The following is a 43,110-nucleotide window of genomic DNA, read 5'->3' as shown; positions in this document are numbered from 1 at the left end:
CGAGCAGCCCCTCGATCCGCGTCTCGCCGATGGCGAGCAGGCCGAGGATCATCGCCCGGTGCGAGATCGACTTGTCGCCCGGCGGACGCGAGGCCCCGCGCAGGGGGTTGCCCGGCGCGGCGGTGAGGGGGGACGGGGCGGAATCGTGCGACACGTCGATGGGGCTCTCGCGGTTCGTTCCCGAAGCGGGATCATTGCGGCGCGGTTAGCATGGGTCCCGTGCGCCGTCATCCCGGCGCAGCCGCGGTCACGATCCCGGCAGGGGACGAGCCCGCCGCATGGACGGGAGCCGCGCCCGGCCTAGCTGCGCGGTCCGGTGCCGCCTTCGAGACGAGCCATGCCCCCGTTCCACCTCACCCGCCGGTCGGCGCTCGCGACGCTCGCCGGCGGTCTCCTGATACCTTGGCCTGCGCGGAGCGCGCAGCGGCCCTGGCGCATCCTCTTCAACGACGACGCCACCGACGTGCCGGACACCCGCTCGCCCTACAACCGGCCGGGCGATGCCTACGGTGCGGCGATGATCGACGCGGCCGTGGACGAGGCGGTGCGGGCGGGCATCACCGACTACGTGATCCAGCCCGGCACCGGCTGGGTGCCGTGGTGGACGAGCACCGTCTACCCGGCCGCCGAGCACCACCGCTGGTTCACGCAAACCTTCGGCGAGCCCCCCGGCAACGCCGACCGCTACGTCATGGACGGCGGCGACCCGCTCGCCGATTACGTCTCCTCCTGCGCGAAGCGGCGGATCCCGCTCACCGTGTCGCTGCGCCTCAACGATGCCCACGCCATCCTGCTCTCGGGGCTGAGCCCCGACGAGTATAAGGCCCGCCGTAAGGACCCGAAGCTGCCGGAGTGGATGCGCGGCAGCCTGCGCTCGGTCTCCCGCATCCACATGGAGCACCCGGAATGGCGTCGGAACCCCGGCGCCCAGGACTACGCCGACCCGAAGCGGCTCTTCGAGCACCTCTGGGACTGGGGCCGCCCGGAGCCGGTGGCCGAGCGGCTCAGGCTGTTTGGCGAGGTGGCGCGCAACTACCGGATGGCCGGGCTCGAGCTCGACTTCATGCGCTTCCCGTTCTTCTTCACCGACGCGACGCCGCTGCCGCGCCGGCGGGAGATCATGACCCGCTTCGTTGCGGGGATGCGCGCCGCGCTCGACGAGGGCGTCAACGCGGGCAAGCGCCCGGAGCTGACGGTGCGCCTGCCCGGCAAGATGCGCGCCTGGCCCGATCTCGGCCTCGACGCGGGGGCGCTGCGGGGAGCCGGCGTCTCCCGCTTCACCATCTCCTCGCACACCTTCACGAGCCAGGACGTCGATTTCGGCCCGATCCGCGCCGCCGGCGGCGGGGCGGCGCTCACCCTGGAGCTCGGTCAGGGCAAGAGCTTCCGGCAGGTCACGAGCGTGCCCTACGCGGACGGGGTGATGAAGGTGGACCGGGCCGACATGCTGCCGGTGGTAGCGCTCGCAGCCCAGCACGGCTTCGATTCGGTCTCGCTGTTCAACTTCGTCTACTGGCGCCGCTACGTGAATCAATCGAAGGCGCCCTCGCCCGCCGACGAGCCGCCCTGGGCCTGGGTGCGGGATCTGCGGCCGGAGCGGGCGGCGGCGGAGCCCGCCCAGTGCTGGTATCTCGGCACCGGCTACGACATGGGCATGCCGGGCCTGGAGCTGCCAGCCGCGCTCCAGACGGGCCGAAGCCTCGCGCTGCGCATCGAGACCGTGCGCCCCGCCTCCGGCTGGCAGGAGGGGGCGAAGCTCCGCTACGTGGTGAGCGGCGCCGGCCGCCCCGACGCGCCGGGGGCCGCCTACGCGCTGCGGCTCAACGGCGAGCCTCTGGCGCCCGCCAACGACACGGGCGTGCCCGGCGTCGACCAGGACCCTGGCCTGCCCTACCGGGCCTGCGCCGTCCCGATCCGGGCGCTGCGCGACGGCGCCAACGCCCTCGACATCGCCCAGACCGCCGGCCCGCCGAGCCGGCTCTTCCTCGTCGAGATCCACACCCGCACGGCGTGACGCGAAACGCGAAGAAAGCGCGAGAAAAGGGGTTGAGTCCCGGCCCGGCGCCGACTATAGAACCGCCCTCGCCGCCGGCCCACGGGCCTCCGGCGAACGGGGCGGAACCCTACCAGACCGCCGCGCATGAGTGGGGCCTTAGCTCAGCTGGGAGAGCGCTTCCATGGCATGGAAGAGGTCATCGGTTCGATCCCGTTAGGCTCCACCATTCTCTCCCTCGTCTCTTCACCGAACGCCCCCTCGCCCGCTCGACCTTTGCCTGCAGAGGGCTTATCGCAGCGCGGAACGGGGGGTTGCCGCGCATGACGCGCCGCATCCTGGCTGTGGCGACGGTCATGCTCCTCACGAACACGGCGGCACAGGCGGAGACACGGGCGATGGCGCCGGAGACGAGCGCCAAGGCGGCTGCGGACAGGGCTGCGCAAACGACGGAGACCGCCGGCGCGGCGATCGAGCGCCTGAGCGCCCGCCTCGCCGGGGCCCCGAGCGCCACCGCCGTGCTGGAAGCCTGGTGCGCCGAGCGCGGCATGGCCGCCGAGGCGCGGCTCGTGGCCCAGCGGGTGCCGGGCATCGTCAAGCCGATCGCGCCGGCCCAGCGGGCGCGGCTCGCCATCGGCCTGGAGGAGCCGGTCGCCTACCGGCGGGTGCGGCTCTCCTGCGGTGCCTACGTGCTCTCCGAGGCGGACAACTGGTACGTCCCCTCCCGCCTGACGCCGGAGATGAACGCCGTGCTGGCGACCACCGACGCCCCGTTCGGGCGGGTGGTGCGGCCGCTCGCCCCGCGCCGTCAGAACCTCTCGCACCGCCGCCTCTGGACCGGCGCACCGGAGGAGAGCCCGGGCTTCGACGCGCCGGTCCTCGCCCTCGACGCGGTGCTCTCGACCGCCGAGGGCGTGCCCTTCTGCGAGGTCGCCGAGACCTACAAGGGCGCCGTCCTCGCCCGCGGCAGCCGCTGAGCCCCGCGCGACGCCGGGGACACGCCCACTGAGACAGCCGGCACCCCTACGTCATTGGTCGCGCAGCACGTTTCCGGAAACCCGAATTCCCCTTTCCCCCGCCATGTTCTAAGCCGGGCCGGCAGGCCGCGCGCGACGATGCGGCCCTCGGGAGGAACCCTCGATGCTCAAACCCCGTGTCCTTGCGGCCGCGGCGCTCGCCGCGCTCATCGCCACGCTTCCCGCCGCCGCGCAGAAGGGCGCGGACGCCTCCGGGCTGTGGCTGACCCAGACGGGCGATTCGAAGGTGCGGCTCTCCCGCTGCGGCGCGGGCTATTGCGGGGTCATCGCCAGCACCTCGGGCAAGGGCATCGACGAGCACAACCCCGATCCGGCGCTCCGCGGCCGCAGCGTCGTCGGCGTGCAGATCGTCAACGCGCCGACGGCGAGCGGCGAGGGCTACGAGGGCACGCTCTACAACCCCAAGGACGGCAAGACCTATTCCGGCTCGCTCAAGATCACCGGCCCCGGCACCATCGAGGTCGCCGGCTGCGTGATGGGCGTGTTCTGCAAGCGCCAGACCTGGAAGAAGGTGAACTGAGGCTCCGGCCTCAGCGCCCGGCCTCGCCGATCAGAAACTCCACCCGCCGGTTGCGCTGGCGCCCGGCGGGATCGTCCGATCCGTCGGCCTGCGCGTTCGGCGCGACGGGGCGCGCCTCGCCGAGGCCCCGCGTCGACATCCGGGCCGCCGCGACCTTGAGGCGGAGGAGATGGGTCCGCACCGTCGCATCCGGCCCGACCGTGACCGACTTCACCAGGATCGTCACCCCGGCCGGCACGCTAACCTGCGCCTCCGGCGTCGGCACGACCCGCGGCGCGGGCTCCTGGGCAGGGGCGCCGGAGGCCGGCGCGGCGAGGGACAGGCCCGGGAGCGCGGCGGCGAGGCGCAGCTTCAAATCGTGTCGTCTGCGCGGATGCGGGATCGCCTCAGGCGGCGGCTTCGAGGGCCTGGACGATGGCGTCGAGGGCGGCCTGGCCGCCGGCGCCGTTCGGGCCGCCGGCCTGGGCGAGGTCGCGGCGGCCGCCGCCGCCCTTGCCGCCGAGATGCTCGGCGCCGGCCCGGACCAGCGCGACCGCGTCGTGGCGGCCCGTGAGATCCTCGGTGACGCCGACGACGAGGCCGGCCTTGCCGTCCGGCGCGACGCCGACGATGGCGACGATGCCGGAGCCGAGGCGGGTCTTGCCCTCGTCGGCGAGGCTCTTGAGGTCGCGCATCTCGACGCCCTCGACGACGCGGGCCATCAGCTTGACGCCGGCGATCTCGCGGGGCGCGTCGGCGCCTCCGCCGCTGCCGCCGCCGCCCATGGCGAGCTTGCGGCGGGCATCGGCAAGCTCGCGCTCCAGGCGGCGTCGGTCCTCGATCAGACCCGACAGCCGCTCGGGGACCTCGGCGACGGGCGCCTTGAGGAGGCCGGCGAGGGACTGAAGCGTCCGGCTCTCCTCGGCGCGATGGCGGCGGGCGGCGTTGGCGGTGAGCGCCTCGATGCGGCGCACGCCCGCCGCCACCGCGCTCTCGCCGACGACGGAGATGACGCCGATGTCGCCGGTGCGCTGCGCGTGGGTGCCGCCGCAGAGCTCGATGGAGAAGTTCGGCAGGCGCCCGCCCTCGGCCTCGACGCCCTCATCGTCCACGGGCCGGCCCATGGAGACGACGCGGACCTCGTCGCCGTACTTCTCGCCGAAGAGCGCGCGGGCACCGGACTCGATCGCCTCGTCCACGGCCATCAGCTTGGTGACGACCGGCGCGTTCTGGAGAAGCACCGCGTTGGCGATCTCCTCGACGCGGCGCAGCTCGGCCTCCTCGATCGGCTTCGGATGGCTGAAATCGAAGCGCAGGCGTTCGGCCGAGACTAGGGAGCCCTTCTGGGCGACGTGGTCGCCGAGCACCTGCCGCAGGGCCTCGTGCAGGAGATGCGTCGCCGAGTGGTTGGCGCGGATGGCGCTGCGGCGGGCGTGATCCACCTTCAGCTCGACCGCCTGGCCCGACGCGAGGCGCCCCTCGTCCACGGTGACGTGGTGCACGAAGAGGTCGCCGAGCTTCTTCTCGGTGCCCGTCACCCGCGCCTTCAGGCCCGGGCCTGAGAGCGTGCCGGTATCGCCGACCTGACCGCCGGACTCGGCGTAGAAGGGCGTCTGGTTGAAGAGGGCGAGGCCGCTCTGGCCGGCCTCGAGCGCGGCGGTCTCGGCGCCCTCCCGCAGGCAAGCCACCGCGATGCCCTCGGCGCTCTCGGTCTCGTAGCCCAGGAACTCGGTGGCGCCGAGGCGCTCGCGCAGGCCGAACCAGACCGTCTCGGTCGCCGCCTCGCCGGAACCGGTCCAGGCCGCGCGGGCGGCTTGGCGCTGGCGCTCCATGGCTGCGTCGAAGGCCGCCGTGTCGACGCCGATGCCGCGGGACTTCAGCGCGTCCTGCGTCAAGTCGAGGGGAAATCCGTAGGTGTCGTAGAGCGTGAAGGCGGTCTCGCCGGAGAGGTTCTGGCCGGAGGACAGATCGCGGGTCTCGGATTCGAGGATTGAGAGGCCGCGCTCCAGGGTGCGGCGGAAGCGCGTCTCCTCGAGGCGCAGCGTCTCCGAGATCAGGCTTTCGGCCCGCCCGAGCTCGGGATAGGCCTGACCCATCTCGCGCACCAGCGTCGGCACGAGGCGGTACATGGTCGGCTCGCGGGCGCCGAGAAGCTCGAGGTGGCGCATGGCGCGGCGCATGATCCGCCGGAGCACGTAGCCGCGGCCCTCGTTCGAGGGCAGCACGCCGTCCGCGACCAGGAAGGCGGTGGAGCGCAGGTGGTCGGACACGACCTTGTAGGAGGCGGCGCTCGCCGGCTCCGGCGCCTTGCCCACGGCATGGGCGACGGCGTCGATGAGGCTGCGGAACAGGTCGGTCTCGTAGATCGTCGGGACGCCCTGGAGGATCGAGGCCATGCGCTCGAGCCCCATCCCGGTGTCGATCGAGGGACGCGGCAGCGGCTGCCGGTTGCCGGGCTGGATCTGCTCGTACTGCATGAAGACGAGGTTCCAGAACTCCAGGAACCGGTCGCCGTCCTCGTCCGGCGAGCCGGGAGGTCCTCCGGCGAACGCCTCCCCACGGTCGATGAAGATCTCCGAGCAGGGGCCGCAGGGGCCGGTGTCGCCCATCTGCCAGAAATTGTCGGAGGTGCCGATGCGGATGATCTTCTCGTCAGAGAAGCCGGCGATGCGCCGCCAGAGGCCCGCCGCCTCCTCGTCGTCCGCGTAGACGGTGACGAGGAGCTTGTCCCTCTGGAGGCCGAACTCCTTGATGATCAGGTTCCAGGCCAGCTCGATCGCCTCGGCCTTGAAGTAGTCGCCAAAGGAGAAGTTGCCGAGCATCTCGAAGAAGGTCAGGTGCCGGGCGGTGTAGCCGACGTTGTCGAGGTCGTTGTGCTTGCCGCCGGCGCGGACGGATTTCTGCGCGGTGGTGGCGCGGCTGTAGGGGCGCCGCTCGACGCCGGTGAAGACGTTCTTGAACTGCACCATGCCGGCGTTCGTGAACATCAGCGTCGGGTCGTTCTTCGGCACGAGCGAGGAGGACGGCACCGGCGTGTGGCCGGCGGCCGCGAAGTAGTCGAGAAAGGTCGACCGGATCTCGTTGACGCCGCTCATCGCATCGACTCTGTCATCGTCCCGCGGCCCGTCGGGCCGGATCGCCGGCCCGGCCGAACGGCCGAGCCCTGCCTGTTCCGCCCTCTTAAGGAGCGCGGCGGCGCAAGTCACGAGCGGCGTGCCGACCCCGGCGCGCCGTTTCCCGCCCTTTCGATCACGGAGACACCCTGCATGCCCGTCGAGATCAGACTGCTCGCCTGGTCCTGCCTGCTCGGCCTCGTCCACATCCTCGCGGCGGCCTATGGCGGCCTGAACCAGCGGGGCGGCTTCCCGTGGGCGGCGGGCAACCGCGAGGGGCCGACGCCGGAGGTGACGGGGGCGGCCGCCCGGCTGGAGCGGGCCTCGAAGAACTTCCTCGAGACCTTCCCGATCTTCGCGGCCCTCGTCCTCGCCTGCGCCGTGACCGGCCGGCACAACACCGCCGTCGTGTACGGGGCCTATCTCTATTTCTTCGCGCGGCTCGTCTACCTGCCGGTCTACGGCTTCGGCATCCCAAAGGTGCGCTCCGCCGTCTGGTGCGTGTCGCTTCTCGGCATCCTGCTGGTGTTCTGGGGCCTGTTCATCAAGATCCTGCCCTACTCGGCCTGACCCGGCGCGAAGAAGCCGCCGCGAGGGTTCGCGGCGGCTTCTGCTTTCTCACGCTTCGGGGATCTTCAGGCCTCGCCCTCGTCGAGGTCGTCCTCGGTGGGCTTGGCGTTCTCCAGGATGCGCTCGGCGACGATGCCGGAGTTCTGGCGGATCGCCCCCTCGATCTTCGCCGCGATGTCGGGATTGTCCCGCAGGAAGCCCTTGGCGTTCTCGCGGCCCTGGCCGAGGCGCTGGCTCGAATGGGAGAACCAGGCGCCGGACTTCTCAACGATGCCGGCCTTGACGCCGAGGTCGATCAGCTCGCCGACCTTCGACACGCCCTCGCCGAACATGATGTCGAACTCGACCTGCTTGAAGGGCGGCGCGACCTTGTTCTTGACGACCTTGACGCGGACCTGGTTGCCGATGGCCTCGTCCCGGTCCTTGATCGTCGAGATGCGGCGGATGTCGAGCCGCACCGAGGCGTAGAACTTCAGCGCGTTGCCGCCGGTCGTCGTCTCCGGGCTGCCGTACATGACGCCGATCTTCATGCGGATCTGGTTGATGAAGATCACCATGCACTTCGAGCGCGAGATCGAGCCGGTGAGCTTGCGCAGGGCCTGGCTCATCAGGCGCGCCTGAAGGCCGGGCTGGCTATCGCCCATCTCGCCCTCGATCTCGGCCCGCGGCGTCAGGGCGGCGACCGAATCGACCACGAGCACGTCGATGGCGCCGGAGCGCACCAGGGTGTCGGTGATCTCCAGCGCCTGCTCGCCGGTGTCGGGCTGCGAGATCAACAGGTCGTCGAGGTTGACGCCGAGCTTGCGCGCGTAGACCGGGTCGAGGGCGTGCTCCGCGTCCACGAAGGCGCAGACGCCGCCCTTCTTCTGGGCCTCGGCGATGGTGTGGAGGGCGAGCGTCGTCTTGCCCGACGATTCCGGCCCGTAGATCTCGATGACGCGCCCGCGCGGCAGGCCACCGACGCCCAGCGCGATGTCGAGGCCGAGCGAGCCCGTGGAGACCGTCTCGACCTCGGCGACCTTGTCGCTCTTGCCGAGCCGCATGATCGAGCCCTTGCCGAAGGCCCGCTCGATCTGGGACAGCGCCGCGTCGATTGCCTTCGACTTGTCCTTGTCCATGCCGGGAAAATCCACCACTTTCGCTGCGCTCTGGGCCATAGGCACGCATCCTTATGCATGGTGCGGACGCCGTTCTCAATGCGCCGCCGATGGCCATTCTGTACTCTTTTTGTTCTCATCGAGCAAGGAGGGCGCAGACGATTTCCACGCCCTTTCCTCACTCCGACATGGTCTGCTTCACGGTCTCGACGAGCTGCTTGAGGCTGAAGGGCTTGGGCAGGAAGTTGAAGGTCTCGCCTTCGGGCAGGTTCTTGCGGAAGGCGTCCTCGGCGTAGCCGGACACGAAGATGACCTTCAGGGTCGGCTGGTGCTTGCGGATCTCGCGGAGCAGGGTCGGGCCGTCCATCTCCGGCATCACCACGTCCGAGACCACGAGGTCGATCGTGTGCTCGCCCTCGCTGACGATCCTCAGGGCCTCGATGCCGGAGGCCGCCTCCAGCACCGTGTAGCCGCGGGCGGAGAGCGCGCGGCTGTTGACCGCGCGGACCGGGTCCTCGTCCTCGACGAGCAGGATGGTGCCCTGGCCGGTGTGGTCGGCGGCGGGCCTGCGCTTGGCCGGCGCCGCCGTAAGCGCCTCCGTGCCGGCGGGCGGCAGGCCAGGAACGGTCTCGCGAGGAGCCTCCGCCTCGAGCTCCTCGGCGGTCGGCACGTGGCGGGGCAGGTAGATGCGGAAGGCGGTGCCCTCACCGACCTGGGAGCGCACGTCGACGGTGCCGCCGCTCTGCTTGACGATCCCGAACACGGTCGAGAGGCCGAGCCCGGTGCCCTTGCCGATCTCCTTCGTCGTGAAGAACGGCTCGAAGATCTTCTCCATGATCTCGGGCGGGATGCCCTCGCCGGTGTCGCGCACCTCGATGAGCACGTGGTCGCCCTTCGGGGCGCCGTCGCGGGTCTCCGGACCGGCGTCGGGGCCAGCATCGGGCACGTTGACGGTGCGGATCAGAAGGCGTCCGCCGCCGGGCATGGCGTCGCGGGCGTTGACCGCGAGGTTCACAATCACCTGCTCGAACTGGTTCACGTCGGCCTTCACGGGCCAGACCTCGCGGCCGTGCTTGAGCTCCAGGTCGACGCGCTCGCCGAGCAGGCGCTTGAGCAGCAGCGTCAGCTCCGAGAGCGCCTCGCCGACGTTCATCACCTCCGGCCGCAGGGTCTGGCGGCGCGAGAAGGCGAGGAGCTGGCGCACCAGGCCCGCCGCCCGGTTCGCGTTCTGCTTGATCTGCATGATGTCCTGGAAGGCGGGGTCGGACGCCTTGCGGCCCGCGAGCAGCAGGTCGGAGTAGCCGATGATCGCCTGGAGGACGTTGTTGAAGTCGTGGGCGATGCCGCCGGCGAGCTGGCCGACGGTGTCCATCTTCTGGGTCTGCGCGATCTGCTGCTCGAGCTGGCGCTGGGCGGTGGTGTCGAGGGCGTAGAGGATGATGCGCTCCCCGTCCCCCTCGCCGCCGCCGGCCGCGGGCCCCTCGCCGCCGGCCGGGCTCAGCCAGACGCGGGCGGTGCGGTTGCCGGGCCCTTCGAGATAGACTTCCAGGGGCTGCGTCTCGCCGATGCCGCCGGCGGCCCGCGCCAGCGCAGCCTCCAGGGCCGGGCGGTCGCGCTCGACCACGGCCTCGCCCATGACGGGCACGGGCGACATCTCCGGCGCGGCCCCGTCGATGGCCTGGCGCGGCATGGTGCCGAACAGGCGCCCGAAGGAGACGTTGGCGCGCGCAATGCGCCCGGCCCCGTCGAGGGTGGCGATGGCGATGGGCGAGCTGTTGAGGAAGCGGGCCAGCCGCACCTCGGCCGCCCGCTGCGGCTCGTCGAAATCGGCGCCCGCCGAGCGGTTGATCACGAAGGTCCGCGAGGGGCCGGGCCTGCCGTCGTTGCCGAAGGCGACCCGGTGATAGAACCGCACCGGCAGGGAGTGCCCGTTGCGGCGACGCAGGTCGAGGTCGTAGCGGTCGGTGCGGACCTCGCCCGGCGAGCCCGCCGCCGAGACGATGTGCTCGACGCCCGGCGCGATCTCGGCGAGCGGCGGCCCGCCGGGGCCGACGGTGGCGAGGTCGTAGCCGAGCCAGGAGGCGAGCGTCGCGTTCATGTAGACGATCGAGCCGTCCGGATCGATCGAGAGGAAGCCCGCCGGCGCGTGGTCGAGATAGTCGATCGCGTGCTGGAGCTCCTGGAAGACGTTCTCCTGGCGCTCGCGCTCGTGGGTGATGTCGTCGACGGTCCAGAGGGTCGCCGGCCGGCGCGGCCGGGCGAGCGGGCGCACGGAGATGCGGTACCAGGCGAAGTCCCGCTCGGGCCGGCCGCCGGGCGGCGGCGACATCCGCACCTCCTCGGTGTGGCTGCGCCCGTCGCGCGCTCCCTGCGCGAGCCGGTAGATCGCCTCCGAGACCTCCGGCGAGCCGACGAAGATGCGCTCCACCGGCCGCAGGTTCGTGAAGGTGTCGCCGCCGGCGATGCCGAGATAGGCCTCGTTGGCGTAGATCAGGCGGCCGCCTTCCTCCATCACCACCGCCGCCTCGGGGGCGGCGTCCACGATCGCCTTGGTGATGTCGTCGCGGGCACCCTGGCCGCTGAGCTGGATCGCGCCGATGGCGAGCGCGAACAGGAAGAACACGCCGGCCATGGCGAGCAGCGCCAGCAGCCAGACGATGATCGTCTGAGCCTGCTCGCTCGCCACGAAGGACAGCCCGACCGCCGCCCCGACGAGGAGCCCCGCCAGGATCAGGAGCAGCCCGACGCGGCCCGGCCGCTCCGAGCGGTCGATCGAGCCCGAGACGGGACCCGCTTGTCCCATGAGATCAGCCATCTGGCCCGTTCCACCACCGGGCGCCGAGGGGCGCCGCGATCATCCTGTTCGACCTTCGCCCATAACGCGGAAGCAAGGGTGGATAAACCGTGCCTTCGCCGCGCCCTCCGACGGCTTTCCCCGTCTCACACCGGCGCGGGTACCGTCATGCGGCCCGGCGGCGCATGCGCATCACGAAGCCGATCACCTCGGCGACCGCCTTGTAGTGCTCCGGCGGGATCGGCTCGTCGATGTCGACGGTGGCGTGGAGCGCGCGGGCGAGCGGCGGGTTCTCCAGCACCGGCACGTCGTGGTTGGCGGCGATGGCGCGGATGCGCAGCGCCAGGGAGTCGACGCCCTTGGCGACGCAGATCGGTGCCTCCATGCCCGCCTCGTAGCGCAGGGCCACCGCATAGTGGGTCGGGTTGGTGACGATGACGGTGGCGGTCGGCACCGCGGCCATCATGCGCTTCCGCACCCGCGAGGCGCGGATCTGCTTCATGCGGCCCTTCACCTCGGGGCTGCCCTCGCTCTCCTTGTGCTCCTGCTTCATCTCCTCCTTCGACATGCGCAGGCGCTTGCGCCAGGTGTGGCGCTGGTAGAACGCGTCGGCGAGCGTGATGACGAGGAAGATCGCGAGCACGCCGCCCATCAGCTTCACGGCGATGCCGAGGACCGCGGGCAGGCAGGCGGCGAGGTCGAGCCGGGCGAAGACCTCGAGCCGGTCGCGGTCGTTCCAGAGGATGGTGCCGACGACGACGCCGACGATGCCGACCTTGGCGAGCCCCTTGCCGAACTGGACGAAGGCCTGCGGCCCGAGCAGGCGCTTGGCGCCGGCCATGGGCGAGACCCGCTCGAACTTGAGGCCGAGCGACTGGGCCGAGAACACGATCGGGTGCTGGAGGAGGCCCGCGGCGATCGCGGCGACGATCGAGAGCCCGGCGGGAATGGCGAGCGCCTTCATCCAGACGATCCCGGCGCGCAGGCCCGCGTCCTGGAAGCCGCGGGCGTCGGCGGGAACGTCGTGGAGATGGGCGAGGAAGCCGCGCAGGCTCGCCGTCATCGCCTGCGAGATCGGCCCGGCGGCGAGCAGCAGCCCCAGGGTGAAGGCCCCGAGGATCAGGAAGGTGTTGATCTCGACGGAGTTGGCGACGTCGCCGCGCTCGATCGCCTGATCGAGCCGCCGCTGTGTCGGCTCCTCGGTCTTGTCCTCGTCGTCGGTCCCCTCGGCCATCGCTCAGGCCTCCAGGCTCAGCGGCCGGCGAACTCCGCGAGGTACCGGCCGATGTCGTCGAGGAAGACGCTCATCAGCACGCCGAGCGAGCCGGCGAGGATCAGCATGCCGATCAGGATCGAGGCCGGCATGCCGAGGAAGAACACCTGGAACTGCGGCATCAGCCGGGAGAGCACCCCGAGGCCGAGGTTGAACAGGATGCCGAAGGCGATGAAGGGCGCGGCGATCTGCACGGCGAGGCTGAAGCCCCGGGCGACCGCCCTGAGCGCCAGCATCGCCGCCTCGCCCATGCCCGGCGCGCCGCTCGGCGGCAGCACCTGATAGCTGTGCGCGATGGCGTCGAGGGCGAGATGGTGCAGGTCGGTGACGAGGATCAGCGTCGTGCCGAGCAGGACCAGGAAGTTGCCGATCGCCGCCTGCTGCCCGCCCATCGTCGGATCGACGGTCATCGCGTAGGACAGGCCGAGGTTCTGCGAGATGATGAGCCCCGCCGTCTGGAGCGCGGCGAGCAGCATCCGCACCGTGAGCCCCAGCATCAGCCCGATCAGCGTCTCCCCGAACAGGAGCGCGACGAGCGCCGGCGAGCCCGGCCCCGCGCCCGATACCGGCAGCAGCGGGCGCACCATCGGGAACAGCACCAGCGAGACGAGCAGCGCGAAGGCGAGGCGCAGGCGCGCCGAGACGAGCTGCTCGCCGAGCCCCGGCATCAGCATGATCAGCGTGCCCACCCGCGCGAAGGTGAGCAGGTAGGCCGCCGCGATCTCCGGCAGCAGCAGGTTCATGCCGCCTCATAGCAGCCTCAGCCGCCGGCCGCGATGCGGGCGGCGATGCGGGTCATGTAGCCGGCGAGCGCGTCGCCCATGAAGGGCATCGTGATGAGGAGTGTGGCGAAGACGGCGACGATCTTGGGCACGTAGATCAGCGTCTGCTCCTGCACCTGCGTGAGGGCCTGGAGCAGCGAGACCGCGAGCCCGATGACGAGGGCGACGATCATCATCGGCCCCGAGACCTTGAGGAACACGAAGATGCCGTCGCGGGCGACGTCGAGGATGGCGAGGCCGGTCATCGGCTGGATGTCCTGTAAAGCGCGGGATCGAGCGGGGGCGTGGACGGCTCAGATCTGCATCCGCATGATCTCCTCGTAGGCGGAGATCATGCGGTCGCGCACGGCGACGAGGGTCTGGAGGGCGGTCTCGCTCTCGGCGACCGCGGTGACGACGTCGACCACGTTGGCCTTGCCGGCGGCGACGGAGAGCGCCTGCTGGTCGGCCTTGCGGCCGGCGTCGCCCACGTTCTCCAGGGCCGAGCCGAGGAGCGAGGAGAACCCGTCGCCGGCGCCCTGCGTGGCCTGGACGCGGGCGGGGGGCTTCACGCCGCCGCCGACCCCCTGGATGGCGGCGTAGGCGCCCGCCGCGAAGCTGCTCGAAGCCATGGCGGCGCTCCTACTTCAGGATCTCGAGGGTGCGGGAGATCATCTTGCGCGTAGTGCTGATCATGTTGAGGTTCGCCTCGTAGGAGCGCTGGGCCTCGCGCATGTCCATGTTCTCGATCAGCGAGTTGACGTTCGGCATCAGCACCTCGCCCTTGGCGTTGGCGGCGGGGTTGCCGGGGTCGTACTTCGTGCGGAAGGCCGAGGGATCGCGGCGCACGCGGCCGGTCCCGACCAGCGTCGCGCCGGTCTCGGCGTCGAAATGCTGGCTGAAGGTCGGGATCTTGCGCCGGTAGGGCTCGGCGTTCGGACCGGAGGGGGCCGAGTCCGCGTTGGCGATGTTCTCGGCGATGACGCGCATGCGCCCGGACTGGGCCTTGAGCCCGGACACGGCGATGGAGAGGGACTTCATGAACTCCATGGCGGGCGCTCCGTCTCGCTAGGTCCGGTCAGCGCTTGCCGACGGCGATCTTCAGGGCGTCGAGGCTCTTCTGGTAGAGCGAGGCCGCGAGCTGGTAGTCCGCCTGGTTGTCGCCGGCCTTCATCATCTCTTCCTCGAGATTGACGCCGTTGCCGCTCGGGCGGACCTCGAAGCCCTTCGCACGGCGGGTCTCGCCGACCGGCGCCTCGGCGCCCGCCGGGACGATGTGGCCGGCCTCCGTGGCGGCCATGCCGACGCCGCCCTGTCCGGAGACCGCGCCGGTCGCCCGGTCGAAGCGGGGCGCGACGAGGTCGCGGGGCTTGAAGCCCGGCAGGTCGGCATTGGCCACGTTCTCGGCGATGACCTTCTGGCGCGCCTGATGCCACTGCATCCGGGTGCGCAGCATGCCGAGGATGGGCAGATCGGTGACGGCCACGGCGGGCGTCCTTGCACGGGGCCGTGGAGGGCATCGCCGCGGCCGGCAAAATCTGCCGGGTCCATGGTTAACGCGCCGTTAAGACCGCCAAAAACGGGGATTTCGCGGGATCGCGTTAACGAAGTCTTAAGCTTGATCGCCCGGCCCGCGACGGCCGTGGTAATGTCTCCTCGCGGGTTGTGTGGGGGTCGCGCCCCGGTAGCGAGAGACGACGGCCTTGTCTTCGTTCTTCGGCTCGGACGGTTCCTTCGTCCTCCAGTTCCTCGTCATCTTCCTCGTGATCCTCGGCGTGCTGACAGCCGGCGTGCTCGTCGTCCGGCGCCTGGGTGGAGGCGGCAACCGCGCCGTGCGGGCCGGGCAGCGCAGCCGCCAGCCGCGGCTCGGCATCGTCGACGTGTACGAGCTCGACCGGCAGCGGCAGCTCATCCTGCTGCGGCGGGACAACGTGGAGCATCTGCTTCTCGTCGGCGGGCCGAACGACGTGGTGATCGAGCGCAACATCCAGCGCGGCCAGCGCCTGCCGAGCGAGACGGTGCTGCGGGAGGACGTGGCCGAGCCGGTGCGCGCTCCGGAGCACGCCGAGATCGAAGCCCGCCGGCCGGAGCCGCCGCCGTTCGAGGAGCCGGGGCTGCCCTCCCCGCGCCGGTCCGAGGCCGAGTTCCTGCCCCCGCCCGTCGAGGTCGCGGTGCCGGCCGAGCCGGCGCCCTGGACCGTGCCCGCGCAGCCTGCGGCCGCGCATGAGCCGGCGGAGGCGCCGGAGCCGGCCATACCCGCCGGCAGCGTCCGTCAGGAGGCCGCCCGCCGCATGCTGCGCCGCTCGACACCGCCCCTGGTGAACCCGCGCCCCGACGTCGCCTCCGAGCGGGTCCGCGCCGAGCCGTCCTTCCTGGATGCCCCCACGCCGCCGGCGCAGCAGGACGAGGTATCCCCGGCGCCGCCGATCTCGGCGCCCGGGCGGCGCAACGTCGACGCGGCGATCCTGTCGGACATGGCGCGCCAGCTCGAGGTCGCCCTGCGCCGCCCCGCCTCGGCCGTGACGCCGCCGCCCGCCTCCCGCGTGCCCGCCGAGCCGGCACCGCCCGAGGCCCCCGCCCCGACGCCGGCAGCCCCGGCCGCGATCGATCCGATGGCGGCCGCCATGGCCGCCACCGCAGCGCCGGAGAGCGCGCAGCCCCAGACTTCCGCTTCGAAGCCGGAGGCCAAGGCACAGCCGACGCCGTCCGCGCCGCTGGCCGTCGAGAAGAAGCCGGAGCCCGCGCGCGGGCCGGTGGAGCCCAGGACCGAAACGAAGTCCGCAGCGAAGCCCGAGGCCAAGATCGAGGCCAAGGTCGAACCCAAGTCGGATCTGCCGACGGCGAAGCCGCCGGAACCGCAGGAGAAGGCCGCCGAGCCCGTGTCTCCGGCGACCGCGCCGGCCGCCGAGACGCCCGTTCAACCGGCTCCGAAGCCGGTCGCGCCGGAGCCCAAGCCGCCCGTCCCCGAGACGGCGCCCAGGGAACCTGCCCCCAAGGAGCCTGCGAAGGCACCGAACCCCTTCTCGGTGGAGGAGATCGAGGCCGAGTTCGCGCGGCTGCTCGGCCGGCCCCTCGACAAGCGCGGCTAGACCTCGGCGCGGGCGGTCTCCGGCATCAGCACCACCGCGACGAGGCTCGCCGCGGCGGCCGCCGCGAGGTAGGCGCCGACCCAGGCGATCCCGCCCCACTCCGTCAGCCGCTGAGCGAGGTAGGGCGCGGCCGACGCGCCGAGGATGCCCGCGAGGTTGTAGGTTACGGAGGCGCCCGTGTAGCGCACCCGCGTCGGGAACAGCTCCGGCAGGAGAGCGCCCATCGGCCCGAACAGCCAGCCCATGGCGAAGAGCCCGAGGCACAGGAAGCCGAGCACGAGCGGCGTCCGGCCGGAGCCGAGCATCGGCCCGAGCAGGAGGCCCAGCGCCAGCGTCGCGGCGAGCCCCGCGATCAGCACGGGGCGGCGTCCGAAACGGTCCGCCGCCGCCCCGGAGAGCGGGATGGCGAGCGCCAGGAAGCAGACGGCGACGCACTCGAACAGCAGGAAGGTCGAGGGGGCGTAACCGAGCGTCCCCGTGCCGTAGCCGAGGGCGAAGACGGTGCAGAGGTAGAAGGTCGCGTAGCAGGCGATCATCGCCAGCGTCCCGAGCACGGTGGCGCGCAGGTGGCGGCCGAAAATGACGGCGAGCGGCACCCGCTCCGGCGCCTCCCGCGCCAGGGCGGCGGCGAAGAGCGGCGTCTCGGTCAGCCGCAGGCGCACGTAGAGCCCGACGCCGACGAGCGCCGCCGAGGCGAGGAACGGGACGCGCCAGCCCCAGGCGGAAAAGCTCGCCTCGTCGAGCCCAAGGCGTAGGCCGAGGAAGCAGAGGTTCGCGGCGAGGAACCCCGCCGGCGCGCCGAGCTGCGGGAAGATGCCGTACCAGGCCCGCCGCCCCGGCGGGGCGTTCTCGACGGCCAGCAGCGCCGCCCCGCCCCACTCGCCGCCGAACCCGAGGCCCTGCCCGAAGCGCAGCACGCAGAGCATCGCCGGCGCCAGCCAGCCCGCCTGCGCATAGGTCGGCAGGCAGCCGATCAGCACCGTCGAGACGCCCATGATCATCAGGGAGGCGACGAGCGTCGCCTTGCGCCCGACCCGGTCGCCGAAATGCCCGAAGGCCGCCGCCCCGATCGGACGCGCGAAGAAGGCGATGGCGAAGGTCGCGAAGGCGGAGAGCGTCTGCACCCCCGGCGCGCCGGGCGGGAAGAAGGCCGGGCCGATCACCAGCGCCGCGGCGGTGGCGTAGACGTAGAGGTCGTAGAACTCGATCGCCGTGCCGACGAAGCTCGCCGCGAGGATGCGTCGCGCCGAGGCGGGCGCGGGGACGGCAGGTGCGGAAGCGGTCGGTCGAGCGGTCATGCAGCGGCTGATACGGCGACCCGGGCGGATTGCCCATCCGCGACCGCCCGACGGCGTCATCCCGACCGTTCTGCTGAAATTTTAGGCGTGCCTGCCTCGCGCGCAGAGGGGGCCGACGACCGCTGCGGGAGACTGTGCCCCTCCGTGGAGGCTGGCATGGATCGTGCTCAACCCACTTGTCCGTCAATGGCGACGGGCCGCCTCCGCCGGCAACGCCGCCGAGCGAGCCGTATCGCGAGCCCCCGGACGGGCTGGCGTCATGGCGTGCGCGCCCGCGCGGAGGCCGAACCTCTTGCTGACGGGATCAGGCTTCGATGCGGAACGGTGAGTCGACCACGCGGCGGACGCTCCTCAAGGGGACGGCGGCGGCCCTGACGCTCACGACGGCGGCGCGCCTCGCGCTGCCGGGCGGCGCCTTCGCGCAAGGGAGCGGGCCGGAGGTGAAGGGGGCCAAGCTCGGCTTCATTGCGCTCACCGACGCGGCGCCGCTGTTCGTGGCCAAGGAGAAGGGCCTCTTCGCCAAGTACGGCATGCCCGACGTCGAGGTGATGAAGCAGGCGAGTTGGGGCACCACCCGCGACAATCTCGTGCTCGGCTCCGAGGGCAACGGCATCGACGGCGCCCACATCCTGACGCCGATGCCGTACCTCATCAGCGCCGGCAAGGTGACGCAGAACAACGTCCCGACGCCGATGTATATCCTCGGCCGCCTGAACCTGAACGGCCAGTGCATCTCGGTGGCCAAGGAGTACGCGCCCGACAAGGTCACCGTCGACGCCAAGTCCTTCAAGGCGGCCATCGAACGCAAGAAGGCCTCCGGCAAGACGGTGAAGGCGGCGATGACCTTCCCAGCCAGCAACCACGACCTCTGGATCCGCTACTGGCTCGCCGCCGCCGGCATCGACCCGGACAAGGACATGGAGACGATCGTCGTGCCGCCGCCGCAGATGGTGGCGAACATGAAGGTCGGCACCATGGACTGCTTCTGCGTCTGCGAACCCTGGCACGCACAGCTCATCAATCAGGGCATCGGCTACACGGCGCTGACCACGGGCGAGCTCTGGAACAACCACCCCGAGAAGTCCTTCGCGCTCCGCGCCGCCTGGGTCGACAAGTACCCGAACGCCGCCAAGGCGCTGCTGCTCGCGGTGATGGAAGCCCAGCAGTGGTGCGACAAGCCGGAGAACCGCGACGAGCTCGCCGGCATCGTGGCCAAGCGCCAGTGGATCAACGTGCCCGTCGCCGACGTGACGGACCGGATGAAGGGCCGCTTCGACTACGGCGACGGCCGCGTCGTCGAGAACAGCCCGCACATCATGAAGTTCTGGGCCGACAACGCCGCCTATCCCTACCAGAGCCACGACCTCTGGTTCCTCACCGAGGGGATGCGCTGGGGCAAGTTCGAGCCGACCACCGACACCAAGGCGCTCATCGGCAAGGTCAACCGCGAGGACCTCTGGCGCGAGGCCGCCAAGACGCTCGGCGTCTCGAGCGTGCCGACCTCCACCTCCCGCGGCAAGGAGACGATGTTCGACGGCAAGGTCTTCGACCCCGCCGATCCGGCCGCCTACCTCGCCAGCCTCGGCATCAAGAGGATCGCGTGATGGCCGCCAGTCCCGCCGCCACCCTCGGCACCGCCCGCAGCGAAGCCGCCGCCAAGCCGGCCCGCGCCCCGCTCGTCACCATGGCCCGGATCAGGGGCGTCCTTGCCCGGATCGTTCCCCCGGTCGTGGTCCTCGCCCTGTTCCTGCTGTTCTGGGAGCTTGCCTGCAACCGGCCGGGCGCCGGCCTGCCCGCCCCTTCGCGGGTGCTGACCGACGCCTGGGACGTCATCGCCAACCCGTTCTTCGACAACGGCGGCACCGACAAGGGGCTGTTCTGGCACATCCTGGCGAGCCTGAAGCGCGTGGCGGTGGGCTTCGCCATCGCCACCGTGGTCGGCATCCTGCTCGGCACCCTCGTCGGGCAGTCGGAATGGGCGATGCGCGGCCTCGACCCGATCTTCCAGGTGCTGCGCACGATCCCGCCGCTCGCCTGGCTGCCGCTGTCGCTCGCCGCCTTCCGCGACGGCCAGCCCTCGGCGATCTTCGTGATCTTCATCACCTCGGTCTGGCCGATCATCATCAACACCGCAGTCGGCATCCGCAACATCCCGCAGGACTACCGCAACGTCGCCGCGGTGGTGCGGCTGAACCCGATCGAGTTCTTCTGGAAGATCATGCTGCCGTCGGCCGCGCCCTACATCTTCACCGGGCTGCGCATCGGCGTAGGCCTGTCCTGGCTCGCGATCGTCGCGGCGGAGATGCTGATCGGCGGCGTCGGCATCGGGTTCTTCATCTGGGACGCCTGGAACTCCTCGCACATCTCCGAGATCATCGTCGCGCTCGTCTATGTCGGCGCGATCGGCTTCCTCCTCGACCGCGTGGTGGCCGGCCTCGGCCGCCTCGTCACCCGCGGCACCAGCGCAGCCTGAGGGAGAGCATCATGACGGCATCCCCCGCCCATCTCGACCTCTCGCAGGTCGGCATCAGCTTCACCCGCGGCGGCCGCACCAGCGAGGTGCTGCGGGACGTGAACCTCAAGATATCGAAGGGCGAGTTCGTCTCGATCATCGGCCATTCGGGCTGCGGCAAGTCGACGGTCCTCAACATCGTCGCCGGGCTGCTTAAGGCCTCGACCGGCGCCGTCCTCCTCGACGGCAAGGAGGTGTCGAGCCCCGGCCCGGAGCGGGCAGTGGTGTTCCAGAACCACTCGCTGCTGCCCTGGCTGACGGTGCGCGAGAACGTGGCGCTCGCCGTCGACAAGGTGCTCGCCGGCAAGAAGAGCCGCGCGGAGCGCGCCGCCTGGATCGAGCACAACCTCGCGCTCGTGAACATGATGCACGCCGCCGACAAGCGCCCGCACGAGATCTCCGGCGGCATGAAGCAGCGCGTCGGCATCGCCCGGGCGCTCGCCATGGAGCCGACAGTGCTGCTCATGGACGAGCCGTTCGGGGCGCTCGACGCGCTGACCCGCGCCCATCTCCAGGATCAGCTCATGGAGATCCAGGTGCGGCTGCGGAACACCGTCATCATGATCACCCACGACGTGGACGAGGCCGTGCTGCTCTCCGACCGCATCGTGATGATGACGAACGGGCCCGCCGCGACCATCGGCGAGATCCTGCCGGTGCCGCTCGCCCGGCCGCGCAAGCGCCTGGAGCTCGTCGAGGACCCGACCTACACCCATTGCCGGGCGGAGGTGCTGGAGTTCCTCTACGCCCGCCACGCGCATCCGGCCGTGGCGGCCTGACCGGGTTCGCGTCCGCTCAGTCGGTGAGCGGGCGCGCCTCCTCCGGCAGCATGATCGGGATGCCGTCGCGGATCGGATAGGCGAGCTTGGCCTGGCGGCTGATCAGCTCCTGGCGATCGGCGTCGTATTCCAGCGTCGCCTTGGTCAGGGGACAGACCAGGATCTCGAGGAGCTTCGGGTCGACGCGGGTCGCCTCGACGGGGCGGTTGGTCTCGTCTGACATCTCTCTCAGCTCCCGGTCACTGAAGGGTCGGCTCGGAGCCCGAGCCGCCGCCGCGCACCAACTCCATTTCGGTGACCGCGATCAAGACCTCCGCGCGGGTCTTGAGGTCCATCGCCTCCAGCATCGCCTGCTTCTCGCGGACGCCGAAGGGGCTCATCATGCACAGCGCGTTGACGAGGGCCTCGTTCGGGGCCTCGTCGATGCCGGCCCAGTCGACCTTCAGCTCGTTCGAATCGACGAACTTGCGCAGGGCGTCGAGCACGCCCTCGCGGTCCACGGCCTCCTCGCCGGCCCGCGCCTCGAAATCGGTCGGGAAGGCGTCATAGGAGACTTGGCAGCGGCGATAGGCGGTCGTCGTCGCCAGCTCGCTCTCGATGCGAAAGCGGGCGACTCCGGTGAGCTGGATGAGGTAGCGTCCGTCGCCCGTCTCCGCGAACTGGGTCAGGCGGCCGGCGCAACCGACCCGGTAAAGCTTCGGCGCCATCGGCGCGCCGCCGCCCTCGGCGTCCGGCTGGATCATGCCGATGATGCGGTCGCCCCGCAGCGCGTCGTCCACCATGGCGAGGTAGCGCGGCTCGAAGATGTTGAGCGGCATCTGCCCCCGCGGCAGCAGCAGGGCGCCGGGCAGCGGGAACACGGGGATCACTGCCGGGCAGTCGGCCGGGCCCTTGTAGCCCGCATGCGTGCTCATGATGCCTCCCTCGGGGCGCGCTCCGTCAGGAGAACAGGAGCGTCGAGAGCTTGCGCCGTCCGCGGATCGCGGCCGGGTCCATCGGTCCCCAGGCCTCGAAGAACTGAAGGAGCTGCTTGCGCGCGCCGTCCTCGTTCCAGGTCCGGTCGCGGCGCACGATCTCGACGAGCTGGTCGACGGCCGCGTCCCGCTCGTTGCGGGCATTGAAGCCGAGCGCCAGATCGAACCGGGCCTGATGCGCGTCCGGGTTGCGGTCGACCTCCGCCTGGAGGGCGCCGAGATCGCCGAGGGAGGCTGCCTGCTCGGCAAGCTCCAGCGCGGCGCGCACGCCGGCCAGCACCGGATCGTTAGCCTTCGCCTCCGGCACCATGGCCAGCACCTGCCGTGCGTTCTCGATCTCGCCGGCATCGAGCTGGATCTTGGCGAGGCCGGCGAGCGCCGCGACGTTGTCGGGCTCCTGGCCGAGCACGGCGGCGTAGATCTCCGAGGCGCCGGGCAGGTCGCCCTCGCCGACGAGGCGGGCGGCCTCCTCCATCAGCGTGTCGATCTGGCTCGGGCCCGAGGGGCCGGCGAGGCGCTCGACGAAGGCCTTCACCTGCGATTCCGGCTGCGCGCCCATGAAGGCATCGATGGGCTGGCCGCGATCGAAGGCGACGACGGCCGGGATCGACTGGATGCCGAGCTGGCCTGCGATCGAGGGATGCTCGTCGATGTTCATCTTGACGAGGGCGACCGCGCCGCCCGTCGCGGCCACGGCCTTCTCGATGACCGGGGCGAGCTGCTTGCAGGGCCCGCACCAGGGCGCCCAGAAATCGACCAGCACCGGGCGCTTCATCGATTCGGCGATCACGTCCTGGCGGAAGCTCGCGGTGGTGACGTCCTTCACCGCCTCGGGAGCGCCTGCCGGCGAGCCGGATACGCTGGCTTCGTTGAGCATGTTGTCCTCGCGGGCGCGGGGCCGTTCTTCACAGGCCGCGTTCGGGCCGGTCCGGGCACCGGCCCAGAGCCTGCGTAACATGGTACCGTCGGCCGGTCCTGACCAGCCCGGCGGCGAAGCTTGGCCGGACCTCGAACTTCAGGGGGACGTCGCCCCCGTTGCCGGCTTCGCGGCGGTGTTGAAGCTTCCCGCGTAGAGCTTGCCGTCGGGGCTCTTCGCCTCGCAGAGGATGCCGGTGCGGCCGGGCTCGGGCGTGGTGAAGCGGCAGGCTCCGATGGCGAGCGCCGTGGTCTGGGCGACGCCCTCACCGGTGCGGCTGCCGGTGACGACGAGGTTGATCGGCTGGAGCGGATCGGTCTCCTCGGTGCGCTCCTGCTGGAAGCCGTTGCCGGAGAAGCTGAGGCTGCGCCCGTCCTTCGTCGTGAAGTCGAAGCTCGTGCGGTTGCGCGAGACCAGGTTCGAGAGGGTCCCGTCGCAGGCCGCGCCGGCATCCTGGTCGGCGATGACCAGCCGCTCGCAGGTTCCCTGGAGCTTGACGGCCGTCTGCGCCCCGGCGGGGCCGGCGAGCGGAAGCGACGCGCAGAGGAGGACGATGGCGAAGACGGTCGGGCGCATGGGCTCGATCTAAGGCGCGCCTGCGCTGCGTCGAGGGCACGGTTGCGTCACCGTCGTGGCGCCGGTCTTGCGGAGATCGGCGGCCGCGGTAAGCGTGACGACCTGAGAGATGCGAACGCTGCACCCGCGGCGGCGTTGTCGAGACCGCAGACCGGATTCGGAAACAGGACCCGAGAGATGGCCATCGCGCTGAGCATCCCCCTCGCCGAGGCGGCGCTGTTCACGGCCGGCTGCGCCCTCATCCATGCCAGACGCCAGCGGCCCCACCAGACGACCCTGGTGCTGATGGGCCTCGCCGCCCTGCTCGTGGCCGCGCTGGCGATCACGGCGGTGCCGCCGAACTATGCGGCGATGGATCTCGACCGTGCCGCCGAGGACCTGCGCATCGGCAACGTCACGGAGTAGTCAGCCCGGCGCGCGCCGGGCCGCCTCGACGCTGTAGTCGTCCCGCGGCAGCCGCGCCAGGAAGCGCTCGGCGAGCTCGAAAAGCAGGATGTCCGGCCGCACGCGCTCGATGTAGTCCCAGTCGAGATTGGCCGACCAGACGAAGTGCACCTCCGCGAAGCTCTCCGCCAGCAGGCCGGTGAGCAGGATCGGCGTGAAATGCGCGTAGGAATCGCCGAACAGCACCACCCGGCGCGGATCGGCGCCGGGCGACGCGTTGCGGTAGACGACGTGGGCGCCGACATGGAGCGCCTCGGCGCGGCCCTCCGCCTCGTAGGCCGCCACCAGCGCCCCGGAATGGACGCGCACCGCGTCGCGCTGGAGGTCCCAGTGGGCGACGGTCTCCAGCGGCCGGCCCGGCACCTTGCCGCCGAGATCCATCAGGCGCTCCGCCTCGAAGCGCGGGCGCTCCGCGAGGTCCGGCGGCGGCACCGCCGCGAGCGCCCGCATGATCTGCGTATAGGCGAGGTAGCAGCCGTCGAGCGTCCAGTGGGTGTCCGTCCTCAGGTAGAGGGGCGGCCCCGCGTGGCGGGCGGCCCGGAAGGGCCCGAGCAGGTCGAGATAGGCCGGCGCGCGGGCGAGCCGCCGGGCGAGCCGGCGCGTCGAGGCGCGGGCGGGATCGTAGGGAAGGTCGACCGTCAGGTCCTCGTAGACCGAGAGCTTCTCGGGCACGATCACGTGCAGGCAGCGGATGCCGGAGCGGGCCGCCCGCCGGCCCCGCGCCTCGATCAGCCGCGCCCAGGCGCGCAGGTGCCACCAGCGGCGCAGGCCCCCACCGTACTGGTCCATGACGCGGTTGCTCCCTCCCGTCAGGAAGAGCCACCCGTCCCGGCCGGCATGGACCGTGCCCCAGCGCTTGCGCCATCCGATCATCGCCGGGCTCTGTAGAGCATTTCCGGGCACGGCTGGAACTCGGCCGTTCGGGCGCCATCTTTCCCGGCGCACCATGGCCGACACCGCACCCCCTCCGCTTCCCGAGGCGCCGCCCCTGATCCTGACCCTGGAGATGGATTCCGGGACCTTCGCGCGCTTCGATGCCCTGCGGCAGCGGCATTTCCCGGCCGCCCGCAACCACATCCCCGCCCACGCGACCCTGTTCCATTACCTGCCCGGCGAGGACGAGCGCGGCATCCTGGAGGCCGGCAGCGCCCTGGCGCGGGCCGAGGCGCCCCCGGAGGTGGCGGTGACGGGCGTCCGCTTCACCGGGCGCGGCGTCGCCTACGTCCTCGAGAGCCCGGCGCTGGCGGCGCTGCGGGGGCGCATCGCCGGCCTGTTCGCGGGGCGGCTGACGGCGCAGGACGCGCAGGGCTGGCGCCCGCACGTCACGGTCCAGAACAAGGTCGATCCGGCCGAGGCCCGCGCGCTTCACGCGGCCCTGCAGGCGGAGTTCGTGCCGTTCCGCTTCACGGCGCCGGCCCTGCTGCTCTGGCGCTACCTCGGCGGGCCCTGGGAGCCGCGCGGGCGCCTGCGATTCGGGGAGAACCGCTGATGGACGCCCACTCACGCCTCAGCAGGCTGCCGGGCCACGCACTCGCCGGGCACGCCGCCGGAGCCTGGCGCCGCCTGCGGCTCAACGAGATCGGCCCGCTGGCGGCGCTGCTCGTCGCGAGCACCCTCGGCTACGGCTTCTTCTACCTGGCCGACGAGGTCGGCGAGGGCTCGACGGCGGCGCTCGACCGCAAGATCCTCGTCGCCCTGCGCAATCCCGCCGACCTCTCCGATCCGATCGGGCCGCCCTGGCTCGAGGAGACGATGCGCGACATCACCGGGCTCGGCAGCGTCTTCACCATCGTCTTCCTGACGGTGTCGGTCGCCGCCTACCTGATTCTCTCCGGCCGCCAGCGGATCGGATGGTTCGTGATCGCGGCGGTCGGCGGCGGCGAGATCGTCTCGACGCTTCTCAAGGGCTTCTACGCCCGCCCGCGGCCCGACCTCGTGCCCCACGGCATGGAAGTGTTCACCGCGAGCTTCCCGAGCGGCCACGCCATGATGTCGGCGGTGGCCTACCTGACCCTGGCGATCCTGCTCGCGCGCATCGACCCGTCGCGGAGGGTGAAGGCGCTGGCGCTCACCATCGGCGTGGCCATGACGCTGCTGGTCGGGGCGAGCCGGATCTATCTCGGCGTCCACTGGCCGAGCGACGTCGTCGCCGGCTGGTGCATGGGGGCGGCCTGGGCGTCGCTGTGCTGGTTCGTGGCCCTTCAGCTCCAGCGCAAGGGCGAGGTCGAGGCGCCGGACCCGCCCCCGTAGGTCGAGCGGCCGGGCGGCATCGCGCCTCAGGAACGCCATCGATGCCGGTGGCGTTCGCCAGGGACGATCCCCTCCCGAAACGCTCCCGCGAGGCTGCCGATGCCGGACAACGACTCACGCGACGACACCGCCCTCTCACGGCGCCGGCTGCTGCGGGCCGGCGGCGCCGGCCTGACGGGGGCGGCGATCGCGATGGCGAGCCGGGGTGCCGCCGCACAGGGCGGACCGCCCGGCCCCGCCGTGCCCGCCGATACCGGCGCCGTGCAGGGCGGCCGCGTGGTCTTCCCGAACTGGCGCGGCGAGGGCGACCGTCCGCCGCCGCCCCCGCCGGCGCCGCTGCCGCCCGGGAAGCGGGTCGGGATCTGCGTCGTCGGCCTCGGCCGCCTGAGCCTCGAGGAGATCCTGCCGGCGCTCGGACAATCGAAGCGGGCGCGGCTCGCGGCGGTGATGTCGGGAAGCCCCGAGAAGGCAAGGCTCGTGGCCGCCCAGCATGGGCTGCCCGAGGACGCGGTCTACGGATACGGAGACTGGGAACGGCTGAAGTCGGATGGAAGGGTGCGGGCGGTCTACGTCGTCACGCCGAACGCCCTTCATCACCGGGACGTGCTCGCGGCCGCCAAGGCCGGCAAGCACGTGCTCTGCGAGAAGCCGATGGCGGTCTCCTCCGCCGAGGCGCGGGAGATGGTCGCCGCCTGCCGCGAGGCGGGCGTGAAGCTCATGATCGCCTATCGCTGCCAGTACGAGCCCTACAACCGCGCTCTCGCCGGCCTCGTCCGCTCCGGCACGATGGGCAAGGCGCGCTTCGTCCAGGCGGTCAACGGCCAGACCTCCGGGCTGCCGGAGCAGTGGCGGCTGCGCAAGGCGCTCGCCGGCGGCGGCGCGCTCCCCGATATCGGGCTCTACTGCCTCAACGGCATCCGCGCGCTCACCGGCGAGGAGCCGGTCTCCGTGCAAGCGCACGTCACCTCGCCGGAGGGCGACCCGAAGTTCCGCGAGGTCGAGGAGAGCGTCACCTTCTCCCTGCGCTTCCCCTCCGGCCTCGTGGCGCAGTGCCTGACGAGCTACGGCATCCACGAGGCCCGCCGCATGAGCGTCCATACGCCCGCGGCGGACATCGTGCTGGAGAATGCCTTCGCCTACGAGGGCCAGCGGCTCTACGTCCGCCACCGGGACGGCAAGGCGGTGTCGAGCGACGAGCGGGTGCTCGGCGCCAAAAACCAGTTCGCCCTGGAGATCGACCATTTCGCCCGCTGCGTGATCGAGGACATCCGCCCGCGCACGCCCGGCGAGGAAGGCCTTCAGGATCAGGTGCTGATGGAGGCGATCTACGAGGCCGCCCGCACGGGCCAGCCGGTTGAGGTCGGGCCGCCGCAAGGACTCGGACGCGGGCTCGACGTCACGCGGGGGCCGGAGCCGGAGGAGGCGGCCTGAGCCCCTCGCCCCCTCCCACGAGCCGGCTCCCCACAAGCCAGCTCCCGTGAATGCGAAGAGGCGGCGCCCGCGATGCGGACGCCGCCTCTTTCGTTCTCGGAGAACCCTCCCGGCGGACCCGAGACCGGGCGCCGGGAGAGAGGCTCGGCTCAGTGGCCGCCGCCGGTCGCCATGGTCTGGCCGTTGGAGGCGTGGTGCTTGATCAGCATCGGCCGGAGCACCGTGACCGCCAGCATCGCCGCGAAGATGTCCATCGCCGCCACCGTGTAGAGCACGCTCGACCAAGTGCCGGTCGCCTGCATCAGCAGGTTGCCGATCGGGACGAGCAGGGCGGCGATACCCTTGGCGCAGTAGAGCACGCCGTAGATCTTGCCGATGTGCTTGGAGCCGAAGGTGTCGGCGGCCGTGGCGGAGAAGAGCGAGTAGACCTCGCCCCAGGCCAGGAACACGATGCCCGACAGGATCACGAAGGCCCAGGGGTTATGACCGAAGGTGCCGAGCGCGATGATGCCGATACCCTCCATCGTGAAGGCGATGAACATCGTCTTCTCGCGGCCGATCTTGTCGGAGATCCAGCCGAAGAGGGGGCGGGAGATGCCGTTCAGGATGCGGTCGAGCATCAGAGCGAAGGGCAGCGCCGCCATGGCGAAGAAGTACAGGTTGACCTTGAAGTTCTTCACGCCGAGGTCCTCGGCGATGACGCCGAGCTGGGCCACCGCCATGAGACCGCCGGTCACCGTGCAGGTGAACATCAGCAGCATCACGTAGAAGACCTTCGTGTTGAGGGCCTCCTTGAGGGTGTAGTCGCGGCGGGACTGGAGAACGGTGCTCGAGAACTTGACCTCGTCCTTGCCCGGGGCGCGCATGCCGATGGCGGCGAGCAGGATCACCGCGCCCTGGATCAGGCCGAAGGTGAAGAACGCCTGCTGGTAGCCGCTGGTGGCGATGGTGTTGGCGATCGGGAGGATGGTGAGGGCCGAGCCCGCGCCATAGCCGCCGGCCGTGAGGCCCACCGCCAGACCGCGACGATCAGGGAACCACTTGAGGGCGTTGTTGACGCAGCAGGCGTAGACGCAGCCGACGCCGATGCCGCCCGCGATGGCGCCGAGGTAGAAGCCCGAGAGCGAGCCGGCGTAGGAGTTGATGATCCAGGCGAGGCCGGTCATCAGGCCGCCGAACATGACGACCTTGTTCGGGCCGTACCGGTCGATGAAGTAGCCCGCGACGGGCGTGAGCCAAGTCTGCGAGATGACGAAGATCGTGAAGGCGAGCTGGATCGCGGCGCGCTCCCAGCCGAACGTCTTCTGAATTTCGGGGACGAAAAGCGTCCAGGCGTATTGGATGTTCGCGGCGGCGACCATGCAGACGACGCCGAGGCCGAGCTGTACCCAGCGGCCAGACGAAGTTGTGGCGTCCGCTCGAGCGGCGGTTACTGTTGTCACGGGCGTCTCCTCTGCCTCCGCGAAGGCGTACGGCATATCCTGGGCCGGTCCCTTGTTTGGACTTCACCCAAATGAACGCTCGCCGCCGCCGACTTTTGCGTCAGCAGATGGAAAGGCGAGCTAATATATTATTCGTTCTGAGGTTCCCATTGGCAATCGGAATATTTTTAGTCTCCCGCACGAATGTGAGGGATTAAAGCCCGGCTGCCGCCCGTTTACGCACGTTTCGAAGCTTCTCGCAGAACTTCGCCGTCCCGGCGCCAATGGCCGGATGCCCGGAAGTGCGAGCGCTGGAGGCGGTCGCGACGACGACCTCTCACTCCGCAGCAGGCAGCTTCATCGCCATCAGGCGCGCCATCCGCGGCCGCGCCGGCGCGGCGTGGACGGGCGCATCACCGATCCGCCGGCGCCCGTCGAGGATCGCGCCCTGCGCCGCGTCGATCGAGAGAATCAGCGCGCTCAGGGTGCGGTTGTCGAGGCTCCGCTCGCGGGCGTAGCGCACCACGTCGGCGACGAGGGCGTCGGTCTCCTGCGCGAGCGCATCGAGCTCGGCCTTCGTGGTCGCCGCCCGGATCTCCCGCATCAACTCGATCAGCCGGTCGAGAACCACGTCGATCCGCTGACGCCGCTGCCGGGCCAGCCTCTGCCCAACCCAGGCGACGCCGGAGCCGATGGTGCCGCCGAAGAAGGCGAGCAGGTAGATGTAATCCTCGTAGCGGTCGAGGAACGTCTGCTGCTCGCGCTCGAAATAGTCGACGGCGCCCGGATGATTCGGGAGCCGGGCGGAGGTCGCCGCGACGGTGGTGTCGAACTCAGGCGCCTTCATCAGCTTGGCGATCGGCGCCGCCGAGGCGAGCTTCGAGCGCCACTCGAACAGGTGCTGCGTGACCGAGGCCACGGTGACGCGGCTCACCTGCCCCCGCGCCATCAGGCGATAGGAGGCGCCCATGGTCTTCACGTCCTCCTCGGGACGCTTCGGCCGGCCGCCGAAGGTGCCGGCGGGGATCGTCACGACCTGAAGCTCCGGCAGCCGCTGCAGGATGGCGTCGCCGTCCGGCACCGCGACGAGGCTCGCCTTGCGATCCGGCGCGCCGGCCTCGACGGCGCGCACCATGCTCGCGGCGGCCTTCGAAGCGGGGCTCGCGATCACCGCCACCGCGTCGACGCGCTTCTCGGCGATGGCCGCCGTGACCTCCGAGGGCTGGAGCGGCACCAGGGTCACGGGACTGGCGCCCGCCGGCCGGTCCGGAGCCGTCTCGCCCGCGGAGGCGGCGAGATCGTAGAAGCCCAGCAGGTTGGTGATGAAGGCCGCGTCGGCGGAGTGGCGCTCGACCACGCCGAGGCGCTTGCGGGCGAGGTCGGAGAAGCCGTCGATGTCGCTGGCATCGGGCGTCGCGATCACCAGGGCCTCGTCGTGGAGGATGGCGATGGTCAGGCCGTTCTCGGGCATCAGCACGTCCGGCCGCACGACCGCGAGGTCGGCCTTGCCGGACTGGAGCGCGGCGGCGCTGTCGCGCACGTCGTCGTAGTGGACGAGCTTGAGCCTCACGTCCTCCCGCGCCCGGCTCAGGGCCTTGGCATAGGCCTCAAGGAGGCCGGCCTCCGGGCCGTCGCGAGGCCCGACGGCGACGGTCAGGACCGTGGGCCGCGACAGGTAGACGACCGCCGCCGCGCTCGCGGCGAGCGCCAGGGCGAGCACGATCAGGAGCCAGTCCCGTCTCACCAAGATCCCCGGCGGCGCATCCCGGCGTCTCCCGCGTGGAGCCATTGCCATGACGAATTTATGGGCGGAAAACCTGGCCCAATCGTGAAGAACCGGTGATGCGCGAAAATGTTGCAGGTCCCGGACCGGCACGGGTGCCGGGTCCGGTCACGGCCGCCTATCTCGAGCGGGCGGCACTCCACTATCTCGAGCGCTACAGCGCCTCTTCGGAGATGCTGCGGCGGACATTGACGCGGCGCGTCCTCAAGCGGGCGCGGGCGCGCGGCGAGGAGGCTGACGCCTTCGACGGGATGATCGAGGCCGTCGTGCGCAAGGCCGTCGAGGGCGGCCTCGTGGACGATGCCCGCTTCGCCGCCGCCCGCCTCGCCACCCTGCGGCGGCGAGGCACCTCTCGCCGGGGTGTGGCCGCGAAGCTCGCTGCCAAGGGCGTGGCGCCGGAGGTGATCGAGGGCGCGCTCCAAGCGGAGGAGAGCGAGGCGTCCGCCGAAGACACCGGCACCGCCGAGCTCGCCGCCGCCCATGCCCTGGCCCGCCGCCGCCGGCTCGGTCCCTACCGCCTGCCGGAGAAGCGGGCCGAGCACCGGGAGCGCGACCTCGCCGCCATGGCCCGCGCCGGCTTCCGCTACGGCCTCGCCCGCACCGTCATCGACGCGGAGGAGTAAAGCGACGCTCAGAGGTGGCGTGGCGATCGGCCGCTGGCGACGCTTCAGCGGCTCCGCTTGCCTTCGCCCCCGAAAAAATGTTCCTGTTTCGTTCGATGGACGAGGCGCTCTCAAAGAAGCTGCGCATCCTGGCGGATGCGGCGAAGTACGACGCCTCCTGCGCGTCCTCCGGCGCGCCCAAGCGCAGCGCCGGGAAGGACGGGCTCGGCTCGACCACGGGCGCCGGCATCTGCCACGCCTACACGCCGGACGGGCGCTGCGTCTCGCTCCTGAAGCTCCTGCTGACGAACTGGTGCCTGTTCGACTGCGCCTACTGCATCAACCGGCGCTCCTCGAACGTGCGGCGTGCGCGCTTCACGGTCGAGGAGGTCGTGACCCTCACGGTCGAGTTCTACAAGCGCAACTACATCGAGGGGCTGTTCCTCTCCTCGGGCATCATCCGCTCCCCCGACCACACCATGGAGCTGCTGACGCGGGTGGCGAAGTCGCTTCGCCGCGATCACGGCTTCCGCGGCTACATCCATCTCAAGTCGATCCCCGAGGCGAGCCCCTGGCTGATCGAGGAGGCGGGGCTCTACGCCGACCGGCTCTCGATCAACATCGAGCTGCCCACGGAGGAGAGCCTGGAGCGCCTCGCGCCGGAGAAGGACGGCGCCTCGATCCAAGGCGCGATGGCGCAGATCGGCGAGCGCATCCTCGAGGCCAAGGCCGAGAAGCGACGGTTCTCGCCGGCCGGACAGTCGACGCAGGTGATCGTCGGGGCGGACGCCACGACGGATACGTCCCTGATCGCCCGCAGCGCGCATCTCTACGATTCGGTCGGGCTGAAGCGGGTCTATTACTCGGCCTTCAGCCCGATTCCCGAGGGCTCCGCGATCCTGCCGCCGAAGCCCCCGCCGCTCGCCCGCGAGCATCGCCTGTATCAGGCGGACTGGCTGCTCCGGTACTATTCCTTCTCGGCGGCCGAGGTCGCGGACGCGGCCGAGGACGGCATGCTGCCCCTCGACGTCGACCCGAAGCTCGCCTGGGCGCTTCGCCACCGCGAGAGGTTTCCCGTCGACGTGAACCGGGCCGACCGGGAGATGCTCCTGCGGGTCCCCGGCCTCGGGGCGCGGGCGGTCGACCGCATCGTCGCGGCGCGCCGGCACACGAGCCTGCGCCTGGAGGATGTCGGCCGCCTGACCTCGGCCTTGAAGCGGGCCCGGCCTTTCCTCGTCGCCGCCGACCACCGGCCGACCCACCTGACCGATCGGCTCGATCTCCGGGCGCGGCTCGCCGAGCCGGTGCAGCAGCTGACGCTGTTCTGATGGGTGCGCCCGCCGAGACCGCCGCGAGGCCCATGGTCCAGAGCGTCGCCCTGGCGCCGGGCGCCGATCTCGCCGGCTTCCGAAGCGCGGCCCGCCGCCTCGTCGGCGCAGGCGTCCCACCGGAGCGGATCGCCTGGACGGTGGCCGGCGCGCCGGAGCTGTTCGGAGCCGCCGAAGCGCTCGCCGAAGCTCCGCCGCTGATCCTGCCGAAGGCGGCGACCGAGACGATCGGGCTCGCCGCGCAGCACCGGGATCCGGAACGTTACGCCCTGCTCTACGCCCTGATCTGGCGGCTGACACACGGCGAGCGCGGCCTGATGGAGGTCGCGAGCGACCCGCTCGTCCATCGCCTCTGGCTGATGCGCAAGGCCGTGGGGCGCGACCTCCACAAGATGCACGCCTTTCTTCGGTTCCGGCGAGTCCAGGACACGGGAACGGAGCGCTTCGCCGCGTGGTTCGAGCCGGAGCACCACATCCTCGTCGCGGCGGCGGGCTTCTTCGTGGACCGCTTCCGCTCGCTGCGCTGGTCGATCCTGACGCCCGACGGCTCCGCGCGCTGGGACGGGAACAGCCTGAGCTTCGGACCGCCCGGCCGCCGGGAGGACGTGCCGGAGGGCGACGGCTTCGAGGCCGGCTGGCGGGACTACTACGAGAGCACCTTCAACCCGGCCCGCACCAACCTGAGGGCCATGCGGGCCGAGATGCCGCGCAAGTACTGGCACAACATGCCCGAGACGCTCGCCATTCCCGCCCTCGTCCGGGCGGCGGCGGGCCGCACCGTCGAGATGATCGAGAGGAGCCCCGCGATGCCCGCAAAGCGCGAACCCGCCAAGGCCGTCGCCGCCATGTTCGACGACGAGCCGAAGAGCCTCGAGGCGCTGAACGCGATCATCCGCAAGGCCGAGCCCCTGGTGCCCGGCGCCACCCAGGCCGTCCTCGGCGAGGGCCCGGTCGGCGCGACGCTGGCCTTCGTCGGCGAGCAGCCCGGCGACCAGGAGGATCTGAAGGGCCGCCCCTTCGTCGGCCCGGCGGGGATGCTCTTCACCCGCGCCGCGGAGGAGGCCGGCATCGACCGCGGGGAGGCCTATGTCACGAATGCGGTGAAGCACTTCAAGTTCACCCTGCGTGGCAAGCGGCGGATCCACGAGAAGCCGACCGCCGGCGAGGTCAGCCACTACCGCTGGTGGCTCGACAAGGAGCTGGAGCTCGTGGGGCCGAAGCTGGTCGTGGCGCTCGGCGCGACCGCCGTCCTGGCGCTCACCGGCAAGCAGATCCCGATCACCCGCGCCCGCGGTCCCTTCCGGTTCGACCGGCAGGGCAACCGCTTCCACGGCTACATCACCGTCCACCCCTCCTACCTGCTGCGCCTGCCGGACGAGGCGAAGGCGGAGGCCTACGCGGCCTTCGTCGGGGATCTGCGCCGGATCGCCGAGCTCGGGGCCGAGCTGGCGGCGTAGCGCGCACCGCCCGCGCCCGGTAGAGAGAGGGCCCCGCCTACGAAACGGTCGCGTCGATGAACAAGAAGAAGACTGACGAGGCCGCCGGAGCGCCGGTCGGCGCCGGCGACCGGGTGATCCTCGTCGACGGCTCGTCCTTCATCTTCCGGGCCTTCTTCCAGTCGATGAACACCAAGGACGGGGACAAGTACAACTTCCGCCCCTCCGACGGCATGCCCACCGGCGCCGTGCGCCTGTTCTGCACCAAGATCGCCCAGTTCGTGCAGGAGGGCGCGGCCGGGGTGCGGCCGAGCCATCTCGGCATCGTCTTCGACAAGTCCGAGGGCTCGTTCCGCAAGGAGATGTTCCCGGACTACAAGGGCCACCGCCCCGACGCGCCGGAGGACCTGAAGAAGCAGATGCCGTTGATGCGCGAGGCGGTGCGCGCCTTCGGCCTGCACGCGGTGGAGCTGGAGCGCTACGAGGCCGACGACCTCATCGCCACCTACGCGAGGCAGGCCGAGGCGCGGGGTGCCGAGGTCATCATCGTCTCCTCCGACAAGGACCTGATGCAGCTCGTCGGCGAGCGCATCCGCTTCTACGATTTCGAGTCCGGCGCCAAGGGCAAGCCCGGCTACCGCCCCGAGCGCAACCTCGACCGGGACGCCATCGTGGCGAAATGGGAGGGTCTTCAGCCCGACCAGATCGGCGACGCCCTGGCGCTGATCGGCGACACCTCCGACAACGTGCCCGGCGTCCCCGGCATCGGTCTCAAGACGGCGGCCGCCCTGATCAAGGAGTTCGGCAGCCTCGAAGGGCTGCTGGAGCGGGCGGGCGAGATCAAGCAACCGAAGCGCCGGGAGACGCTGCTCGCCAACATCGACCAGGCCCGCCTCTCCCGCCGGCTCGTGGCGCTGGAGGAGGCGGTGCCGGTGCCGGTGCCCCTCGACGATTTGCGCCTGCCGGAGCCCGACCCGGAGCGGCTCGTCGGCTTCCTCAAGGCGATGGAGTTCAACACGCTGACCCGGCGCATCGCGGCGATGCTGCATGTCGACCCGGAGGCGGTGAAGCCGACCGCGGCCCTCCTGCCCGGCGCCAAGGCCCACGGATACGCCAACGCGCAGGGCGGCAGCGACGCCGTGCCCTTCTTCGACGACACCGTCCCTCCGGACCCGGAAGCCGCCGCCGGTGGCTTCGACCGGGCCGAGGGCGAGGGCCCGGACGTCGACCCCTTCGCCGATCTCGGCCTGCCCGACGCGGCGGCCAAACCCCGCGGACCCGCCGAGCCCGGCCCTGGCAACCTCGTGGCGGTGCGTGCCGCCGAGAGCGTGAAGCCCTTCGACACGGCGGCCTACGAGACGGTCCTGACGAAGGACCAGCTCGCCGCCTGGGTCGCGGAGGCGACGGAGGCCGGCATCGTCGCCGTCGACACCGAGACGGATGCGCTGGATGCCCACCGCGCCGGGCTCGTCGGCGTCTCGCTGGCGACCGCGCCGGGGCGGGCCTGCTACATCCCTCTCGAGCACGTGGAGCCGGAGGAGGCCGGGACCGATCTGTTCGGGGCCAGCGGCAAGGACGCCACCTACCGGCGCGTCGAGAAGCAGCTGAAGGCGTCCGAGGCCATTGCGCTCCTCAAGCCGCTGCTGGAGAACCCCGGCGTCCTCAAGATCGGGCAGAACCTCAAGTACGACTGGGTCGTGCTCGCCCGCCACGGCATCGAGGTCGCGCCCTTCGACGACACGATGCTGATCTCCTACGTGCTCGACGCCGGCAAGGGCGGGCACGGCATGGACGAGCTCGCCCGGCGCCATCTCGGCCACCAGCCCATCACCTTCTCCGACGTGACCGGCACGGGGCGGGCCAAGATCACCTTCGAGAAGGTGCCGCTGGACAAGGCCACCGCCTACGCCGCCGAGGACGCGGACGTGACGCTGCGGCTCTGGCGGATGATGAAGCCGCGCCTCGTCGCCGAGCGGCGCGTCGCCGTCTACGAGACCTTGGAGCGGCCGCTCCTGCCGATCATCGCCCGGATGGAGATGGCGGGCATCCGCGTCGACCCCGGCATGCTCGGCGAGCTGTCGAGCCGGTTCGCACAGAGCCTCGTGCGCCTGGAGGAGGAGATCCAGGAGGACGCGGGAGAGAAATTCTCGGTCGGCTCGCCCAAGCAGATCGGCGACATCCTGTTCGGCAAGATGGGCCTGCCCGGCGCCAAGAAGACGCCCTCGGGCCAGTGGGCGACGCCCGCGACGCTCCTCGAAGAGCTGGCGCAGGCCGGCCACGAGCTGCCGAAGAAGATTCTCGAGTACCGCCAGCTCTCCAAGCTGAAATCGACTTACACGGACTCGCTCCAGGAGCACGCGGACCGGGAGACGAAGCGCGTCCACACCTCGTTCTCGCTCGCCGCCACCACCACGGGCCGGCTCTCCTCCTCCGAGCCGAACCTCCAGAACATCCCCGTGCGCACGCAGGAGGGCCGCCAGATCCGCAGGGCCTTCGTGGCCGCGCCGGGCAACCGGCTGATCTCGGCGGATTACAGTCAGATCGAGCTGCGCATCCTCGCCCACATGGCCGACATCCCGCAGCTGCGCCAAGCCTTCGAGGACGGCGTCGACATCCACGCGGCCACCGCCTCCGCGATGTTCGGCGTGCCGCTCGCGGAGATGACGCCGGACCTGCGGCGGCGGGCGAAGACCATCAACTTCGGCATCATCTACGGCATCTCGGCCTTCGGCCTCGCCGACCGGCTCGGCATCCCGCAGGGCGAGGCGGCGGCCTTCATCAAGCAGTATTTCGAGCGATTCCCCGGCATCCGCGACTACATCGAGGGCACGAAGAAGCTCTGCCGCGACAAGGGCTACGTGACGACGCTGTTCGGGCGCGTCTGCCACTACCCGCAGATCCGCTCGAACAACCCGAGCGAGCGCGCCGCCGTTGAGCGGCAGGCCATCAACGCCCCGATCCAGGGCACCGCCGCCGACATCATCCGCCGCGCCATGGCCCGGATGGAGGGCGCGCTGGAAGCCGAGAAGCTGCCGGTGCGGATGCTCCTCCAGGTCCACGACGAGCTCGTCTTCGAAGCCCCCGAGGATCAGGTCGAGAGGGCGCTCCCCGTCATCTCACGGGTGATGGAGGAGGCCCCCTCCCCCGGCATCACGCTGCGCGTGCCGCTCGCCGTCGAGGCGCGGGCGGCGGAAAACTGGGAGGAGGCGCATTGAGGGCGAATGACCCCGACGACGACCGCCTCACCCGCGTTGAGACCCGCCTCACAGAACAGGAGGCGGTGATCGAGGACCTCAACGCGGCGCTCACCAAGCAGTGGGCGGTGATCGACCGCCTCACCCGGCAGGTGGCGGCGCTGCGCGAGCAGGTCGAGGAGGCCGCCGACCGTGCGGGCGGCGGAGGGCCGGAGCGGCCGCCGCCGCACTACTGAGCGGCGGGGCTCAGAACGCCGCCTGGCTCACGAACTTGGTGACGAGGTAGGCGTCGAGGGCCTCGGTGCCGCCCTCGCTGCCGTAGCCGGAATCCTTGACGCCGCCGAAGGGTGTTTCCGGCAGCGCGAGGCCGTGGTGGTTGATGCCGAGCATCCCCGTCTCGACGCGCTCGGCCACAAGCGCGGCCCGCTCCGCCGAGCGGGTATAGGCGTAGGCCGCGAGACCGTAGGGCAGGCGGTTCGCCTCGGTCAGCGCATCCTCGTCGCGCGAGAAGCGCTGGATGGCGGCGACCGGGCCGAAGGGCTCCTCGTTCATGAGGCGGGCGCTGAGCGGCACCTCGGTGAAGACGGTCGGCTCGAAGAAGTTGCCCCGGTTGCCGATGCGCTTGCCGCCGGTGCGCAGCGTCGCGCCCTGCGCCTCGGCGTCGGCGACGAGGGCCTCCATCGCCTCGATGCGCCGGCCGTGCACGAGCGGCCCCATGGTGGTGGCCTCGTCGAGCCCGTCGCCGACCTTCAGCCCTTTCGCCAGGGTCGTGAAGCCGTCGACGAAGCGGTCGAAGACGGAGTCGTGGACGAGGAAGCGGGTCGGGGCCACGCAGACCTGCCCGGCGTTGCGGAACTTGGCGCCGCCGAGAATCTTCACGGCCTTCTCGACGTCGGCATCCTCGAACACGATCGCCGGGGCGTGGCCGCCGAGCTCCATCGTCACCCGCTTCATGTGGCGGCCGGCGAGCGCCGCGAGCTCCTTGCCGACGGCAGTGGAGCCCGTGAACGAGATCTTCCGGATGACCGGGTGCGGGATCAGGTAGCCCGAGATCGCCGCCGGGTCGCCGTAGACGAGGGAGAGCACGTCCCCGGGCACGCCCGCGTCGAGGAAGGCCCGCACCAGCGCCGCGCAGGAGGCCGGCGTGTCCTCCGGCCCCTTCAGGACGACGGAGCAGCCGGTGCAGAGCGCCGCGGAAATTTTGCGCACCGCCTGGTTGATCGGGAAGTTCCAGGGCGTGAAGCAGGCGACCGGCCCCACGGGCTCGCGCAGGACGAATTGCATTACGCCCTCGCCGCGGGCGGGGATCACCCGTCCGTAGGCGCGCCGCCCCTCCTCCGCGAACCATTCGATGATCTCGGCGGCGACATGCGTCTCGATGCCGGATTCGTTCAGCGGCTTGCCCTGCTCCAGGGTCATCAGCCGGGCGATGTCGGCGTTGCGCTCGCGCAGCAGCGTGGCCGCCTTGCGCATGATCTTGGAACGGTCGTTCGGGGAAACGCGCCGCCACTGCGCGAAGCCGCGCTCGGCGGCCTCCAGCGCCCGGTCGAGATCGGCGCGGGTCGCCACCGCGAGGCGGCCGATCTCCTCGCCGGTGGCGGGGTTGAGGATCGGCAGGGTCTGGCCCTCGCCGCCTCCGGTCCAGGCTCCGGCGATGTGAAGATCGACGTTCGGATACATCGGCCCATGTCCCTGCCCGGCCCCGAGGGCCGTCGCGGCGGACATCTGTACCGGGAGGCGGTCCCGGCAAGCGGGCCGCGCGAATGCCCGCCCCGCGTTCGCCTCAGGCCGCGATGCGCTGGCCCTGGCCGAGCCCCTTGCGGGCGCCGTCGGCGGGGGCGATGAGCACCGCCCGCTCGCCGCGGCGGGCCTGGAGCGTGCCGCCCTTCGGCACCACCTGCCAGCCGTCGCGACAGCCGTCGATGGGCTCGGAGACCACGACGATGCCGGCCTCGTCCTCGCGGTAGTAGAGGCTCGGCGGGCGCCCGTCGCAGGCCCAGCGATAGGCCGTGAGCGTGTCGCCGTCCGTGAGCAGCGCCGTGAAGCGAAGGGGCTCGGCGATGCCGGCGGCCTTCATCAGGTCGCGCACGGTGCCGAGGGTGCCGGCCATGGCGCGGACGGGATCGGAGACCAATCCGTTGGCGATGGCGAGCAGGAAGATCGCCTCGGAATCGGTGGTGCCCCGGCGGCTGTCATAGAGCGAATCCGGGATCAGCGCCTCGATGCGGCGCTTGATGCGGTGGTAGCCGCCGATCTGGCCGTTATGCATGAACATGTGCCGCCCATGGACGAAGGGGTGGCAGTTCAGCCGCGCGGTGGCGGTGCCCGTCGACGCGCGCACATGGGCGAAGAAGGTCCGCGCCCGCACCTGACGGCAGAGGTTGACGAGGTTCTCGTCCGACCAGGCCGGGGAGATATCCCGGTAGATGCCGGGCTCCTCGCGCTCGCCGTACCAGCCGATGCCGAAGCCGTCGCCGTTCGTCTCGGTCTTGCCCTCGTCGGCGTGGAGCGACTGGTGCACCAGCGAGTGCTTCGGGGCGCAGACGAGGTCGGAGAGAAAGACCGGCTCACCGCTATAGGCCAGGAAGCGGCACATGCTGGGAAACGGGCTCCTGCGGACCTGCGGGCATCCTCATGGTACGGCCAAGCAAGTCGCGGTCCAGGACTGCGGGCCGTCATCGTGCTTTAACATTCCGGCGCGGGCGGTGAACAGATCGTTAAGCGCCGGCCGCTCCGCCGATGCTGGAGAAGGATGTCGCAAAAAAGTTCCGCCGGGCGGGACCGATTCTCCCCGGCCGCCGTTGACGCAGAGTGCGCCGTGTCAGTCCGACCGCGTACTTTCCCCGTGTCGGTCAGGCCTTTCGCCGCTCGTGCCGGCCACCGCGTCCCGCGTTCGCGTTCCCATCCCGTCCGATCAGAAGGAGGCCCTATGGGACAAGCCATGTCCGACGCCCGCATCGCGCTCGTCGTCGAGGACGATCCCGCCGTGCGCGATCTCGCCACTGCCGTGCTCGAGGAGACCGACCTCGACGTCATCGCCTGCGAGACCGCCGAAGCCGCGATCTCCGTGCTCGAGCAGCCGGATCTTCAGGTGGCGCTTCTCTTCGCCGACGTGCGGCTGCCGGGCCCCATGGACGGGCTCGCGCTCGCTCGGACGGTGGGTCGGCGCTGGCCGGAGACCCGCGTGATCGTCACCTCGGGCGCCGACGCCTCGCGCAGCATGGAGATGCCGGAGCAGGCCCGGTTCATGCGCAAGCCCTGGCGCCCCCTCGACGTGCTCGTCGAGGCCGAGAAGGCGACCCTGCGCCAAGCGGCCTGACATGCGAAGACCCGCATCGCCGTCGCGGTGCGGGTCTCGATGATCGATTCGGACGTCCCACCCGGCGAAAGGCCGGGCGCGGACTCAGGAAGCAGGGGCCTGCGGAGCGGCGGCCGGAGCACCCTGGCTCGGCGCGGCGGACGGGAAGCCCGGACGACGGGGACCGCCGGCGCCGAAACGGGGCTTCGGCTTCGGAGCGGCGATCAGGCCCTCACGGATCGCGGTCTTGCGGGCCTGCTTGCGGGCGCGGCGCACGGCTTCAGCCTTCTCGCGGGCCTTACGGACGGAGGGCTTCTCGTAGGCCTTCCGCTGCTTCATCTCACGGAAGATGCCCTCGCGCTGCATCTTCTTCTTGAGGACGCGGAGCGCCTGATCGACGTTGTTGTCGCGAACCAGTACCTGCAACGGAGTTGATCCTCAAAAACGGTCCCTGCCGGGATCCTCTGTATCCTGCGCGTGCCCGGGCCACGCCGATCCGCATCGCCCTCGGGCAATGCACCGAACCGGCAAACGCCCCTGGCCCGGAGGCTCCGGGAGGGACATGGCCGGACGGAAGCGAATCGGCGCATGGCGATGCACCTTGAAGGCGCTTCTACACCATGCGGAGGCGACTTCCAACCGGGCGCAGCTCAGTCGTTGGACTGAATGAAGTTGCGCACGATCGGATAGGTCTGCGTCTCCCACCGCCGGCCCGAGAACACGCCGTAATGGCCGACGCCGGCCTGGAGGTGATGATGCTTCATGTGCGGGGCGAGGCCCGCGCAGAGGTCGTGGGCGGCCATGGTCTGCCCGACCGCGCAGATGTCGTCGCGCTCGCCCTCGACAGTCAGCAACGCTGTGCGGCGGATGGCGCGGGTGTCGATGCGCTCGCCTCGGTAGAGCAGTTCGTTGCGGGCGAGGTCGTAGTCCTGGAACACCGTCTTGACGGTCTCGAGGTAGAACTCCGCCGGAAGATCGAGCACGGCGAGATACTCGTCGTAGAAGCTCTCGATCGCCGCCGCCCGCTCCTCCTCGCCGGCGGCGAAGTGCCAGAACAGGTCCGTATGGCCCTGGATGTGGCGCTTGGCGTTCATCGACATGAAGGCCGAGACCTGCACGAAGCCGGGATAGACCCGGCGGCCGGCGCCCGCGTGCCGGCGCGGCACCGTGGCGATGAGGTTCTCCTCGAACCACTCGATCGGCTTCGAGACCGCGAGCGCGTTCACCGCGGTGGGGCTGATGCGGCAATCTACCGGCCCGGCCATCAGCGTCATGCTGCGGGGGGCGGCGGGATCGTTGCGGGCGGCCATCACGGCAGCAGCGGCCAGCGCCTGCACCGCGGGCTGGCAGACGGCCACGACATGGGCGCCCTCGCCCATCTCCCGCAGGAAGCCGATGATGTGATCGACGTAGTCGTCGAAGCCGAAGCGGCCCGCCGAGAGCGGCACGTCGCGGGCGTTGTGCCAATCCGTGATGTGGACGTCATGATCGGGCAGCAAAGTGCGCACCGTACCGCGCAGGAGCGTCGCGAAGTGGCCCGACATCGGCGCCACCAGCAGCACCTTGGGCTGCGGGGTCGCGACGTCCTTGGAAAAGCGCAGCAGCGTCCCGAAGGGCGTCGCCGTGACGACCTCCTCCGTCACCGGCACCTCGCGGTTGCCGACCGTGACGCTGTCGATGCCGTAGGCAGGCCGGGTGAAGGTCAGGCCCGCGCGCATCATCATGCGGGCGCCGGCCGTCCACCAGCTGAGCGCCTCGCCGTATCCGAGGGCCGTCCAGGGCGCCAGCGCCCGGTGCAGGTTCCGTCCCCAGGCCCGTGTCTGCTGGGCGATGTCGGACTGGATGTCGAACGCCTCGTAGAGCATCGGGCGGGCACTCGCGCGCCGGCCGTCCGCGAGAAGCGGCCGGAGGGCTGGGGGGCGGGGCAGCCACGCCTGAGTGCGCTGCATGAACATCGGGGGATGGTCCGCCACCCCGCGGCGCCCTGCAACAGGTCAAAAGTACATGGTCGGGGATTGTGTTGTGGATGCATCACCTCCCACGGCAATCGCGCGTGAAACGGGCTTCTCTCCGCCCCCCTAAGCCCCTCCCGGCACGGGTTTTGGATCGGTCCGGCCGAAACACGGGGAGGATCAGGCGCGATGTCGACGGCGGTGCTCACGATCTCGAGCCGGAACTACTCGTCCTGGTCCCTGCGCGGCTGGCTCCTCTGCCGGATGGCGGGGCTTTCCTTCGAGACTCGGGTTCTTACCGGGAGCGACGCCGCCTCGCGGGCGGAGCTGCTGCACCTCTCGCCCTCCTTCCTGGTACCGCGCCTGTTGCACGAGGGCGTGAGCGTGTGGGACGTGCTCGCCATCGCCGGCTACCTGCACGAGATCGTCCCCGAAGCGGGGCTGCTTCCGGCCGACGCCGCCGCCCGCGCCCATTGCCGCTCCATCGCCGGCGAGATGCATGGCGGCTTCATCAACCTGCGCTCGGCGTTGCCGATGAACCTGCGCGCCCGCCATCCGGGCTTCCGCGTCTTCAACGGCGCCCAGGGCGATATCGACCGCATCCTGACGATCGTCTCGGAGTGCCTGTCCCGCCATGGCGGGCCCTACCTGTTCGGCAAGGCAGGGCTCCGTGCCGAACAGGTAGGGCCC

Annotated in this window: 42 protein-coding genes and 1 tRNA gene; 20 read left to right on the top strand and 23 right to left on the bottom strand. The window is 71.0% G+C overall.

What is annotated here, in order from left to right:
• On the bottom strand, nucleotides 1-154 hold a 154-nt coding region (locus MFF04_RS08075; RefSeq protein WP_505744204.1), incomplete at its 3' end, for a carboxyvinyltransferase.
• Nucleotides 155-337: 183 nt separating this feature from the next.
• Between MFF04_RS08075 and MFF04_RS08070 the strand changes: the two genes are divergently transcribed.
• From MFF04_RS08070 to MFF04_RS08055, 4 genes are all read left to right on the top strand, one after another.
• The gene (locus MFF04_RS08070; RefSeq protein ID WP_238274937.1) at nucleotides 338-2,014 is read left to right on the top strand and encodes a glycoside hydrolase family protein; all 1,677 of its coding nucleotides are present in this window, start codon (nucleotides 338-340) and stop codon (nucleotides 2,012-2,014) included.
• A gap of 132 nt (nucleotides 2,015-2,146) precedes the next feature.
• Nucleotides 2,147-2,222: transfer RNA gene (locus tag MFF04_RS08065), tRNA-Ala, on the top strand.
• A gap of 94 nt (nucleotides 2,223-2,316) precedes the next feature.
• On the top strand, nucleotides 2,317-2,970 hold the full coding sequence (locus MFF04_RS08060) for a hypothetical protein (protein WP_306308062.1): 654 nt from the start codon (nucleotides 2,317-2,319) through the stop codon (nucleotides 2,968-2,970).
• Between the two features lie 163 nt (nucleotides 2,971-3,133).
• On the top strand, nucleotides 3,134-3,550 hold the full coding sequence (locus MFF04_RS08055) for a DUF2147 domain-containing protein (protein ID WP_238274935.1): 417 nt from the start codon (nucleotides 3,134-3,136) through the stop codon (nucleotides 3,548-3,550).
• Between the two features lie 10 nt (nucleotides 3,551-3,560).
• Here MFF04_RS08055 and MFF04_RS08050 read toward each other — a convergent pair whose 3' ends face one another.
• Both MFF04_RS08050 and alaS read right to left on the bottom strand, forming a co-directional pair.
• A complete protein-coding gene (locus MFF04_RS08050) occupies nucleotides 3,561-3,905 on the bottom strand; it encodes an OmpA family protein (protein ID WP_238274933.1) in 345 nt (114 codons plus the stop codon).
• A 31-nt stretch (nucleotides 3,906-3,936) separates the two neighbouring features.
• On the bottom strand, nucleotides 3,937-6,624 hold the full coding sequence (gene alaS / locus MFF04_RS08045; RefSeq protein ID WP_238274932.1) for an alanine--tRNA ligase: 2,688 nt from the start codon (nucleotides 6,622-6,624) through the stop codon (nucleotides 3,937-3,939).
• A gap of 171 nt (nucleotides 6,625-6,795) precedes the next feature.
• Between alaS and MFF04_RS08040 the strand changes: the two genes are divergently transcribed.
• Nucleotides 6,796-7,212, top strand: coding sequence for an MAPEG family protein (locus tag MFF04_RS08040; RefSeq protein WP_238274931.1), 417 nt, complete (start codon nucleotides 6,796-6,798; stop codon nucleotides 7,210-7,212).
• 65 nt (nucleotides 7,213-7,277) lie between these two features.
• On the opposite strand, the gene recA is transcribed toward MFF04_RS08040, so the two are convergent.
• The 8 genes from recA to flgB form a co-directional block, all read right to left on the bottom strand.
• Entirely contained in the window at nucleotides 7,278-8,330 is a 1,053-nt protein-coding gene (gene recA / locus MFF04_RS08035) for a recombinase RecA (RefSeq protein ID WP_373319988.1), read from the bottom strand.
• A gap of 157 nt (nucleotides 8,331-8,487) precedes the next feature.
• On the bottom strand, nucleotides 8,488-11,124 hold the full coding sequence (gene cckA, locus MFF04_RS08030) for a cell cycle histidine kinase CckA (protein WP_238274929.1): 2,637 nt from the start codon (nucleotides 11,122-11,124) through the stop codon (nucleotides 8,488-8,490).
• Between the two features lie 145 nt (nucleotides 11,125-11,269).
• Complete coding sequence (gene flhB, locus MFF04_RS08025; RefSeq protein ID WP_238274928.1) at nucleotides 11,270-12,337, bottom strand: flagellar biosynthesis protein FlhB; 1,068 nt, start codon at nucleotides 12,335-12,337, stop codon at nucleotides 11,270-11,272.
• Nucleotides 12,338-12,354: 17 nt separating this feature from the next.
• Entirely contained in the window at nucleotides 12,355-13,119 is a 765-nt protein-coding gene (fliR, locus tag MFF04_RS08020; RefSeq protein ID WP_238274927.1) for a flagellar biosynthetic protein FliR, read from the bottom strand.
• A gap of 17 nt (nucleotides 13,120-13,136) precedes the next feature.
• Nucleotides 13,137-13,403, bottom strand: a complete 267-nt coding sequence (gene fliQ, locus MFF04_RS08015; protein WP_238274925.1) for a flagellar biosynthesis protein FliQ — start codon at nucleotides 13,401-13,403, stop codon at nucleotides 13,137-13,139.
• A gap of 48 nt (nucleotides 13,404-13,451) precedes the next feature.
• On the bottom strand, nucleotides 13,452-13,769 hold the full coding sequence (fliE, locus tag MFF04_RS08010) for a flagellar hook-basal body complex protein FliE (protein WP_238274923.1): 318 nt from the start codon (nucleotides 13,767-13,769) through the stop codon (nucleotides 13,452-13,454).
• Between the two features lie 10 nt (nucleotides 13,770-13,779).
• The gene (gene flgC, locus MFF04_RS08005; protein ID WP_238274922.1) at nucleotides 13,780-14,187 is read right to left on the bottom strand and encodes a flagellar basal body rod protein FlgC; all 408 of its coding nucleotides are present in this window, start codon (nucleotides 14,185-14,187) and stop codon (nucleotides 13,780-13,782) included.
• Between the two features lie 28 nt (nucleotides 14,188-14,215).
• Nucleotides 14,216-14,623, bottom strand: a complete 408-nt coding sequence (gene flgB / locus MFF04_RS08000; RefSeq protein WP_238274919.1) for a flagellar basal body rod protein FlgB — start codon at nucleotides 14,621-14,623, stop codon at nucleotides 14,216-14,218.
• A gap of 217 nt (nucleotides 14,624-14,840) precedes the next feature.
• On the opposite strand from flgB, the gene MFF04_RS07995 reads away from it, so the two are divergent.
• The gene (locus MFF04_RS07995) at nucleotides 14,841-16,226 is read left to right on the top strand and encodes a flagellar biosynthetic protein FliO (RefSeq protein ID WP_238274917.1); all 1,386 of its coding nucleotides are present in this window, start codon (nucleotides 14,841-14,843) and stop codon (nucleotides 16,224-16,226) included.
• On the opposite strand, the gene MFF04_RS07990 is transcribed toward MFF04_RS07995, so the two are convergent.
• Nucleotides 16,223-17,524 (bottom strand): MFS transporter, encoded by a 1,302-nt coding sequence (locus tag MFF04_RS07990; protein ID WP_238274915.1) that lies wholly within the window; start codon nucleotides 17,522-17,524, stop codon nucleotides 16,223-16,225. The two genes, MFF04_RS07995 and MFF04_RS07990, sit on opposite strands and share 4 nt — an antisense overlap.
• Before the next feature lie 314 nt (nucleotides 17,525-17,838).
• On the opposite strand from MFF04_RS07990, the gene MFF04_RS07985 reads away from it, so the two are divergent.
• From MFF04_RS07985 to MFF04_RS07975, 3 genes are read left to right on the top strand one after another with little or no spacing between them, the layout of a single operon-like run.
• A complete protein-coding gene (locus tag MFF04_RS07985) occupies nucleotides 17,839-19,128 on the top strand; it encodes a CmpA/NrtA family ABC transporter substrate-binding protein (RefSeq protein ID WP_238274913.1) in 1,290 nt (429 codons plus the stop codon).
• Complete coding sequence (gene ntrB / locus MFF04_RS07980) at nucleotides 19,128-19,997, top strand: nitrate ABC transporter permease (RefSeq protein ID WP_238274911.1); 870 nt, start codon at nucleotides 19,128-19,130, stop codon at nucleotides 19,995-19,997. The genes MFF04_RS07985 and ntrB overlap by 1 nt, the downstream gene beginning before the upstream one ends.
• Nucleotides 19,998-20,008: 11 nt before the next feature.
• Complete coding sequence (locus MFF04_RS07975; protein WP_238274909.1) at nucleotides 20,009-20,815, top strand: ABC transporter ATP-binding protein; 807 nt, start codon at nucleotides 20,009-20,011, stop codon at nucleotides 20,813-20,815.
• Nucleotides 20,816-20,831: 16 nt separating this feature from the next.
• Here MFF04_RS07975 and MFF04_RS07970 read toward each other — a convergent pair whose 3' ends face one another.
• From MFF04_RS07970 to MFF04_RS07955, 4 genes are all read right to left on the bottom strand, one after another.
• Entirely contained in the window at nucleotides 20,832-21,038 is a 207-nt protein-coding gene (locus MFF04_RS07970) for a Trm112 family protein (protein ID WP_238274907.1), read from the bottom strand.
• Between the two features lie 16 nt (nucleotides 21,039-21,054).
• Complete coding sequence (locus tag MFF04_RS07965) at nucleotides 21,055-21,729, bottom strand: LON peptidase substrate-binding domain-containing protein (RefSeq protein WP_238274906.1); 675 nt, start codon at nucleotides 21,727-21,729, stop codon at nucleotides 21,055-21,057.
• A gap of 25 nt (nucleotides 21,730-21,754) precedes the next feature.
• Entirely contained in the window at nucleotides 21,755-22,666 is a 912-nt protein-coding gene (gene trxA, locus MFF04_RS07960) for a thioredoxin (RefSeq protein ID WP_238274905.1), read from the bottom strand.
• A 138-nt stretch (nucleotides 22,667-22,804) separates the two neighbouring features.
• A complete protein-coding gene (locus MFF04_RS07955; protein WP_238274904.1) occupies nucleotides 22,805-23,281 on the bottom strand; it encodes a hypothetical protein in 477 nt (158 codons plus the stop codon).
• A 177-nt stretch (nucleotides 23,282-23,458) separates the two neighbouring features.
• On the opposite strand from MFF04_RS07955, the gene MFF04_RS07950 reads away from it, so the two are divergent.
• Entirely contained in the window at nucleotides 23,459-23,686 is a 228-nt protein-coding gene (locus MFF04_RS07950; RefSeq protein WP_238274903.1) for a hypothetical protein, read from the top strand.
• Here the strand turns inward: MFF04_RS07950 and MFF04_RS07945 are convergent, their stop codons facing one another.
• Entirely contained in the window at nucleotides 23,687-24,598 is a 912-nt protein-coding gene (locus tag MFF04_RS07945) for an alginate O-acetyltransferase AlgX-related protein (RefSeq protein ID WP_238274902.1), read from the bottom strand.
• 73 nt (nucleotides 24,599-24,671) lie between these two features.
• Between MFF04_RS07945 and MFF04_RS07940 the strand changes: the two genes are divergently transcribed.
• The 3 genes from MFF04_RS07940 to MFF04_RS07930 all read left to right on the top strand — a co-directional run bounded on the left by MFF04_RS07940 (nucleotide 24,672) and on the right by MFF04_RS07930 (nucleotide 27,406).
• Entirely contained in the window at nucleotides 24,672-25,214 is a 543-nt protein-coding gene (locus MFF04_RS07940; protein ID WP_238274901.1) for a 2'-5' RNA ligase family protein, read from the top strand.
• Nucleotides 25,214-25,975, top strand: a complete 762-nt coding sequence (locus MFF04_RS07935; protein ID WP_238274900.1) for a phosphatase PAP2 family protein — start codon at nucleotides 25,214-25,216, stop codon at nucleotides 25,973-25,975. Before MFF04_RS07940 ends, MFF04_RS07935 begins: the two co-directional genes overlap by 1 nt.
• Nucleotides 25,976-26,074: 99 nt before the next feature.
• Nucleotides 26,075-27,406: a Gfo/Idh/MocA family protein gene (locus MFF04_RS07930; protein WP_238274898.1), complete on the top strand. Its 1,332-nt coding sequence runs from the start codon at nucleotides 26,075-26,077 to the stop codon at nucleotides 27,404-27,406.
• 149 nt (nucleotides 27,407-27,555) lie between these two features.
• Here MFF04_RS07930 and oxlT read toward each other — a convergent pair whose 3' ends face one another.
• Both oxlT and MFF04_RS07920 read right to left on the bottom strand, forming a co-directional pair.
• Nucleotides 27,556-28,848, bottom strand: a complete 1,293-nt coding sequence (gene oxlT / locus MFF04_RS07925; protein WP_283206351.1) for an oxalate/formate MFS antiporter — start codon at nucleotides 28,846-28,848, stop codon at nucleotides 27,556-27,558.
• A gap of 316 nt (nucleotides 28,849-29,164) precedes the next feature.
• Nucleotides 29,165-30,571, bottom strand: coding sequence for a TAXI family TRAP transporter solute-binding subunit (locus tag MFF04_RS07920; protein ID WP_238274896.1), 1,407 nt, complete (start codon nucleotides 30,569-30,571; stop codon nucleotides 29,165-29,167).
• Nucleotides 30,572-30,705: 134 nt separating this feature from the next.
• Here MFF04_RS07920 and MFF04_RS07915 point away from each other — a divergent pair, with 134 nt between their 5' ends.
• The 5 genes from MFF04_RS07915 to MFF04_RS07895 all read left to right on the top strand — a co-directional run bounded on the left by MFF04_RS07915 (nucleotide 30,706) and on the right by MFF04_RS07895 (nucleotide 37,406).
• Nucleotides 30,706-31,233: a regulatory protein RecX gene (locus tag MFF04_RS07915; RefSeq protein WP_306308048.1), complete on the top strand. Its 528-nt coding sequence runs from the start codon at nucleotides 30,706-30,708 to the stop codon at nucleotides 31,231-31,233.
• Nucleotides 31,234-31,328: 95 nt separating this feature from the next.
• Nucleotides 31,329-32,540 carry a putative DNA modification/repair radical SAM protein gene (locus tag MFF04_RS07910; protein WP_238274939.1) on the top strand — a complete coding sequence of 404 codons (1,212 nt, stop codon included), beginning with the start codon at nucleotides 31,329-31,331 and terminating at the stop codon, nucleotides 32,538-32,540.
• Nucleotides 32,540-33,997 carry a UdgX family uracil-DNA binding protein gene (locus tag MFF04_RS07905; protein WP_238274893.1) on the top strand — a complete coding sequence of 486 codons (1,458 nt, stop codon included), beginning with the start codon at nucleotides 32,540-32,542 and terminating at the stop codon, nucleotides 33,995-33,997. The genes MFF04_RS07910 and MFF04_RS07905 overlap by 1 nt, the downstream gene beginning before the upstream one ends.
• A gap of 56 nt (nucleotides 33,998-34,053) precedes the next feature.
• Nucleotides 34,054-37,191, top strand: a complete 3,138-nt coding sequence (gene polA / locus MFF04_RS07900) for a DNA polymerase I (protein WP_238274892.1) — start codon at nucleotides 34,054-34,056, stop codon at nucleotides 37,189-37,191.
• The gene (locus MFF04_RS07895) at nucleotides 37,188-37,406 is read left to right on the top strand and encodes a SlyX family protein (protein WP_238274891.1); all 219 of its coding nucleotides are present in this window, start codon (nucleotides 37,188-37,190) and stop codon (nucleotides 37,404-37,406) included. Before polA ends, MFF04_RS07895 begins: the two co-directional genes overlap by 4 nt.
• Before the next feature lie 10 nt (nucleotides 37,407-37,416).
• Here MFF04_RS07895 and MFF04_RS07890 read toward each other — a convergent pair whose 3' ends face one another.
• Complete coding sequence (locus tag MFF04_RS07890) at nucleotides 37,417-38,850, bottom strand: NAD-dependent succinate-semialdehyde dehydrogenase (protein WP_238274890.1); 1,434 nt, start codon at nucleotides 38,848-38,850, stop codon at nucleotides 37,417-37,419.
• Nucleotides 38,851-38,953: 103 nt separating this feature from the next.
• Nucleotides 38,954-39,766, bottom strand: coding sequence for a class II glutamine amidotransferase (locus tag MFF04_RS07885; RefSeq protein WP_238274889.1), 813 nt, complete (start codon nucleotides 39,764-39,766; stop codon nucleotides 38,954-38,956).
• Nucleotides 39,767-40,111: 345 nt separating this feature from the next.
• Between MFF04_RS07885 and MFF04_RS07880 the strand changes: the two genes are divergently transcribed.
• On the top strand, nucleotides 40,112-40,489 hold the full coding sequence (locus MFF04_RS07880) for a response regulator (protein WP_238274888.1): 378 nt from the start codon (nucleotides 40,112-40,114) through the stop codon (nucleotides 40,487-40,489).
• An 84-nt stretch (nucleotides 40,490-40,573) separates the two neighbouring features.
• Here the strand turns inward: MFF04_RS07880 and rpsU are convergent, their stop codons facing one another.
• Both rpsU and MFF04_RS07870 read right to left on the bottom strand, forming a co-directional pair.
• Nucleotides 40,574-40,894, bottom strand: a complete 321-nt coding sequence (gene rpsU / locus MFF04_RS07875; RefSeq protein WP_238274886.1) for a 30S ribosomal protein S21 — start codon at nucleotides 40,892-40,894, stop codon at nucleotides 40,574-40,576.
• Between the two features lie 224 nt (nucleotides 40,895-41,118).
• Nucleotides 41,119-42,333: a polyhydroxyalkanoate depolymerase gene (locus MFF04_RS07870; RefSeq protein ID WP_238274884.1), complete on the bottom strand. Its 1,215-nt coding sequence runs from the start codon at nucleotides 42,331-42,333 to the stop codon at nucleotides 41,119-41,121.
• A gap of 276 nt (nucleotides 42,334-42,609) precedes the next feature.
• On the opposite strand from MFF04_RS07870, the gene MFF04_RS07865 reads away from it, so the two are divergent.
• Nucleotides 42,610-43,110: glutathione S-transferase N-terminal domain-containing protein (locus MFF04_RS07865; protein WP_238274883.1), on the top strand; the 501-nt coding region annotated here is incomplete at its 3' end.

Source organism: Methylobacterium jeotgali, from assembly GCF_022179345.1.
Taxonomy (GTDB): domain Bacteria; phylum Pseudomonadota; class Alphaproteobacteria; order Rhizobiales; family Beijerinckiaceae; genus Methylobacterium; species Methylobacterium jeotgali.
This window is presented reverse-complemented; position numbering and strand designations above follow the sequence as displayed.

Coding starts and splice junctions, on each gene's coding strand:
- MFF04_RS08070 (WP_238274937.1), top strand. CDS start 338: ATGCCCCCGTTCCACCTCACCCGCCGGTCGGCGCTCGCGACGCTCGCC.
- MFF04_RS07910 (WP_238274939.1), top strand. CDS start 31,329: ATGGACGAGGCGCTCTCAAAGAAGCTGCGCATCCTGGCGGATGCGGCG.
- fliR (WP_238274927.1), bottom strand. CDS start 13,119: ATGAACCTGCTGCTGCCGGAGATCGCGGCGGCCTACCTGCTCACCTTC.
- MFF04_RS07935 (WP_238274900.1), top strand. CDS start 25,214: ATGGACGCCCACTCACGCCTCAGCAGGCTGCCGGGCCACGCACTCGCC.
- recA (WP_373319988.1), bottom strand. CDS start 8,330: ATGGACAAGGACAAGTCGAAGGCAATCGACGCGGCGCTGTCCCAGATC.
- MFF04_RS07945 (WP_238274902.1), bottom strand. CDS start 24,598: ATGATCGGATGGCGCAAGCGCTGGGGCACGGTCCATGCCGGCCGGGAC.
- flhB (WP_238274928.1), bottom strand. CDS start 12,337: ATGGCCGAGGGGACCGACGACGAGGACAAGACCGAGGAGCCGACACAG.
- MFF04_RS07965 (WP_238274906.1), bottom strand. CDS start 21,729: ATGAGCACGCATGCGGGCTACAAGGGCCCGGCCGACTGCCCGGCAGTG.
- MFF04_RS07990 (WP_238274915.1), bottom strand. CDS start 17,524: ATGACCGCTCGACCGACCGCTTCCGCACCTGCCGTCCCCGCGCCCGCC.
- MFF04_RS08040 (WP_238274931.1), top strand. CDS start 6,796: ATGCCCGTCGAGATCAGACTGCTCGCCTGGTCCTGCCTGCTCGGCCTC.
- cckA (WP_238274929.1), bottom strand. CDS start 11,124: ATGGCTGATCTCATGGGACAAGCGGGTCCCGTCTCGGGCTCGATCGAC.
- MFF04_RS07870 (WP_238274884.1), bottom strand. CDS start 42,333: ATGCTCTACGAGGCGTTCGACATCCAGTCCGACATCGCCCAGCAGACA.
- MFF04_RS07950 (WP_238274903.1), top strand. CDS start 23,459: ATGGCCATCGCGCTGAGCATCCCCCTCGCCGAGGCGGCGCTGTTCACG.
- MFF04_RS07940 (WP_238274901.1), top strand. CDS start 24,672: ATGGCCGACACCGCACCCCCTCCGCTTCCCGAGGCGCCGCCCCTGATC.
- MFF04_RS07880 (WP_238274888.1), top strand. CDS start 40,112: ATGTCCGACGCCCGCATCGCGCTCGTCGTCGAGGACGATCCCGCCGTG.
- trxA (WP_238274905.1), bottom strand. CDS start 22,666: ATGCTCAACGAAGCCAGCGTATCCGGCTCGCCGGCAGGCGCTCCCGAG.
- MFF04_RS07930 (WP_238274898.1), top strand. CDS start 26,075: ATGCCGGACAACGACTCACGCGACGACACCGCCCTCTCACGGCGCCGG.
- alaS (WP_238274932.1), bottom strand. CDS start 6,624: ATGAGCGGCGTCAACGAGATCCGGTCGACCTTTCTCGACTACTTCGCG.
- flgC (WP_238274922.1), bottom strand. CDS start 14,187: ATGGAGTTCATGAAGTCCCTCTCCATCGCCGTGTCCGGGCTCAAGGCC.
- MFF04_RS07905 (WP_238274893.1), top strand. CDS start 32,540: ATGGGTGCGCCCGCCGAGACCGCCGCGAGGCCCATGGTCCAGAGCGTC.
- fliQ (WP_238274925.1), bottom strand. CDS start 13,403: ATGACCGGCCTCGCCATCCTCGACGTCGCCCGCGACGGCATCTTCGTG.
- MFF04_RS08055 (WP_238274935.1), top strand. CDS start 3,134: ATGCTCAAACCCCGTGTCCTTGCGGCCGCGGCGCTCGCCGCGCTCATC.
- MFF04_RS08060 (WP_306308062.1), top strand. CDS start 2,317: ATGACGCGCCGCATCCTGGCTGTGGCGACGGTCATGCTCCTCACGAAC.
- polA (WP_238274892.1), top strand. CDS start 34,054: ATGAACAAGAAGAAGACTGACGAGGCCGCCGGAGCGCCGGTCGGCGCC.
- fliE (WP_238274923.1), bottom strand. CDS start 13,769: ATGGCTTCGAGCAGCTTCGCGGCGGGCGCCTACGCCGCCATCCAGGGG.
- ntrB (WP_238274911.1), top strand. CDS start 19,128: ATGGCCGCCAGTCCCGCCGCCACCCTCGGCACCGCCCGCAGCGAAGCC.
- MFF04_RS07970 (WP_238274907.1), bottom strand. CDS start 21,038: ATGTCAGACGAGACCAACCGCCCCGTCGAGGCGACCCGCGTCGACCCG.
- MFF04_RS07975 (WP_238274909.1), top strand. CDS start 20,009: ATGACGGCATCCCCCGCCCATCTCGACCTCTCGCAGGTCGGCATCAGC.
- MFF04_RS07885 (WP_238274889.1), bottom strand. CDS start 39,766: ATGTGCCGCTTCCTGGCCTATAGCGGTGAGCCGGTCTTTCTCTCCGAC.
- MFF04_RS07955 (WP_238274904.1), bottom strand. CDS start 23,281: ATGCGCCCGACCGTCTTCGCCATCGTCCTCCTCTGCGCGTCGCTTCCG.
- MFF04_RS07890 (WP_238274890.1), bottom strand. CDS start 38,850: ATGTATCCGAACGTCGATCTTCACATCGCCGGAGCCTGGACCGGAGGC.
- MFF04_RS07985 (WP_238274913.1), top strand. CDS start 17,839: ATGCGGAACGGTGAGTCGACCACGCGGCGGACGCTCCTCAAGGGGACG.